This window comes from Rubrimonas cliftonensis (assembly GCF_900107585.1).
Lineage (GTDB): Bacteria > Pseudomonadota > Alphaproteobacteria > Rhodobacterales > Rhodobacteraceae > Rubrimonas > Rubrimonas cliftonensis.
Map to the genome: position 1 here is coordinate 1 of NZ_FNQM01000016.1, position 56901 is coordinate 56901.

Below are 56901 nucleotides of genomic sequence, written 5' to 3' on the forward strand. Positions count from 1 at the left end.
CCCGAGCGCAGCGCGCGGCTCAGCGCCCGGTCGAAGCCGAGATCCTTCCACAGCTCGTGCAGCGCAAAGACGTCGCCGTAGCTTTGCGCGGGTTCGTGGGTGAGGTGCGAGGCGGTGTTCTCCGCCCGGCCCAGGACGCGGTTGAGCCCACTGATCAGGGGATCCAGCTTCTCGGGCGTGAGATCCTCGATCCGCCCCAGGTTCGCGATCACGCGGTGGCGAACCTTTCCCGCATCATCACGATAGCCCTCGACCAGCTGCAGATAGCGTCGTCCGCCCGACCGGGTGATCTTCGTGTACATGCCGCAACGATATCACGGCAGAAAACTGCTTTCCATCGTGAAATACCGATGACGTGCCACAACACAACTTCGCTGAAATCACCCCCGGGCAAAGGCTAAGTTATTGATTACCCAGAGGCTAACGGTCCGGGTGCCCGAAAATCGGGGCCGGAAGTGTCGAACTCCGGAGTCCCGGGCATTTCGGCTGGACGAGCGCCGGCATCCCCCACCGGCGCGCATCCGGACCTGCCCGAGCCCTCTCGCCCCCTACCGCGCGAACTTCTTGTACTTGATGCGCTTGGGCATGATCGAGTCGGGGCCGAGGCGGCGGACCTTGTCCTCCTCGTAGGCCTCGAAGTTGCCCTCGAACCATTCCACATGGCTGTCGCCCTCGAAGGCGAGGATGTGGGTGCAGATGCGGTCGAGAAACCAGCGGTCGTGCGAAATGACCACCGCGCAGCCGGCGAAGTCGAGCAGCGCGTCCTCAAGCGCCCGCAGCGTCTCCACGTCGAGGTCGTTGGTCGGCTCGTCGAGCAGCAGCACGTTGCCGCCGGACTTGAGCAGCTTCGCCATGTGGACGCGGTTGCGCTCGCCGCCCGACAGCAGGCTCATCTTCTTCTGCTGGTCGCCGCCCTTGAAGTTGAAGGCGCCGCAGTAGGCCCGGCTCGCCATCTCGGCGTCGCCCAGCTTCACTATGTCGAGCCCGTCGCTGATCTCCTCCCACACCGTCTTGTTGGGGTCGAGCGCGTCGCGCGACTGATCGACATAGCTGAGTTTCACGGTGTCGCCGAAGGTGATCGCCCCGACGTCGGGCTGCTCCTGCCCGGTGATCATGCGGAACAGGGTGGACTTGCCGGCGCCGTTCGGCCCGATGACGCCGACGATGCCGCCGGGCGGCAGGCTGAAGGTCAGGTCGTCGATCAGCAGACGGTTGCCGTAGGCCTTGCGCAGCCCCTCGACCTCGATGGCCTTGGCCCCGAGGCGCGGGCCGTTGGGAATGATGATCTGGGCGCGGCCGATGCGCTCGCGCTCGGAGGTGTTGGCCATCTCGTTGTAGGCGTTGAGGCGGGCCTTGGACTTCGCCTGCCGGGCCTTGGGGCTCTGGCGGACCCATTCGAGCTCGCGCTCCAGCGTCTTCTGGCGCGACTTGTCCTCGCGGGCCTCCTGCTCCAGCCGCTTCGCCTTCTGCTCCATCCAGCCCGAATAGTTGCCCTCCCACGGCACGCCGCGGCCACGGTCGAGCTCCAGGATCCACGAGGTGATGTCGTCGAGGAAATAGCGGTCGTGGGTGACGATGAGGATGGTGCCGGCATACTCGATCAGGTGCTTCTGCAGCCAGGCGATGGTCTCGGCGTCGAGGTGGTTGGTCGGCTCGTCGAGCAGCAGCATCTCGGGCGCTTCGAGCAGCAGCTTGCAGAGCGCGACGCGGCGCCGCTCGCCGCCGGAGAGGTCCTTCACCATCGCCTCGTCGGGCGGGCAGCGCAGGGCCTCCAGCGCCACGTCCACCTGGCTGTCGAGCTCCCAGAGATTCTGCGCGTCGATCTGGTCCTGCAGGGCGGTCATGCGCTCCATGAGTTCGTCGGAGTAGTCCTCCGCCATCTTCATCGAGATGTCGTTGAACTCGGTGATGAGCGCCTGCTTTGCGGCGACGCCCTCCATGACGCTCTCGCGCACGGTCTTGGCGTCATCCAGCGCCGGCTCCTGCGGGAGGTAGCCGACCCGGATGCCCTCCGCCGCCCAGGCCTCGCCCTGAAAGTCCTTGTCGATGCCGGCCATGATGCGCATCAGCGTCGACTTGCCCGAGCCGTTCACGCCGACGACGCCGATCTTCACGCCCGGCAGGAAACTGAGGCGGATGTTCTCGAAGCACTTCTTGCCGCCGGGATAGGTCTTGGACACTCCATCCATGTGGTAGACGAACTGAACGGCCATGGCGCGCACCCGGATTGCTGGAGAAGGACGCCAGCGTGTAGCGCGCCGGGGCGGGTCGCGGCAAGGCGGGGGGAGCGCGGGAAGGCTGGCGTCACTCCGGCAGGAAGCGCAGGCCGCCGTACCACGCCTCGGCCGAGAGCCCACGGTTGTCGCAGTCCGACATGATCGCGATGGCGTCGATGCTTGTGACGTCCTCGCCGTGGAGGCGCAGGAAATCCTCGCGCAGGTTGCGCCGCTCGGTGACCCAGCCGCCCGGCGGTCCGGAGCGGACGACGACCATCTTGGCCTGCGACGCGAAGGGGTTGGGCCATGTCGCGCCCTCCGGCTCTGCTGCGGCCCAGACATAGTTGATCGCCTGCGTGTTCCACGGCAGGAGCGCCTCGCGCACGGCGTAGACGCGGGCGGGAAAGTCGTCGCCGCCTTTGGACTTCTCCGAGGGTCCGGGCGCGGGTGCGGCGGCGACCCGCCAGCGCCATTCGAGGATGGGGGTCCGCGTCAGGTCGATCTCTTGTTCAAGAAAGAGCCCCGAGGCGCTGTCGTCGCAGACGGAGTGGACGGCGGGGGCGCCCTCGATCTCGCCGAGGGAGTAGCGCGTCTCGCCGTCGAACTCGTGCGGCGCCCAGCCGGCGATGGCGGCAGGCGCGAAGTCGAGCGCCTGGGCGCCGGCCGGACCGGCGGCGAGCAGCGCGGCGAGGGCAAGGAGCAGGCGGCGCATCGGCAATCCTTCGGGCGAGCAGGTCGCGCGATAGTGGTCGCGGCGCGGCGATGGAGGAAGGCGCCGAAGTGGCGATGTGATGGGATGTGAGTGGCTACAGGGGAACGCCGAGGGGGTGTGCGAAGCCATGCGGCGACGGCGTCGACTGGCTAACCGTGGAAGGCATCAAGCCGCGTCACACAAGACCGAGCGATTGCAGAATAAACTTGATCGTCGGAAAAATGCTTCCCGGCGATGCAGCCTCGATCAAGCCGAGTACGCCAGCGACGCCGCCCGCGCCGCCCAATGTGGGGCGTCTCCGAGATGCCCACTGTCCCAGCCTTACGGCGAACCGGGCGATGATCGAAAGCGCCTGACGCTTCTCCAGTTCGTTGCGTTCGATGAGCACGGCGCGAACGGCGGATTCCTGCCGCATGTCGATCTGGGCAAGCCTTTCGCGCATAGATTGAGACATGGCTCCGAGCAATTGCCCGAAATGCCGTGAAGCGCGCAGGCCTGCGAACGTCTCGGCTTCTACAGCTGCCGCCATCGCGGCGGCTGCCTCTGCGACCCGTTCGGCTGTCGCATCGTCAGTTACCGGGACGCTCTTCAAGGCGTCGCGACGCGCAGCCACTTCAGCGTGGTAGCCGGCCATGAGGGCGGTATGATCGGATGCCAGGTTGGCTAGTTTTGCGGCGAGATAATCGCCGAGCGGGAAAGCGACGTCCTCGTTTCCGGCCCCAGCCGCGATGGCGCGCCCGTAGTAGTCGAGTACGCCCGGCCGCACGCCGTCCGCTCCGCGGTCGGCTTCGACCGCGTATCGTTCAAGATCGCGCAGCAGAGATGGGGGCACATTCGCCTGTGCTGCGCGAATATCGTCAGCCAAGGCGCGCGTGCCCCTCAAGCACCCGCCAGTCGGCCTCTCCAGTCGAGATCGATGAGCGGATCGAGAGGCGTGGGCATGTCCGCCTTTCCGGCCACCATCCGGATTCGACTGCGCCCCTCGTCGATCTTAAAGTCCGCCGGAGCGTCAGCGATGGCCTCGGCTGCGAGAAGGCGGTCTAAATCCTCTATTGCATCCGGGTTGTTTGCTTGCTCAAACTCGTCATGCGCTGAATGCGCCGCTTCCTTTGCGTCGCCCTCCGAATGCGCCGCCATCCGCTTGGCGATCTCGGTGTTGACCGCCTTGGGGCCCTGCTCCCAGAGGGCCTCGGGGAGCAGGACGCGGGCTTCTTCGAGGGCGGGGTCGAAGGGGTCGCCGCGCAGGCGGGCCTCGTACCAGTCGGCCCAGACCTCCCAGCCTTCGTCGGCGGCGAGGAGGCGCTCGCGCAGTTTTCGCCACACATGCGACGCGCTGTCTGGCGTCGCGCCGATCCAGAGCGGGCGTGGCGCGGCGACGCCTGCCGTCGCGTCGGCGCGAAGGGCGGCCGCGTTGGCGGGGCCGAAGCCAAGATGAGAGGCTGCGTGGTCGGACCAGTTGACGGCCGCCGCCGCGTCGGCGCCGGCGGCGGCGGCGGCGCAGCGCGCCGCGAAACGGGCGGCGTTGGCTTCTTGATCGATACTGCGCTCCGCGGCCGCGGCGGCGGCGGCGGCGGTGAAGCCAATCGTCCCGCCAAAGTCTTCCCGCCGGCTTGAAACAATCGACGCGGCCACGGCGCGGAAGATCGCCAGCATCAGAGTTCTGGCGGGACCATTCGGCAGAACCGCCGGTCTCCGCTGCTTCCCGACCTCGCCCGTGTTGGGTCGGCGCCATTCTCGCGCATGGTCGGGGCGGTCGAACGCATTCTCCCAGGCCGGGAGCACGCGCAGCGCTGCGCGCGCCGCGATAGCGACGCTCACGTCGCGCGGTTGCCCACGGAGCCACGCCTCTACGGCCTCACTATTCCTGAAATCCTCCGGAGGGGGCGTTCTCTCGACCATGCTTCGTTCCGGCGGGCTGCGGCTCACGGCACCGTAACCGGGCCGCCCCCCCGGCGCGAAGCCTTCTCCCTTGCGCCGCCGCATTAATCTGTGAAGCTGCCCTTGAGCTAACAACACCGGCGCGGGGCGCGGGGCCGCCCGCGCGCCTCAGGCAGAACAGGGAGCCTGTGCCATGCTTCGCGCACTCGTCATCGCCGCGGTCGCGGCCTTCGCCTCCGCCCTTCAGGCGCAGGAGTTCAAGCCGGCCGTCGTCTACGACCTTGGCGGCAAGTTCGACGGCAGCTTCAACGAGGCGGCCTTCACCGGCGCCGAGAAGTTCAAGGCCGAGACCGGGGTGGAGTACCGCGACTTCGAGATCCAGAACGACAGCCAGCGCGAGCAGGCGCTGCGCCGCTTCGCGCGCGGCGGCTATGACCCCGTCGTGGCCATCGGCTTCAGCCATGCCTCGGCGATGGAGAAGGTGGCGGCGGAGTTCCCGCAGACGCGCTTCGCCATCGTCGACAGCGTGGTGGACCTGCCGAACGTGCGCTCGATCCTGTTCAACGAGCATGAGGGCAGCTACCTCGTCGGCGTGCTGGCGGCGATGGCGGCGGGCGAGGGCGACGTCGGCTTCGTCGGCGGCATGGACATCCCGCTGATCCGCAAGTTCGCCTGCGGCTATGTCGGCGGCGCGAAGTCGATGAAGCCTGACATCGAGGTGTTCCAGAACATGACCGGCACCACCGGCGCGGCCTGGAACGACCCCGCCAAGGGCGGCGAGCTCGCCCGCAGCCAGATCGACCGCGGCGCGGAGGTCGTCTACCACGCCGCCGGCGGCACCGGCCGCGGCGTGCTGCAGGCGGCGGCGGACGCCGGCAAGCTCGGCATCGGGGTGGACAGCAACCAGAACGCGCTGCATCCGGGCAAGGTGCTGACCTCGATGCTGAAGCGGGTGGACGTGGCGGTGTTCGACGCCTTCTCCGACGCGATGAACGACGAGTGGAGCGGCGGCGCGCGGGTGCTGGGGCTGGCCGAGGGCGGCGTCGGCTGGGCGCTCGACGCCAACAACGAGAGCCTGATCACCGACGCGATGAAGGCGGCGGTCGAGGACGCCTCGGCGAAGATCGTGTCCGGCGAGGTGGTCGTGCACGACTACATGGCTGACAGCGCCTGCCCGTACTGATGGGCGCGCTGGCGGGAGCGGGGCGGGCCGGCGTTCGCGCCCTCGCCGCGGCGCTGGCGCTCGGCGCCGCTGCGGGGCCTGCGGCGGCGGACGGGCCCGCCATCGTCTATTCCATCGGCGGCAAGTTCGACGGCAGCTTCAACGAGAGCGCCTTCGCCGGCGTCGAGGCCTGGCGCGGCGAGACCGGCGGCGACGTCATGGAGGTCGAGCCCGGCGACGTGACCCAGATGGAGCAGGCGCTGCGCCGTCTCGCGCGGCGGGGGCGCTACCCGGTGGTGGCGGTGGGCTTCCTGCAGGCCAGCCCGCTGGCGAAGGTCGCCGCCGACTTCCCAGAGACCCGCTTCACGATCATCGACGCGGCGGTGGACGCGCCCAACGTGCAGTCGGTCGTGTTCCGCGAGCATGAGGGCGCCTATGTCGTCGGCGTGCTGGCGGCGATGGCGAGCGAGAGCGGCGTGGTGGGCGTCGTCGGCGGCATGGACATCCCGCTGATCCGCCGCTTCGCCTGCGGCTACGCGCAGGGGGTGAAGGCGACGACGCCGGGCGCCGAGGTGCTGGTGAACTACGCCGGCAGCACGCCCGCCGCCTGGGCCGACCCCGCCCGCGGCGCGGAGCTGGCGCGCGGGCAGATCGACCGCGGCGCGGACGTGATACTGCAGGCCGCGGGCGGCACCGGGCTCGGCGTGCTGCAGGCGGCGGCGGAGGCCGGGGTTCTGGGCGTCGGCACCGACAGCAACCAGAACGCGCTGCATCCCGGCGCCGTGCTCACCTCGCTCCTGAAGCGCACCGACCGCGCCGTGTCGGCGGCCTTCGCGGACTGGACGCCTGGCCTGCGCTCGCTGGGCTGGGCCGAGGGCGGGCTCGACTGGGTCATCGATGAGCACAACCGCGCGCTGATCTCGCCGGCGATGGAGGCCGAGGCGACCGCCGCGGCGGAGGCCATCGCGCAGGGGTTGCTGGAGGTGCGCGACAGCGCGGCCGACGGGACTTGCGCCGCGCCGTGAGCGGCGGCGCGGAGGAAGGGCGCCCCGCGGCGCGCGCCGGCGCGTCCGGGCCGGTCGCCGCCGTGCGCGGGCTCGGCGAAGTGGCGCTGCGCTGCCGGGACATGGGCGCGATGCGGGCCTTCTACGAGGGCGTGCTGGGCCTGACGCCGCTGGCGGCGGAGCGCGGCGGCATCCAGTTCTACGCGCTCGGCCCCGGCTGGCGCGGCCATACCGCGGTGCTGGCGCTCTTCGGCCCAGAGGCGGCCGCGCGGCCGGCGGCGGAGGGGTCGTCTACGCCTGAGACCTCTACCCTTCATCACATCGCGCTGTCGGTGGACTGGGAGGCGCAGGACGCGGCGCTCGCGCGGCTCGCGGCGCTGGGCCTGCCGGCGCGGTCGGAGCGCTTCGACTGGATCGGCTGGCGCGGCGTCTTCACCGAGGACCCCGAGGGCAACGTCGTGGAACTGGTGGCGGCGGACCCGGCGCGGGAGCGCTGAGAGCGGCCGGATCGCGCCGCCGCGCGCGCTCAGGCCAGCCCCACGAGCCTTGCGATATGGCCGACGACGGCGGCGAGCCAGCCGAACTCGGAGGGCAGGCGGGCGGCGAGCGCGGAGAGGCCCGCGACGACGCCGACGCCGGCCGCGGCGAAGGCGGCGCCCTCCGCCGCCTTCTCGACCCCCTTGCCGGCGCCGCGCGCGACCGGGCCGAGCGCATGGGCGGCGAGCGCGCGCAGGGCCGAGCGCGCGGCGCGCAGGTAGGAGCGGCGGGCCAGCGCGGGTGCGAGCGGCGTCGGGTCGTCGGGCGAGGGGTCCGGCGTCGCCGCGTCGCGCAGCTCCGCGAGGCTCTCCGCGGCGTCCTCGGCGATGAGGTCGGGCGCGGCTCTCGCGATGGCCTCCATCGCCGCGGCGGCGTCGGCGACGGCGGCCTGCTCTACCTCCGGCGCGTCGAACCCGCGCGAGACGTCTTCCAAATAGGCCCGCCACTCGGGCAGATGGGCGAGGAAGCGCTGCAGCTCGATGTCGAGCGCGACGAGCTCCGCGGCGTCCTGCGGCATCAGGGTCTCGTCGGCGCGGGCGGCCTGCGCCGAGAGCCGCCCGGCGCAGACGCCGAGCGACATCGCGTCGAGCGCGTCGGGGTCGGGGCCGAGCGCCTCGCGCAGGCGGCCCAGCACGGTGGCCAGGCGCGGGTTCTGCCGCCCGGCGCCGGCGGCGAGCAGGTCGTCCGCCGCCGCGACGAGGCCCGCGCGGGCGGCGGCGACGAAGCCGGGCCGCGCGGCCTCGGCCAGCGGCGGGGCGGGGCGCAGGGCGCCGTCGCGCATCTCGAAATGCACCGGCGCCGGGCGCTCCGCGGGCGGCTCGGGCGCTGACGGCTCATCCTCGGCGCCGGCGCCCTCGCGATCGGCGATCATGCGGGCGATCTCGGCGTTGACGGCGGCGGGGCCGGCGTCCCAGAGCGCGTCGTCGAGCGTCAGCAGGCTGGTCTCGAAGGCGATGTCGGCGGGCCGGCCGTTCAGCCGGTCGCCGAGCCAGTCGAGCCAGACGGCCCAGTCCTCGCCCGCGTCTTGGAGGATGCTGTTCAGGGCGGCGGCGTTCTCGTCCCACCAGCGCGGAGGCTCGCCCGGCCAGAGCTGGCGCATCGGCGGCGGTCCCGGAGCCGGCGCGGGCTCCGGCCCGAACCCGAGATCGTGCAGGAAGGCTTCGCGCAGGTCCGCACGCGCGAACTCGTAGGCTTCTCCCGGCGCCGAGCTCTCCCCGCGGGCGTAGCCGGCAGCCGAGGCGAAGCCGCGCGGCGTGGCGACCGTGCGCGCCAGCCAGGCCGCGGCCTGCCCCGTACGCGAGTTCGTCGGCGCCGTTGGCAGTTTTCGCGCCGACCAGTCCATCGCTGAGCGCAGCGGCTGGGCAGGCCCTCCATGCGCCATGGCCCAGGCCGCGGCGGCCGTGCGGAAGGCGGGCAGGGCGAGCGTGGCGCGGATGGCCGGGTGACGCTCCCGCTGCGACTCCGCCAGCGAGCGGCGGAGCAGGGGCAAAAGGCGGATGACGCCGCGGGCGGCCGCGAGCAGCGCCTTGGCGTCGCTGATCTGCGCGGGGGCGTCCGGCGCGACGGCGCGCGCGATCACGGCGTTGGCCTCGGCGGGGGGCAGCGACCAGACGGGTTCCGGCAGCGCGACGCGGGCGCGCTCGGCCAGCGGGTCGCCGGCCTCGCCGCCGAGACGCGCCTCGTACCAGCCGGTCCAGACCTCCCAGCCCTCGCCGGAGTCAAGAAGCGCGTCCGACAGCCGCGACCACGCCTCGACGGCCCACCGCGGCGCGCCCCCGGGCCAGAGCGGCGCGGCGGCGAGGGATTGGGGCCTGCCGTCGCGTACGAGGAGGGCGGCGTCGGCGCGCATCGCGTCCTCGACGTCGGCCTGCGCGCCGCGGGCGGCGGCTTGCGACGAATGCATGACCTTTGCGCCCGGCGGCGTATCGGGCGTCAGCATGGCGGCGACGCCCGACGCGGCGTCGACGGCGTGGGCGAGCGCGGCCCAGGCGTCGGCGGCGCAGGCGCGCTCGGCGGCGCGGGCGGCGGCGCTGTCGATGTTGGCGGCGCCCGCCGCCGCGGCGCGCCGCGGCTCCGCAAGCCGCGCTCCCGGCCCGCTGCGCGCCGCCGTCCAGGCGGTCGCCGCGGCGCGGAAGCTCGGCAGGGCGAGGCTGGCGCGACGGGCCTCGGCGTCCCACTCCAGCGGCCTGAGCATGGCGGGCAGCGCGCGCAGCGCGGCGCGCGCCGCCAGCGTCTGGCGCGCGGCGGTGTCGAGACCGGCGAGCGTGTCGCGCAGCGCCGGGTCCGGCTCGGCCTCGGAGATGCGGTTCGGGAACTGGGGATGGGACTGCGGCGGGGGCTGCGGCGGAGCGGGCGCGTCGGCCTCGGGACCGAACCCGGCGGGGTAGGCGTGCTCGGCAGCTTCGCCGCCGGCTGCTTCGTCGCGGGGCGCGTCCGGCGGTCGCTCGGGTTCGACGAGCCATGGCAGGCCCTGCTCCACGGCGAGGCGCGCGAGCAAGTCGTTGACGGCGTCGGCGCCCCGGTCCCATGGCAGGCGCGTTTCGGCGACGATGCGGGCGAGGTCGCGCATCGCGGGCGGGTCGCCGCCTCGCGCGCGCGCCTCCCACCAGTCGGTCCAGACGGCCCAGCGGCGGTCGGCCGACGTCAGCCGGACGCGCACGCCCGGCCATGCGGCGGGCGCGGCGCAGTCCGGCCAGAGCGGGCGGCTCAGCAGGCGTGCGGCGTCGTCGCCCCGCTCGACCTGCGCAGCGTCGGCCTCGCTGGCGGCGACATCGTGCTCGCTGAGATTGCGGGAGGCGGCGCCGGCGGCGCGGCCCCGGGCGCTCTGGTCGCGGTAGGCCGCGCGCCTGAGGCAGTAGGCGGCGCAGGCCGCAGCGCGGGCGGCGCGCCCGGCGCCGTCCGCGCGCTGGGTGGACGAAGACACGCCGACGGCGCGCTCGGCGGCGGCGTGGGCGGCGTCAGCGGCATGTTGGGCGGCGGCGGCGGCGGCGACCGCCGCCTCGCTGATGGTCGTCGCCTCCCACGCCGCCTCGTCGAGGGCGAGGAGTTCGGCCCCGCGCTGCGACAGCGCGACGGCGCGGAACCATGGCAGGACGACGCCCTCCCGCCACGCCGCGTCTCGGGGCGCGCGCGAGGGCTCGGCGAGCAGCGGCCCCGCGCGCAGCGCCGCGCGCGCCGCCATGGCCATCGTCACGGCGATGGGCCGGTCCTTCAGCCACGCCGCGGCGTGGCCGGCCGAAAGGAATCGCGGCGCGTCGGAACCCGCCGCCATCGGCTCAGAAGGCGTCCTTGCGGCGGCGGACCTCGCCGAAGACGGCCGCAGCGTCGGCGCCGGGCAGGCCCACGGCCAGCTGCAGGTCAGGCTCGCCAGCGCGCAGGAAGGGGTTGGCGGCCAGTTCCCGCGCGATGGTGGTGGGCGTGGTGGGCAGGTCGTCGGCGCGCAGGGCGCGGATGGCGCGGGCCTCCTCGGCGAGCGCGGGGTTCCCGGTCTCGATGGTCTCGGCGAACATCAGGTTCGCCTCGGTGTATTCGTGGCCGAACCAGACGGTCGTCTCCGGCGGCAGCGCGGCGAGCTTGCAGAGCGAGGCCCACATCATCGCGTGGGTGCCCTCGAACACCCGTCCGCAGCCGAGGCGGAACAGCGAATCGGCGGTGAAGACGGCGCCGGGCTTGGCGAAGTGGAAGGCGATGTGGCCGACGGTGTGGCCCGAGACGTCGATGACGCGCGCGACGCTGTCGCCGAGGGCGATCTCCTCGCCCTCGTCGAGCGCGGCGTCGAGGGCGGGCAGGCGGCCGGCGTCGGCCTTCGCGCCGGCGACCTTGGCGCCGAAGCGGGACTTGAGTGCTGCGACGCCGTCGACATGGTCGGCGTGGTGATGGGTGATCCACACCCAGTCGAGCCCCCAGCCGCGCGCCTCCAGCGCCGCGGTGATCGGCGCGGCCTCCGGCGCGTCGATCACCGCGGTCTTGCCCGAGGCTGCGTCGCGCAACAGATAGGCGTAGTTGTCCGTGCGGCACGGGACGGTGACGATTTCGAGGGTGGGCGCATTGTCGGTCGGCACTGGCTCGGCTCCGCGATAAGGAGGGGGCGGGGCGCGGCGGGCGCGCTCCGTCGGCGTGCGGTCGGGGCGGCCGCCCCGCCGCGCAGGCTAACCGAGGCTGGAGCGCGATGCATCAGGACGCCGTCGATCTGCGCAGCTTCTACTATCGCACGAGGCTGGGCCGCGTGGCGCAGTCTGCCGTGCGCGCCGCGCTGCGCGAGCTGTGGCCGGACGTGCGCGGCGCCTCGCTGGCGGGCTTCGGCTTCGCCGCGCCGTTCCTGCGACCGTTCAAGGCCGAGGCGCAACGCACGCTGTGCTTCATGCCGGCGCAGCAGGGGGCGTTCCACTGGCCGGTCGACCAGCCCAACGTCACCGTGCTGGTGGAGGAGCGCAACTGGCCGGTGCAGCCGGGCTTCTTCGACCGCATCATCGTCGCCCACGGGCTTGAGGTGAGCGAGCGGCCCGGCGCGCTGCTGCAGGAGGTCAACCGCTGCCTGGCGCCGGGGGGGCGGGCGATCTTCATCGCGCCGAACCGCTCCGGCCTCTGGGCGCGGCGCGACGCGACGCCCTTCGGCCATGGCCGGCCCTATTCCTCCGGCCAGCTGGAGCGGCAGCTGCAGGAGCACGGCTTCGAGCCGGAACGGCAGGCCGCCGCGCTCTACGCCCCGCCCTCGCACAAGGCGTTCTGGCTCAGGATGGCGGGGCTGGCGGAGGCGACGGGCCGGCGGCTCGACGCGCAGCGGCTGGCGGGCGTGATCATGGTGGAGACGACGAAGCTCGCCTTCGCCGCGCCGCGCTCGGGCTCCTCGGTCAGCGTGCGCACCCCGCTGGAGGTGCTGGAGGGGCTGGCGGGAGGCCGGCCGCGGCCCGGCAAGGCGATGGGCAAGGCCATGGGTCGGGCGCTCGGCCGGGGAAGCATCCTGCAGCGCTGACTCGCAGTTCATCCGCTTCCCGATGGCGACTATTAACATTACTGGAAAATTCACTGTGGCAATTTAGGCTCCGATCAACTGGTCTTTACATGCCAATTCATAGGGGGAGCCCATGGGGTCTATTTTAACCAATATGGGAGAGATGGTCGCCCTGAAGTCGCTTCGGGGTGCGAATGCCGACCTGGGTCAGGCTCAGAGCGCCGCTAGCAGCGGGCTGGCCATCAGCACGGCGCGAGACAACGCGGCGATCTGGAGCGTCGCCAGCGTGTTGCGCTCGGACGAGAGCTGGATATCCGGCGCCATGGACTCCATGGCGCTGGGAGGCGCCACGGTGGGAATGGCGCGCCAAGTGGCCGAACGCGCCACGGCGCTCCTGACCGACATGAAGGAGCGCATCGTCCTGGCGCAGGGCCGTAACGTCGACCGCCTGAAGATCGACGCCGACATTCAGACGATGAAGGAGGCGCTTCGGGACGTGATCAACGGCGCCGACTTCAACGGCTTCAATCTTCTCGAGGACGCGCGGCCGGACACGCTGACGATCGTGACCGGCGCGACGCGCTCGCCCGCCGGGCTGGAGGTCGCGGCCCTGCAGGTCGAGCGCCGCGTCATGACCCCCCGAGTTCGGCGTGACGACCGTGGCGGCCGGTCCGGTCAGCGGCATCCGCATTCTGGGCGGCGCCTCGGCGCCTGACGGCAACGGCGCCTTCACCTCGGGTGTAGAGGAAACCTTCGGGTTCCGAGCCAATCTGATTTCCCTCGGCGATGAGATCACGACGACGATCAACGGCGCCGCGACGACCTATGTGGTCGCACCCGGCGACCTTACCCTCGCAGGCGCGGTCGATGCGAACGCGCTGGCGACGAACCTGATCGCGTCGCTCGGCGCGACGCCGGCGACGTTCAACAAAGGGTACCTGCCGTCGTAGCCCGACGTGCTTGCGTTCCAGTACGTTGGATATCTCAGCGAGTTCCGTATCGAGTTCGACCGACCGGCCCCTGTGGTGGTGTCGGGGCTGAGCGGGGCGTGGGATCTCAATGTCCGTACGGAGACGGCTGCGGCCGAAGCGCTGGCGATCATCGACCCGATGATCGAGCATGCCGTGGCGGCGGCGTCCTACTACGGTTCGGTGGGCAGGCGGATCTCGTTGCATGAAACGCTGAACGCCCAACTCAAGGACGTGCTTGTGAGCGGGCGCGGCGGCCTGACCGACGCCGACATGGAGGATGTGGCGGCGAAGCTGGTCGCTTCGCAGGTGCGGCGTGACCTGGCGTTGGTTTCGCTTTCCGTCGCCAATGGGCGACCGGAAGTGCTGCTGTCGCTTTTCAGGTGACGCGATCGCGTCAGGTCCGCCCGAACTTGGTCCCCGTCCCGGCCGGGGCCGTCCTCGCGGCGCTCGCCTCGAGCGCGAAGCGCGGGGCCCCGGCGGGACGGCTGGCGCCCGCAGCCCCGCGCCGCTAGAACGCGTCGACCGGGCGGGCGCAGGGCTCGCCCGCCGAGTCCTGCGAGCCGCGCCGATGACCCATCCGCACCCTACGATCGCACCGCGCCCCGGCGTGCTCGACATCTCGCCCTATGTCGGTGGCGAGAGCGGCGCGGCGGGGGCGAACCGGGCGGTGAAGCTTTCCGCCAACGAGAACCCGCTGGGGCCGTCGCCGGCCGCGGTCGACGCCTATCGCGCGGGCGCCGGGGCGCTGGCGCTGTACCCGGACGGCGGCGCGACGGCGCTGCGCGAGGCCATCGCGGCGGCGCATGGGCTGGAGGCGGAGCGCATCGTCTGCGGCGCGGGCTCCGACGAACTCATCGCGCTGCTCTGCAAGGCCTATGCCGGGCCGGGCGACGAGGTGCTGCACAGCCGCCACGGCTTTCTGATGTACGCGATCTCCGCGAGGGCCGCTGGCGCGACGCCCGTCGCCGCGCCCGAGCGCGACCTGACGGCGGATGTGGACGCGCTGCTGGCGGCGTGCAGCGAGCGGACGCGGCTCGTTTTCCTCGCCAACCCCAACAACCCGACCGGCACGCTGATCCGGGCGGCGGAGGTGGCGCGGCTCGCCGACGCGCTGCCGCCCCGGGCGCTGCTCGTGCTGGACGCGGCCTACGCCGAATATGTCGACGCGCCCGGCTACGACGCAGGCGAGGCGCTGGCGAGGGCGCGCGAGAACGTCGTGATGACGCGCACCTTCTCGAAGATCCACGGGCTTGCGGCGCTGCGGCTGGGCTGGCTCTACGGGCCGGCGCATGTGGTGGACGTGATCAACCGGGTGCGGGGGCCGTTCAACGTCTCGGCGCCGGCGCTCGCCGCCGGGGCGGCGGCGGTGGCGGACCATGACTACGTCGCGGCCTGCGCGGCCGAGAACGCGGCCTGGCGCGGCTGGCTGCGCGACCGGCTCGCCGCGGCCGGCGTGCGCTGCACCGAAAGCCACGGCAACTTCCTGCTGGCGGAGTTCGGCGAGACCGGCCCGGCCGCGGCCCCGGAGGCGGACGCCTGGCTCAAGGCGCGCGGGCTGGTCGTGCGGCGGATGGAGGGCTACGGCCTGCCTGGCTGGCTGCGCGTCTCCGTCGGCCGTCCGGAGGACTGCCGGGCCGTCGCCGACGCCGTCGCCGCGTTCAGGGCCGCGCGGGCGTGACGGTCGGGACCGCAGGCGCCGCCGCCAATCGCCCCTCGCCGCTGTTCGACCGGGTCGCGCTGATCGGCCTGGGACTCATCGGCTCCTCCATGGCCTGGGCGATGAGGCGCGACGGCGTGGCGCGCGAGATCGTCGGCCACGCCCGCAGCGCGGAGACGCGGACGGCGGCGATGCGGCTGGGCTTTCTCGACGCCGCCTACGAGACCGCCGCGGACGCCGCGCGCGGGGCCGACATCGTGGTGCTGTGCGTGCCGGTGGGCGCGATGGGCGCCGTGGCGGCGGAGATCGCGCCGAGCCTCAGCCCCGGCGCCATCGTCACCGATGTCGGCTCCACCAAGGGCGCCGTGATCGAGGCGGTGGCGCCGCATCTGCCGGATGGCGCGGCCTTCGTGCCGGCGCACCCGCTGGCGGGCACCGAGCATTCCGGCCCCGAGAGCGGCTTCGCGGAACTGTTCGACAACCGCTGGTGCATCGTCACCCCCGCCCCCGGCGCGCCGGGCCGCGCGGTCGCGAAGGTGCGCGAACTGTGGGAGCGCTGCGGCGCGCAGGTCGACGTGATGGACCCTGCGCGCCACGACCTCGTGCTCGCCGTCACCAGCCACACGCCGCACCTGATCGCCTACACGATGGTGGGCGTGGCGGACGACATGCGACGCGTGACGAAATCCGAGGTCATCAAGTACTCCGCCGCAGGTTTCCGCGACTTCACCCGCATCGCCGCCAGCGACCCGACCATGTGGCGCGACGTTTTCCTGAGCAACCGCGAGGCGACGCTGGAAATCCTCGGGCGCTTCACCGAGGAACTGTTCGCGCTGCAACGGGCGATCCGCACCGGCGACGGACAGCATCTGTTCGACTACTTCACCCGGACGCGGGCGATCCGCCGCGGCATCCTCGATGCGGGCCAGGACACGGCGAAATCCGATTTCGGGCGGGGGCGCGGCGCGGAGCCCCCTGCGCCGGGACCGTCGCCGGTTTCCGTCCCGGCTGATCCCGAGGCCGCCTCCCCGGCCCTCGCTCCCGGCGCCCCTCCGGGCGCCTCTCCGGCCTCCGCTCCGGGCGCCGCGCGCGGGAGCGCCGGGGGGCGATGAGCGGTCCGCGGCGCGGCCTCACGGCGCTGGCGCTGACCGTCCTGCTCGGCGCGTTCTGCGCGCCCGCCGGCGCGAGCCCCGTTCCGACGCCGCGGCCCGGGTCGCCCGCCGTCTCCGCCGAGGCGCCGGGCGGGCCCGGGGCCGTCGAAGGCGCTCCGGCGCCCCGGCCCCGGCCCGCGCGCGCCGAGCATGTCGACGCGCCGGCGGCCCCGGCGGCTTCCTCGACAGGCGCACCCGCGGCGGCGCCGGCGCGCAGGGCGGCGAGCGACGCGCCGAAGCCGGCGCCGAGGCCCGCGTCCAGGCCGGCGCAGCTGGCCTCGCGGACGCCGCCGCCGACCTTCGCGCCGCCGTCGGCGGGCGGGCTCTGCGGCGACGCGCGGCTTCAGGGGCAGGCGATGTCGACGATCGACGGGACGGGGCCCTGCGGCGTCGCCAACCCGGTGCGGCTGCAGTCGGCGGCGGGGGTGAAGCTGACGCGGACAGTAATCGTCGGCTGCGCTGCGGCGCGGGCGCTCGCGGACTGGCTGGAGCAGAGCGCGGCGCCCGCGGCGCGCAGCCTGATGGGGGGGCGGCTGGCGGCGATCACGCCCTTCGCCGGCTATGCTTGCCGCTCGCGCAACTCGCGCGTGGGCGCCCGTCTATCCGAACACGCCTTCGGCCGCGCCATCGACGTGGGCGCCTTCACCGTGGCGGGCCATGGCGAGGTGTCGGTGCTGGAGGGCTGGGGCGGATCCGCGCCGGAGCGGGCGTTCCTGCGCCGCGTCTGGCGCGATGCGTGCGGGCCCTTCGGCACGGTGCTGGGGCCGCAGTCGGACCGCTTCCACCGCAATCACTTCCATCTCGACGTCGCCGATTACCGCTCCGGGCCATACTGCCGCTGACGGACGCGCGTCAGCGGCCCCTGGGGTGGGCTGCGGCGTGGACGGCGGCGAGGCGCGAGCCCTCGACGGCGGCGTAGATCTGCGTGGTGCCGAGCGAGGCGTGGCCGAGCAGCGCCTGGATCGACCGCAGGTCGCCGCCGGCGGCGAGCAGATGGGTCGCGAAGGCGTGGCGCAGGGCGTGGGGGGTGGCGGTCGCCGGCAGGCCGAGCGCCATGCGCGCCGACGCCATCGCCGCCTGCACCGCGCGCGGCCCGAGCGGCCCGCCCCGCACGCCGCGAAACAGCGCCTCCTCGCTCGTCAGCGAGAAGGGCGCGGCGCGGCGGTAGGCCTCGACGGCGGCGCGCGCGGCCGGCAGCACCGGCACGACGCGCTGACGGCCGCCCTTGCCGGCGACGAGCAGGGTCTCGGGCAGCGGCGCGTCGCGGCCCCTGAGCGCCAGCGCCTCGCCGATGCGCAGGCCGCAGCCCCAGAGCAGGGTGAGCGCGGCGGCGTCCCGCGCGCCGACCCAGGGCTCGGCGGCGGCGGCGTCCACGGCGGCGATCAGCGCGCGGGCGGCGTCGGGCGACACGGGGCGGGGCAGGCGGCGCGGGCGCCGCGGGCCGCGCGCGGCGGCGACGGCGGCGTTCTCCGCCCCGGTGGTCTCTGCCAGCCAGCGGTGGAAGCCGCGCACGGCCGAGAGCGCGCGGGCGACGGAGCGCGCCGCGAGCCCGCGCCCGCGCAGCGACGCGACCCAGGCGCGCAGGTCGGCCGTGTCCGCGGCCGCGAGCGCGGCGCCGGTCACGGCCTCGCCGCGGTGGCGGGTGAGAAAGCCCAGCCAGTCGGAGACGTCGCGGCGATAGGCCTCCAGCGTCGCGGGCCTGCGCCCGGCGACCGGTCCGAGCCGCGCGAGCCATCCGTCCAGCAGCGCCGCGGCGGCCTCGCTCACCGGCGCCCCCGGCGGCGCGGCGACTGGCCCGCCAGGGGGGGCGGCGACCGGCCTGCGCCGGTTCGCTCCCCGGCGCGGTCGCCGGCCCGCACCCGGGCGCGCATCGCCTCAAGCGTCCCCGGCCGCATCCGGGCGGGCCTCAGGGAACGAGCCAGCGCCGGCCGGCCCGCGCCACGACCCCGCCGAGGAACGCGACGAGATCGACGCCGTGCTCGGGCGAGAAGCGGTGTGCGTCCTCCGCGCCGAAGGCGAGAAGCGCGCGGGGGCCGCCGAGATCGAGCGCGATGAGCGCCTCGGAGCGGGCGCGCGGCGCGTCGTCGCCCCAGATCAGCTCGGCTTCCGGCGGCGCGGCGCGCAGCCGCACGCCGTCGCGCTCGGGCGTGTCGTCGAGCGCGAGATAGGCGTCGATCGCGCCTTCCGGCAGCGCCACGATGCGGTCGGCCAGCGGCCCGGCGTCGCCGACCTCGGCGCCCGGCTCCAGCGCCAGCCGCGCGGCGTCCACCGTCACGATGTCCGGCGCTTCGACGAGCAGCGCGCGCAGGAAGGCCCGGCGGTCGGCGGCGTCGAGCAGGCGCAGCGCGGCGCGGTGCACCTGGCCGGCGCCGGCCAGGTTCTCGTAGGCGGCGGCGATCACCGAGCGGTGCGCGCGCTCCAGCGTCTCCAGTCGCGTCTCCAGCCGCCGCACCAGCGCGCCGCGCAGGTCGACGACGTTGCGCGCCTCGCCGCCGCCGGACGCCTCGATCAGCGCGCGCATCAGCGCGCCGTCGTCCAGCACCAGCGCCGGCTCGGCGAGGATCGCCGCTCGGAGCGCCGCCGTCTCCTGCGCCGAACGCTTCGCGGGCGCCCCGGCGGCCGCCTTGGCTGCGCCCGGGGCCGACGCGGTCGCCTGCCCGGTCACGCGATCGGCCGCATCATCGGTCACCGGGCGGCCTTTCCGGCGGCCTTGATGGTCTGGCCGGTCTTGGCCCAGTCCGCGAGGAACGTCTCCAGCCCCTTGTCGGTCAGCGGGTGCTTGGCGAGCGCGCGCAGCACCGAGGGCGGCATGGTGCCGACGTCCGCCCCCAGCATCGCGGCGTCGCGGACATGGTTCGGCGTGCGGATCGAGGCGGCGAGGATCTTGGTGGCGAAGCCGTAATTGTCGTAGATCGTGCGGATCTCGCCGATCAGGTCCATCCCGTCGAGGCCGATGTCGTCGAGCCGCCCTATGAAGGGCGAGATGAAGGCCGCGCCCGCCTTGGCGGCGAGCAGCGCCTGGGTGGCGGAGAAGCACAGCGTGACGTTGACCATCCGCCCCTCGTCGGCGAAGACGCGGCAGGCCTTGAGGCCATCCCAGGTCAGCGGCACCTTGATGGCGATGTTGTCAGCGATCTCGGCCAGCGCCCGGCCCTCGGCCACCATCGCCTCGAACTCGGTCGCGGCGACCTCGGCGGAGACCGGGCCGGGCACGATCGCGCAGATCTCGCGCGTGACCTCGATGATGTCGCGGCCGGATTTCAGGATCAGCGACGGATTGGTGGTGACGCCGTCGACCATGCCGGTGGCGGCGAGGTCGGTGATCTCGGCGATGTCGGCGGTGTCCACGAAGAATTGCATGGGTTGCGGCTCCCGGTTGCGGCGGGCGGAGTCTAGAGCAGGCGCGGGCTCGCCGCCAGCATCGGCGGGCAGGCCGGCGGCGGGTTCGTGGCGATGAGCGGCGGGCCCAGCGTCGCGGTCGCCCTGCCGGTGCCGGTGGACCGCCTGTTCGACTACGCCGCGCCGGCCGACCTCTTTCCGGGCGGTCCGCCGCCGCCGGGCGCGCTGGTCGAGGCGCCGCTCGGCTCGGGGCGGACGGTGGGCGTCGTCTGGGGCCCCGGAGGCGCGTCATGGGGCGGCGCCTCGGATCCGCCGGCGGCGCTGAAGCCGCTGATCCGCGCGCTGGAGGCCCCGCCGCTTCCCGAGCCCCTGCGCGCCTTCATCGCCCGCGCCGCCGACTACACGCTGACGCCGATCGGCATGATGGCGCGGCTGGCCTGCCGCGCGCCGGGCCTCGGCGAGCCCGCGCCGGAGCGGGCGGTGCTGCGCCTCGGCCCCGGCGCGCCCGACCGGATGACGCCGGCGCGGGCGCGGGTGCTGGACGTGCTGGCGGCCCTGGGCGGGGCGGGCCTGAGCCCCGGCGATCTGGCGCGCGAGGCCGGCGTCTCGGCCTCGGTCGCCGCGGGGCTGGAGGCCTGCGGCGCGCTGCTGCGCGAGAGCGCCCCGCGCGACGCGCCCTATCCGGCGCTCGACCCCGAAGCGGCGCCCGCCGCGCTCTCGCCCGCGCAGGCGGCGGCGGCGCTGGCGGCGCGCGCGGCGGTGGCGCAGGCGGCTGCGGCGCAGCCGGGCGCCGGCGGCTTCTCGACGACGCTGCTGCAGGGCGTGACCGGCTCTGGCAAGACCGAGGTGTATCTGGAGGCGGTGGCCGAGGCGCTGGCGCGGGGCCGGCAGGCGCTGGTGATGCTGCCCGAGATCGCGCTGACCGCGGCCTTCCTCGACCGCCTGGCGGCGCGATTCGGCGCAGCCCCCGCCGCCTGGCACTCCGGCGTTTCGGGCGCAGAGCGGCGGCGACTGTGGCGCGCGGCCGCCTCGGGCGCGGCGCAGGTGGTGATCGGCGCGCGGTCGGCGCTGTTCCTGCCCTTCGCTCGGCTGGGGCTGATCGTGGTGGATGAGGAGCACGAGGGCGCCTACAAGCAGGAGGACGGCGCGCTCTACCACGCCCGCGACATGGCGGTGCTGCGCGCCTCCTGCGAGGGCGCGGCGGCGCTGCTGGCCTCGGCGACGCCCTCGCTGGAGAGCTGGGTGAACGCCGAGACCGGGCGCTATCGCCGCCTGACCCTGCCGGACCGCTACGGCCCCGCGACGCTGCCGCGGCTCGCGGCGGTGGACCTGCGCCGCGACGGGCCGGCGCGGGGCCGCTGGATCGCGCCGCCCTTGGCGAAGGCGACAGCGGAGCGGCTGGCGGCCGGCGAGCAGACGCTGCTGTTTCTCAACCGCCGCGGCTATGCGCCGCTGACCGTGTGCCGGGCCTGCGGGCATTTCTTCGAGTGCCCCGACTGCGACGCGCGGCTGGTGGAGCATCGCCTGCGCGGAAAGCTCGTCTGCCACCAGTGCGGCCACGCGGAGCCGCAGCCCGCCGCCTGCCCGTCCTGCGGCGCGGCGGACCGGCTGGCGGCGACGGGGCCGGGGGTGGAGCGGCTGGCCGAGGAGGCGGCGGCGCTGTTTCCGCAGGCGCGGGTGGCGCTGCTGTCGTCCGACACCGCGGCGGGGCCGGCGGCCCTGCGCGCGCAGATCGAGGAGATCGCCGGCGGCGGGGCCGACGTGATCATCGGTACGCAGCTCGTCGCCAAGGGCCACAACTTTCCGCTGCTGACGCTGGTGGGGGTGATCGACGCCGATCTCGGGTTGGCCAACGGCGACCTGCGCGCGGCGGAGCGCACCTTCCAGCTCATCCGCCAGGTGTCCGGCCGGGCCGGGCGGGCGGAGCGGCCCGGGCTGGCGCTGATCCAGACCGCGGCGCCGGAGCACCCGGTGATCCGGGCGATCCTCGCCGGCGACGAGGAGGGGTTCCTGCGGCGCGAGGCGGCGGAGCGTCAGGCGGCGGGCAGCCCGCCCTTCGGGCGCATGGCGGCGGCGATTCTCTCGGGGCCGGACGAGGCGAAGACCTGGGAGGCCGCGCGCGCCCTCGCGCGGGCCGGCGGCCCGCTGGAGGCCGTCGGCGCGCGGCTGTTCGGCCCGGCGCCGGCGCCGGTCGCGCGCATCCGCGGCCGGTTCCGCGTGCGGCTTCTGGTCAAGGCGCCGCGGACGGCGCCGCTGCAGCCGGCCCTGCGCGCCTGGATCGCCGCGGCGCCGCCGCGCGGCGGCGTGCGGCTGGCCGTCGACGTGGACCCGCAGAGCTTTCTCTGATGGCGCGCGGCCCCTGAGGCGGCGCGCGGTCGCCGCCGGGGCGGGGCTGCGGGCGGGAGCGGGGGAGTGGCGGGTTGCACGTCCGAGTTGCGCATGGGGCGTCGCGCCGCCTGGCCGGACCGCAGGGAGGTTCCGCCGCGAGGCGCCCCGGCGCCGCGGCCCGGCGCATGCGGGAGGGCGTCGCGCCGCAATTATCGCGGTCCATGGCGCCGCAGGTGCGAGGTCGTGTTGCGTTCCGCCGAAAGCCTGTGCTAGCCACCGGCCATCGCCGGGGCTGACGCTCTGGCGTTTTTCCTGCGCAGGGTCGGGACTTCTCCGGCCAGGCGTTCCGAGTCCAGCCAGAGGGTGGTCCGTGTCCGACAACACTCCCGTCACCGACGTCGCCGGACGCTACGCCGCCGCGCTGTTCGAGCTGGCCGACGAGGCCGGCGCACTCGACGCGGCGGAGGGTCATCTCGGCGCCCTTTCCGCCGCCCTCGCCGAGAGCGCCGACCTGCGCGCCCTGGTCTCGTCGCCGATCTACAGCCGCGAGGAGCAGGGCGCCGCGATGGCCGCCGTCTGCCGCGCGATGGAGATCAGCGCGCCGACCGCCAACCTGATCGGGCTGATGGCGGCCAAGCGCCGCCTCTCGTCCCTGCCCGACGTCATCCGCGCCTTCCGCGCCCTGCTGGCGAAGCGCCGCGGCGTGGTTCCCGCACAGGTCCGCGCCGCCGCGCCGCTCTCGGACGCGCAGCGCGAGGAGCTCGAGCGCGTGCTGCGCGCCGCCGCCGGCGCCGACATCGCGCTCGACATCACCGTTGACGAGACGCTGATCGGCGGGCTCGTCGTCAAACTGGGCTCGAAGATGATCGACACGTCGATCCGCTCGCGCCTGACCCGACTTCAAACCGCCATGAGGGAGGTGGGCGTATGACCATCCAGGCCGCCGAGATTTCTGCCATCCTCAAGGAGCAGATCAAGAACTTCGGGCAGGAGACGGAAGTCTCCGAAGTGGGCCTCGTGCTCAGCGTGGGCGACGGCATCGCCCGTGTGCACGGCCTCGACAACGTCCAGGCCGGCGAGATGGTCGAGTTTCCCGGCGGCGTCCGGGGCATGGCGCTGAACCTCGAGGCCGACAACGTCGGCATCGTGATCTTCGGCGACGACCGCGCCATCAAGGAAGGCGACACGGTCAAGCGCACCAACTCGATCGTGGACATCCCGGTCGGCAAGCAGCTTCTCGGCCGCGTCGTGGACGCCCTCGGCGACCCCATCGACGGCAAGGGCCCGGTGGTGTTCGAGAGCCGCCAGCGCGCCGACGTGAAGGCGCCGGGCATCATCCCGCGCAAGTCGGTCCATGAGCCGATGCTCACGGGCCTGAAGGCGATCGACTCGCTGATCCCCGTCGGTCGCGGCCAGCGCGAGCTGATCATCGGCGACCGCCAGACCGGCAAGACCGCCGTGGCGCTCGACACCATTCTGAATCAGAAAAGCTACAATGACGCCGCCGACGGCGACGAGAACAAGAAGCTCTACTGCATCTACTGCGCCGTGGGCCAGAAGCGCTCCACCGTCGCCCAGCTGGTCAAGAAGCTGGAGGAGACGGGCGCGATGGAATACTCCATCGTCGTGGCCGCCACCGCGTCCGAGCCGGCGCCGCTGCAGTATCTCGCGCCCTACGCCGCGTGCACCATGGCGGAGTACTTCCGCGACAACGGGATGCACGCGCTGATCATCTATGACGATCTGTCGAAGCAGGCCGTGGCCTATCGCCAGATGTCGCTGCTGCTGCGTCGCCCGCCGGGCCGCGAAGCCTACCCGGGCGACGTGTTCTACCTCCATTCCCGCCTGCTGGAGCGCGCCGCGAAGCTCAACGACGACAACGGCGCCGGCTCGCTGACCGCCCTGCCGATCATCGAGACGCAGGCGGGCGACGTGTCGGCCTACATCCCGACCAACGTGATCTCGATCACCGACGGGCAGATCTTCCTTGAAACCGACCTTTTCTACCAGGGCGTCCGCCCCGCGGTGAACGTCGGCCTCTCGGTGAGTCGTGTGGGCTCCTCGGCGCAGACCAAGGCGATGAAGTCGGTCGCCGGCTCGATCAAGCTGGAGCTGGCGCAGTACCGCGAGATGGCGGCCTTCGCGCAGTTCGGCTCCGACCTCGACGCCGCCACCCAGCGCCTGCTGGCCCGCGGCTCGCGCCTGACCGAGCTGCTCAAGCAGCCGCAGTATGCGCCTCTGACCAACGAGGAGCAGGTCTGCGTGATCTACGCCGGCACCAAGGGCTACCTCGACAAGCTGCCGGTATCGGCGGTCGGAAAGTTCGAGCGCGGCCTGCTGGCGCATCTTCGCGGTCCCGCGAAGGACGTGCTCGACACGCTGCGCAAGAACGACGGCAAGGTGGCCGGCGATCTCGAAGCGAAGGTCAAGGGCGCCATCGAGGACTTCGCCAAGGGCTTCTCCGCCTGATCCGTCAGCACGACCTCGGGAGACGCGGCGCATGCCCAGCCTCAAGGACCTGAAGAACCGGATCAATTCGGTCAAGAACACGCGGAAGATCACCAAGGCGATGCAGATGGTCGCCGCCGCCAAGCTGCGCCGCGCGCAGGAGGCGGCGGAGGCCGCTCGGCCCTACGCGGAGCGGATGGAGGGCGCCGTGGCGAACCTCGCCGCCGCCGCAAAGGGCAGCCCGACCGCGCCGACGCTGTTCACCGGCACGGGGCGGGACGACACGCATCTGCTGCTGGTGTGCACCTCCGAGCGCGGCCTATGCGGCGGCTTCAACTCCGCGATCGTCCGGCTCGCGCGTCGGAAGATCGCGGAGCTGCAGGCGGCTGGCAAGACGGTGAAGATCATCACCGTCGGCAAGAAGGGCCGAGACCAGCTGCGCCGCGACTACGGCGCGCTGCTGGTCAGCCATGTCGACATGACCGACGTGAAGCGCGTCGGCTACGGCGACGCCCGCAAGGTGGCGGACGACGTGCTGGGGCGGTTCGCCGCGGGCGAGTTCGACGTCTGCTGGCTGTTCTACAGCGTGTTCAAGAGCGTGATCGCGCAGGAGCCGGTGGGGCCGCAGATCATCCCCGTGACGGCGCCGGAGCAGTCGGCGAGCGAGGGGCCCGGCTACGAGTATGAGCCGGACGAGGACGCCATCCTCGCGGACCTGCTGCCGCGCAGCGTGGCGGTGCGCATCTTCACCGCTCTGCTGGAGAACGCCGCGTCCGAGCAGGGCGCCCGCATGAGCGCGATGGACAACGCCACGCGCAACGCCGGCGACATGATCGACCGGCTCAACATGCAGTACAACCGTTCGCGCCAGGCCGCGATCACCACGGAACTCATCGAGATCATCGCAGGCGCCGAGGCGCTGTAAGGCAAGGGGACGTCACGTCATGGCCCAGGTCGGGAAAATCAAGCAGGTCATCGGCGCGGTGGTCGACGTTCAGTTCGACGGGCATCTGCCGGCGATTCTCAACGCGCTCGAGGCGGACAACAACGGCCGCATCGTCTTCGAGGTGGCGCAGCATCTCGGCGAAAACACCGTGCGCGCCATCGCGATGGACAGCACCGAGGGCCTGGTGCGCGGTCAGGAAGTGACCGACACCGGCGGCCCGATCACGGTGCCGGTGGGCGACGGCACGCTGGGCCGCATCATGAACGTCATCGGCGACCCGATCGACGAGAAGGGCGAGGTCGTCGCGACGGAGCGCCGTGCGATCCACCAGCCGGCGCCGAGCTTCGAGGCTCAGTCCACCACCTCGGAAGTGCTGGTCACGGGCATCAAGGTGATCGACCTGCTCGCGCCCTACGCCAAGGGCGGCAAGATCGGCCTGTTCGGCGGCGCCGGCGTGGGCAAGACCGTGCTCATCCAGGAGCTGATCAACAACATCGCCAAGGTGCACTCGGGCTACTCGGTGTTCGCCGGCGTCGGCGAGCGGACGCGTGAGGGCAACGACCTCTACCACGAGTTCATCGAGTCGGGCGTCATCAACATCGACAAGCTCGAGGAGTCGAAGGTGGCGCTGGTCTACGGCCAGATGAACGAGCCGCCGGGCGCCCGCGCGCGCGTCGCGCTGACCGGCCTGACGCTGGCCGAGCAGTTCCGCGACCAGTCCGGCACCGACGTGCTGTTCTTCGTGGACAACATCTTCCGCTTCACGCAGGCGGGCTCCGAGGTGTCGGCGCTTCTCGGCCGCATCCCGTCGGCGGTGGGCTACCAGCCGACGCTGGCCACCGACATGGGGCAGCTTCAGGAGCGCATCACCTCGACCAACCGCGGCTCGATCACCTCGGTGCAGGCGATCTACGTGCCGGCAGACGACCTCACCGACCCCGCGCCCGCGACCTCCTTCGCCCACCTCGACGCGACGACCGTGCTCAACCGCGCGATCTCCGAGCTCGGCATCTACCCGGCGGTCGACCCGCTCGACTCGACCTCGCGCCTGCTCGACCCCGCGGTGATCGGCGAGGAGCACTACAACACCGCCCGCGCCGTGCAGGGCATCCTCCAGCGCTACAAGTCGCTGCAGGACATCATCGCCATCCTCGGCATGGACGAGCTGTCGGAAGAGGACAAGCTGACCGTGGCGCGCGCCCGGAAGATCCAGCGCTTCCTCTCCCAGCCTTTCGACGTGGCGCAGGTGTTCACCGGCTCGCCCGGCGTGCAGGTGCCGCTGGAGAAGACCATCGACAGCTTCAAGCGCGTCTGCGAGGGCGAGTTCGACCACCTGCCGGAAGCCGCCTTCTACATGGTCGGCGACATCGACAGCGTGATCGAGAAGGCCCAGCGCATGGCCGCCGAAGCGGCGTAAGGGGCGGATTGATCATGGCGAGCATCAAGGTCGATCTCGTGTCGCCGGAGCGCATGCTCGCCTCCGTCGACGCCGACATGGCGCAGCTTCCCGGCATGATGGGCGAGTTCACCGCCCTGCCGGGGCACGCGCCCTTCCTCTCCACCCTGCGGCCGGGGATCGTCGCGATCCACGCCGGCGGCAAGGCCGACGAGTATTTCGTGACGGGCGGCTTCGCCGAGGTCTCGCAGGAGGCGGTCTCGGTGCTCGCCGAACAGGCGGTGCCGAAGGGTGAGCTGACGCGCGCGTTCCTCGACGAGCGGCTCTCCGAGGCCGAGGCCGCGCTTGCGGCGGCACCGGAGGCTGGCAAGGCCGCAGCGGCGCTGCTGGTCAACGACTACCGCACCGCGCTGCAGGCCCACGGGGCCTGACGGACCGCGGGAGCCGGGGAAAGTGCACCCGCGCTACGCCCCGGCGCTGTTCGGGCTCCTGCTCTCGGGGCTGATGTCGCTGATCGTCTCCGGCGTCGCGACGGCGCGGGCGGCGGGTCTGTCGGAGGCGTTTCCGCAGTTGTGGCTCGCGTCATGGCTGATGAGCTGGAGCGTCGCCTTTCCCGTCGTGCTGGTCGTAGCCCCGCTCGTGCGCCGCCTCGTCGCGCGGTTGACGCGGGCGCCGGAAGGCTGAGCCCTCACGGCCTGTCGCGGCTGCGGCCGCCTGCGGCCGACCGGCTTTGAGCCCCGATGGAACGACGACTTCGACGCCGGTCGCGCCGGACGGAGCTATACGTCGCTCACCACGCGGAAGGTGAGGTTGAGCCGCCCGCCGCCGGCCAGCAGCCGCGAGGTGCCGAAGCGGATGCGGTCGACCCCGTGATAGGCGAGCCGCGCCGCGCCGCCCATCACCGCGACGTCGCCGCTCTCCAGCCAGAGCGAGGCGGTGGCGTCCTCCCGCCGCGGCCCGCCGACGCGGAAGAGGCCGGGGTCGCCGAGCGAGACCGAGACGACGGGCGCCTCATAGGCGTTCTCGTTGGCGTCGCGGTGAAGGCCCATGCGGGCGCCCTCGCCGTACCAGTTGACGAGCATGCTGTCCGGGTCGCCCGCCCAGCCCGAGACGGCGCGCCAGACGGCCAGCGCGGGTTCGGGGATGGCGGGCCAGGGGCGCCCCGTCTCGGGATGCTCCGTCGCGTAGCGGTAGCGGCCGCCGGAGACGATCCAGCCGACGCGGCCGGCCGAGGTCATACGCACGGTCATGGGCTTGCCCCAAGGCGTGACAGGGCGCAGCAGCGGGGCCTCCGCCGCGACGCCGCGCACGGCGGCCACCAGCGCCTCCTGGGCTTCCGGCGCGAGCAGACCGCGCCAGACGGCGACGCCCTTGAGGTCCAGCGGAGCGAGGGGGCAGGCCATGGCGCGACCATGCCGGCGCGCTCCCCAACCTTCAAGCCCGGCGCCGAAAACCGGTGCAATCTGCGGCGATTGAGGGGCCTCGCGCGCTTGCGGCTCGCTGGGCCGCGCCATATATCCGCGACAGCTTCGCGAAGGCCGGCCGGCCGCCGGTCTTCAGGGATGAGCGTCGGAGGCCGCGCCTGAGGCTCCGGCGCCGCAATCGCCACTGGGAGAGCATTTCATGGCCAAAGTCATCGGCATCGATCTCGGCACCACCAACTCCTGCGTCGCCGTCATGGACGGGTCGCAGCCGAAGGTGATCGAGAATGCGGAAGGGGCCCGCACCACGCCCTCCATGGTCGCCTTCACCGACGGCGGCGAACGGCTGGTGGGCCAGCCTGCCAAGCGGCAGGCGGTCACCAACGCCGAGAACACCCTCTTCGCCGTCAAGCGCCTGATCGGGCGCCGCCACAGCGATCCGACGGTCGACAAGGACAAGGCGATGGTCCCGTTCCACATCGTGGAGGGGCCGAACGGCGACGCCTGGGTGCAGGCGCGCGGCGAGAAGTACTCGCCCAGCCAGGTGTCCGCCTTCGTGCTGCAGAAGATGAAGGAGACGGCGGAGGCCTATCTCGGCGAGACCGTCGACAAGGCCGTGATCACCGTGCCGGCCTACTTCAACGACGCCCAGCGCCAGGCCACGAAGGACGCCGGCAAGATCGCGGGCCTTGAGGTGCTGCGCATCATCAACGAGCCGACAGCAGCGGCGCTGGCCTATGGGCTCGACAAGGAGGGCGGCAAGACCATCGCGGTCTACGACCTCGGCGGCGGCACCTTCGACGTGAGCGTGCTTGAGATCGACGACGGGCTGTTCGAGGTGAAGTCGACCAACGGCGACACCTTCCTCGGCGGCGAGGATTTCGACATGCGCCTCGTCGAGTATCTCGCCGACGAGTTCAAGAAAGAGAACGGCATGGACCTGCGCGGCGACAAGCTCGCGCTGCAGCGGCTGAAGGAGGCCGCCGAGAAGGCCAAGATCGAGCTCAGCTCCGCCACCCAGACCGAGATCAACCTGCCCTACATCACCGCCGACGCCTCGGGGCCGAAGCACATCGCGATGAAGCTGTCCCGCGCCAAGCTGGAGACGATCGTCGAGGATCTGATCCTCAAGACGCTGAAGCCCTGCGAGAAGGCGCTGAAGGATGCCGGCGTCTCCAAGGGCGAGATCGACGAGGTGGTGCTGGTCGGCGGCATGACGCGGATGCCCCGCGTGGTGGCCGAGGTCGAGAAGTTCTTCGGCAAGAAGCCCCACACCGGCGTGAACCCCGACGAGGTGGTGGCGCTCGGCGCGGCGATCCAGGGCGGCGTGCTGCAGGGCGACGTGAAGGACGTGGTGCTGCTCGACGTGACGCCGCTGAGCCTCGGCATCGAGACGCTGGGCGGCGTGTTCACCCGGCTGATCGACCGCAACACGACGATCCCCACCAAAAAGAGCCAGGTGTTCTCGACCGCCGACGACAACCAGTCCGCCGTGACGATCCGCGTGTTCCAGGGCGAGCGCGAGATGGCCAGCGACAACAAGATGCTCGGCCAGTTCAATCTCGAGAACATCCCACCCGCGCCGCGCGGCGTGCCGCAGATCGAGGTTACCTTCGACATCGACGCCAACGGCATCGTGTCGGTGCAGGCCAAGGACAAGGGCACCGGCAAGGAGCAGAAGATCACCATCCAGGCCTCCGGCGGCCTGAGCGACGACGACATCGAGCGCATGGTGAAGGAGGCCGAGCAGAACGCCGAGGCCGACAAGCAGCGCCGCGCCATGGTCGAGGCCCGCAACAACGCCGAAAGCCTGGTCCACTCGGTCGAGAAGTCGCTCAAGGAGCATGGCGACAAGGTCGACGAGGCGACGCGCAAGGCCATCGAGACGGCCCGCGACGAGCTCAGGACCGCGCTCGAGGGCGAGGACGTCGAAGCCGTCAAGGCGAAGCATCAGGCGCTCATGGAGGCGTCGATGAAGCTCGGCGAGGCGATCTACAAGGCCGAGGCCGAGGCGCAGCCGGGGGCCGACGCCGGCGATACGCCGAAGGAGGATGACGTGGTCGACGCGGATTTCGAGGAAGTCCGCGACGAGAACAAGAAGCGCGACGCGTGAGCCCAGCGCCCCACTGACGGCCCACAGGCGGCCCCGTCCCCAGGACGGGGCCGCCGACCGTGAGGCCCCAAGGCATCGAGTGAGGACAGATGGCGCAACGCGACTTCTATGACGTTCTGGGCGTGTCCCGCACGGCGTCGGACGAGGACATCAAGAAGGCCTACCGCAAGCTCGCCAAGGAGCTCCACCCCGACCGCAACGCGGACGACCCGACGGCCGAGGCGAAGTTCAAGGACGCCAACGCCGCCTACGAGGTGCTGCGCGACAAGGACAAGCGCGCCGCCTATGACAGGTTCGGCCACGCCGCGTTCGAAGGCGGCATGGGCGGCGCGCGCGGCCAGCAGGCGGGCCCGGGCGGGGCCGACTTCGCCTCCGCCTTCTCCGACGTGTTCGACGACCTGTTCGGCGAGTTCACCGGCCAGCGCCGCAGCGGCCCCGGCGCCGGGCAGCGCCGGGCGCGGGGCGCGGACCTGCGCTACAACCTCTCGATCTCGCTGGAGGAGGCCTTCAACGGCAAGCAGACCACGATCACCGTGCCCGGCTCGGTCGCCTGCGCCTCCTGCGAGGGCACCGGCAGCGAGGGCGCCGCGCAGCCGCAGACCTGCCCGACCTGTCAGGGCATGGGCAAGGTTCGCGCGCAGCAGGGCTTCTTCACGATCGAGCGCGCCTGCCCGACCTGCGGCGGCCGCGGCCAGATCGTGAAGAACCCCTGCTCGTCCTGCGCCGGCGCGGGTCGCGTGCGCAAGGACCGCTCGCTGCAGGTGCAGATCCCGATGGGCGTGGAGGACGGCACGCGCATCCGCCTGGCCGGCGAGGGCGAGGCGGGCCTGCGCGGCGGGCCGCCGGGCGACCTCTACATCTTCATCGAGATCGCGGCGCACCGCCTGTTCACCCGCGAGGGGATGGACCTGCACTGCCGCATCCCGGTGCCGATGACGACCGCCGCGCTCGGCGGCGAGATCGAGGCGCCGACGCTGGACGGCGGCCGCAGCCGGGTGAAGATCCCGGCCGGCTCCCAGTCGGGCAAGCAGCTCAGGCTGCGGGGCAAGGGGATGCCGCAGCTGCGCGGCGGGCGCTATGGCGACCTCTATCTCGAACTGCTGATCGAGACGCCGGTGAACCTGTCGACGCGCCAGAAGGAACTGCTCGCGGAGTTCGAGAAGTCGGGCGGCGACAACTCTCCCGACAGCAAGGACTTCTTCAGCAAGGTCAAGGATTTCTGGGACGGGATGCGCGGCTGAGGCGCGCATCCCGTCCCGGCGCGCCGCACGGCCTGTCTGCGCCGTGCGGCGTTCGTCCGCAATCCGTGCGGCAGCGAGTCCGTGAACGGCGTCGATCCGGGTGCGTCAGCTCAGCGCTTGCGGAAGGTGTCGAGGCGGACGACTTCGGCCTCGCCGCTGGTGGGGCGATCCGCGCCCGGGCCGCCTGGCGTGGGGCGCGGGCCGGGACGCTCGGGGCCGCCGTCGCCGTCGCCCCCTTCCTGGCTTTCGGATTCGTCGAATCGCAGGCCGAAATTCTCGCTGGGGTCGGCGAAGGTCGTCACCGCGTCGAACGGCACGACAAGCGTCGCGAGGCGATCGGCGAAGCTGAGCGTGACCGAGAAGCGGTCGGATGCGACGGCGAGATCCGAGAACTCGTGCTGGAGCACGATGGAGAGTTCCTCGGGATACTGCGCCTTGAGCCACTCCGGCACGTCCACGCCTGGATGTGTCGTGGAGAAGGTGATGAAGAAGTGGTGCCCGCCGGGCAGACCCCGGCGCGCGACGACGCCCAGCACCTCGGCCATCAGGCCGCGCATCGCCCGCTGCATCAGTCTGCCGTAATTGAAACCGCTCACGGCCATCGCCACTCGCCCTCCATCTGGGCTGACCATAGCCGATTCTGGCGGGGGCGGAAGATGCCCAGCGCGGTTCGTGCGGCGGTTGCTTGGGGAAAGTGCCGGCTTCTGTTGCCAGGCGCCGGCGGCCCCGCCTGAAGCGGCTAAGCCTCAGGACTTCAGAGTAGGTTTGGGCGCTGCATTACGCAGCGACGGCCACCTGAGCACGGTTGTCATTGGCAACTGTACTTTTCGATCCGATAACGGCGAATCCCACCGAGCGAAAGCATAACGCCTTTACACGTCCGTCGATCCTGTTTCGGCCCCATTCCCGCCAATGAACGGGTGTTGGTGGAGCCGCCGGGTACCGCCCCCGGGTCCGAACCGCTTATTCCGCGCGCGTTTATCGCCATAGTCCCGTTGCCGGAACACGACGAACATAGGCGCGCCGGGCGCGCTTGTGAAGTAGGCGCGGGCCTGTCCGCCGAAGGTTTCCCGCCCGGCGCCACGGGGGCCGGGCGGCCGTGCGCCACAATCCGTCGCGCCGCGTCGCTTGGTTCTTTGCGGCCGGCGCGCGGGCGGTCTATCACGACGCGCAGCACAGCTTATCGGAGAGGCGAACATGGCCGCAGCCGCAGAACTCGACGACGCGCCGATCGTGACGATCTTCGGCGGCTCCGGCTTCGTCGGCCGCTATGTCGCGCAGACCATGGCTCGCCGGGGCTGGCGCGTCCGCGTGGCGGTGCGCCGGCCGAACGAGGCGCTGTTCGTGAAGCCCTACGGCGTGGTCGGGCAGGTTGCGCCGATCCAGGCCAACATCCGCGACGACGCCTCCTGCGCGCGGGCGCTGGAGGGCGCGACGGCGGCGGTCTACAGCGTCGGCGTGCTCTACAACGCCGGGGCCAACACCTTCGAGGCGGTGCAGGCGGAGGGGCCCGCGCGCGTCTCCCGGCTGGCCGCGGAACTCGGGGTGAAGCGGCTGGCGCTGGTGTCGGCCATCGGCGCCGACGCGGGTTCGCCGAGCGCCTATGCGCGCAGCAAGGCGGCGGGCGAGGGGGCGACGGCGGAGTCGTTCCCGTCGGCGACGATGCTGCGGCCGTCCATCGTGTTCGGGGCGGAGGACGCGTTCTTCAACCGGTTCGCCGCGATGGCGAAGATCTCTCCGGTTATCCCCCTGGTCGGCGGCGCGACGCGGTTCCAGCCGGTCTATGTGCAGGACGTCGCCGACGCGGTGGCGGCGGCGGCGACCGGCGCGGCGCAGGCGGGCGTCTATGAACTCGGCGGGCCGCGCATCGCGACCTTCCGTGAACTGATCGAGCTTATGCTGCGCATCATCCGCCGCAAGCGGATGATCGTGGACCTGCCGATCCCGCTGGCGAAGCTGCAGGGAGCGGTGCTGCAGAACCTCGCATTGGTCGGCCTCGAGCCGCCGATCACCAAGGACCAGGTGCTGCAGCTTTCGCGCGACAACGTGGCGGCCGAAGGCGCACGCGGCCTCGGCGATCTCGGCGTGTCGCCCACGGCCATGGAGGCGGTGCTGGAGAGCTACCTCTACGCCTATCGGCCCTACGGCCAGTACAGCAGGATCACCGAGGACGCGCCGGGCGGCCCGGGGCGCTGAGAAGGGGGCGCCCGTCAGCCATAGGCAACCCACAGCAGCGCCGCGCCGAGGGCGAGGCGGTAGAGCACGAAGGGCGTCATCGACCAGGTGCGCAGCATCCGCATCAGGAAGATGAGGGTCACGAGCGCGGCGGCGAAGCTGAGAACGCCGGCGATGACGGCGTCGAGACCGAGCGTGGCGTCGCCGGACTCCACGATCTTCACGCCGGTGTAGGCGCCGACCGCGATGGTGGCGGGGATCGACATGAGCATCGCGAGCCGGGCCGACTCGATCCGCCCGAAGCCGAGCGCGCGCGCGGCGGTGTAGGTGACGCCCGAGCGGGAGGTGCCCGGCAGCAGCGATAGCGCCTGCGCCAGTCCCATCGCCATCGCGTCGGGCAGGCGCCAGCCCCAGAACTCCCGCTTCATCGGGGCGAACTGGTCGGCGAGCCAGAGCGCAGCTGCCCAGATCAGCGTGGTCCAGGCGATGAGTTCGACAGACCGCAGGGCGTCGGCGAGGTCGAGCGCCGCGATGGCGGCGCCGACGATCACCACCGGAACCGTCGCGACCGCGAGCAGCCATGCGAGCCGCGCCTCGTCGGCCTTCCAGTCGCCGCGCAGCAGCAGCAGCGTTCCCCGCAGCAGCGCGGCGGTCTCGCTACGGAAATAGAGCACCACGGCCGCGAGCGTGCCGACATGCACCGCGCCGTCGATCATCAGGCCCTGATCATGTTCGCCGGTGAGCGCGGGGAATAGGATCAGGTGCGCTGACGAACTGATCGGCAGGAATTCGGTAATCCCTTGAATCACGGCGAGAATCGAGAGTGTCAGGAGGGTCATGGGGCACCGGTGGTGGATATAAGAGGCAGTATTGCTGACATTATTTTTGCGAAGGCGAGCCCGACGATCCGCCGCGAAGGCGGCGACAGGGCATAAAAAGTCAACACTGCTGACTTTTCATGAGGGGCATGCTGGAGTATCAGGCGCAGGAGGCTCAGGGGGAGGTTCGGCATGGTCCAGAAGATGCTCAAATTCGTCAGCCTTGACCGTGAGACGCCAGAGAAGCGCGCCGCAGACGACAGGTCGCGCGACTTCGACGAAATCTACCGCGACTACGCCGCCGGGAAGGCTGCGGACCAGGCGGCGCGGTGCAGCCAGTGCGGCATTCCCTTTTGCCAGTCCCACTGCCCGCTGCACAACAACATTCCCGACTGGCTGAAGCTGACCGCCGAGGGGCGGCTGCGCGAGGCTTACGAGATTTCGCAGGCGACCAACACGTTTCCCGAGATATGCGGCCGCATCTGCCCGCAGGACCGGCTCTGCGAGGGCTCCTGCGTCATCGAGCAGTCCGGCCACGGCACGGTGACGATCGGCGCCATCGAGAAGCACATCACCGACACCGCCTATGCGGAAGGGTGGTGGGAGCCGATCGACCCTGCGCAGGAGCTCCCCGAGAGCGTGGCGGTGATCGGCGCCGGCCCGGCCGGGCTTTCGGCGGTGGACGCGCTGCGGCGCAAGGGCTTCCAGGTGCATGTCTACGACCGGCACGACCGCGCCGGCGGCCTGCTTACCTACGGCATCCCCGGCTTCAAGCTGGAGAAGGACATCGTGATGCGCCGCATCGAGCAGTTGCGGGCGGGCGGCGTCTCGTTCCGGCTCGACTGCTCCATCGGCGAGGATCTCGCCTTCGAGGCGATCCGCGACAAGCACGAGGCAGTGCTGATCGCGACCGGCGTCTACAAGGCGCGCGACATCGGCGGGCCGGGGGCGGGGCTGAACGGCATCGCGCCGGCGCTCGACTACCTGATCGCGAGCAATCGCAAGAGCTTCGGCGACCGCGTGCCCGAATACGAGGACGGCACGCTCAACGCCGAGGGCAAGGATGTGGTCGTCATCGGCGGCGGCGACACGGCGATGGACTGCGTGCGCACCGCCGTGCGGCAGGGCGCGAAGTCGGTGAAGTGCCTTTATCGCCGCGACCGCGCCAACATGCCGGGCAGCCAGCGCGAAGTGCAGAACGCCGAGGAGGAAGGCGTGGAGTTCGTGTGGCTCTCCGCGCCAAAGGCTTTCGTCGGCGAGAACCGGGTGAGCGGCGTCAGGGCGGTGCGGATGCGGCTCGGTCCGCCCGACGTGACCGGGCGGCAGTCGCCGGAGGAGATCCCCGGCTCGGAGGAGACGCTGCCCTGCGATCTGGCGATCAAGGCGCTCGGCTTCGAGCCCGAGGATCTCGTGCGGATGTGGGGCGTCGAGGGCCTGGAGGTGAGCCGCTGGGGCACCGTGAAGGCCGATTTCCGCACCAAGGAGACGTCGCTGCCGGGCGTGTATGCGGCGGGCGACATCGTGCGCGGGGCCTCGCTGGTGGTCTGGGCGATCCGCGACGGGCGCGAGGCGGCGGATGCCATCGCGCGCCGGCTGACGACGCAGTCCGCCGCCCGGGTGGCGGCGGAGTAGGCGAGCGACAGCCCCGAAAACGCCCCGTTTCGGGGCTTTTCCGGGTGCCGAGCGCTGTAACTGTCGGGCAACACTCAGGCGGCGCGTTGAAGAAGCGTCAAGGCTTCGGGTCAACGTCGCTGACCTGAAGGTTGAACGAGACGTTTCCGGCGTTCCGGTCGAGAATGCTAGCAATCCGTCAGCCGCGCGCTGCTTCGCGAGGCTGACGGATCAGGAGCGCGGGAGGGCGCGATGGCGGCGAACGAGGTGGCAGAGGGCGCGACGCAGGGCGGCTGCCTGTGCGGCGCGGTGCGCTACACGCTGGAGAAGCCGGCTCATCACGTCTCGCTCTGCCATTGCGGCATGTGCCGGCGCCAGACGGGCGGCCCGGTGATGGCGCTGCACGGCGTCGGCGCGGTCGCCGTGAGCGACGCCGAGGGCATGCTGCGCTGGTATGGCAGCAGCGACTGGGGCGAGCGCGGCTTCTGCTCGCGCTGCGGCTCCAACCTCATGTGGCGCATGAAGGAGACGGGCGAGACGCTTCCCGCGGCGGGCTCACTCGACAGCGCCGCTGGACTTGTGATCGCGAGCCACGTCTTCGTGGACGACAAGCCGGGTTTCTACGAATTCGCCGACGATACGCCGCGACTGACCAGCGCCGAGGCGGAAGCGATGTTCACCGGCGCGCAGCAGGGCTGACGCGCCGCGAGAAGTTGGACTGCGGCGCCCGCGCATTCTGCGGCGCCGACCGAAGGAGAGACGCCATGACCGATTTCGAGAACCGCAGCACCTCTCCCGTTCCGGCCGAAAAGCACGGCGCGGACAAGCACGGCGCCGACTGGGGCGCCGATTACGAGGCGACGGCCGCGCGGCTCAACGATACCGGCATGTACCGCACCGAATACGAGCACGCCTCCTGCGGCGTCGGCTTCGTGGTGGCGGTGGACGGAACGCCCCGGCGGCAGGTGGTGGAGCACGGGATCAACGCGCTGAAGGCGATCTGGCATCGCGGCGCGGTGGACGCGGACGGCAAGACTGGCGACGGCGCCGGCATCCATGTGCAGATCCCGGTCGGCTTCTTCCAGGACCAGATCCGCCGCACGGGCCACGAGCCGGGCGAAGAGACCGTCGCGGTGGGAATGATCTTCCTGCCCCGCGCCGACCTCGGCGCGCAGGAGACCTGCCGCACCATCGTCGAAACCGAGGTGCTGCGGCTGGGCTACTACATCTACGGCTGGCGGCAGGCGCCGGTGAATGTCGCCGTGCTCGGCGAGAAGGCCAACACGACGCGGCCGGAGATCGAGCAGATCCTGATAGGCAACAGCAAGGACGTCGACGAGGAGACCTTCGAGCGCGAGCTTTACGTCATCCGCCGCCGCATCGAAAAGGCTGTGGCGGCGGCGCAGGTCTCGGGCTTCTACGTCTGCTCGCTGTCCTGCCGCTCGATCATCTACAAGGGCATGATGCTCGCCGAGCAGGTGGCGGAGTTCTACCCCGACCTGCAGGACGCGCGCTTCGTCAGCGCCTTCGCGATCTACCACCAGCGCTACAGCACCAACACCTTCCCGCAGTGGTGGCTGGCGCAGCCCTTCCGCATGCTCGCCCACAACGGCGAGATCAACACGCTCAAGGGCAACCTGAACTGGATGAAGAGCCACGAGATCCGCATGGCGTCCTCGTCCTTCGGGGAGCTGGCCGAGGAGATCAAGCCGATCGTCGGGCAGGGCTCCAGCGACAGCGCCGCGCTCGACGCGGTGTTCGAGGTGATGGTGCGCGCCGGGCGCAACGCGCCGATGGCCAAGACCATGCTGATCCCCGAGGCGTGGAGCAACTCCGCGACCGTCATGCCCGAGGCGTGGCGCGCGATGTACGCCTATTCCAACGCCGTGATGGAGCCCTGGGACGGGCCGGCGGCGATCTGCGCCACCGACGGGCGCTGGGTGATCGCCGGGCTCGACCGCAACGGCCTGCGCCCGCTGCGCTATGTCGTGACCGGCGACGGGCTGGTGATCGCCGGCAGCGAGATCGGCATGGTCCCGGTGGACGAGGCCGGCGTGATCGAGAAGGGCCGCCTCGGCCCGGGCCAGATGCTCGGCGTCGACATGGAGCGCGGCCTGCTGCTGCATGATTTCGAGCTTAAGAACGAACTCGCCAAGTCGCAGCCCTTCGACGAGTGGACCGAGAAGGTCACCGACATCGAGGCGCAGCTCAAGGATCTGCGCGAACCGGCGCTGTTCCAGCCGGAGGAGCTGCGCCGCCGCCAGATCGCCGCCGGCTACTCCATCGAGGAGCTGGAGACGATCCTGCATCCTATGGCGGAGGACGCCAAGGAAGCCATCGGCTCGATGGGCGACGACACGCCCGTTGCGGTGCTGAGCGACCGCTACCGGCCGCTGAGCCATGTCTTCCGGCAGAACTTCAGCCAGGTGACGAATCCGCCGATCGACAGTCTGCGCGAAAGCCGGGTGATGAGCCTCAAGACCCGGTTCGGCAACCTCAAGAACGTGCTGGACCAGAACTCCAGCCAGACCGAGATCCTCACCATCGAGAGCCCGGTGGTCTCCAACGGCCAGTTCGACGCGATGACGGCGGCGACCGAGGACAGCCTGCGCTTGATCGACTGCACCTTCCCCTCCGACGGCGAGCCCGATGCGCTGCGCCGCGGGCTGGAGCGGGTGCGGCGCGAAGCTGAGGAAGCCGTGCGCGCCGGCGTCGGGCATCTGGTGCTGACCGACGAGCGGGTGGGGCCGGAGAAGGTCGGCATGCCGATGATTCTAGCGACCTCCGCCGTGCACACCTGGCTGACGCGGCAGGGGCTGCGGACGTTCTGCTCGCTCAACGTGCGCTCGGCGGAGTGCATCGACCCGCATTACTTCGCAGTGCTGGTGGGCTGCGGCGCCACCACGGTCAACGCCTATCTCGCGCAGGAGAGCATCCGCGCCCGCGTCGAGAAGGGGCTGCTCGACGGCACGGTGGAGCAGGCGGTGGAGAAGTTCCGCGAGGCGGTCAACCAGGGCCTGCTCAAGATCATGTCGAAGATGGGGATCTCGGTGGTCTCCAGCTATCGCGGCGGCATGAACTTCGAGGCGGTGGGGCTGAGCCGCGCCGTGGTGGCGGAGTATTTCCCCGGCATGATCTCCCGCATCTCGGGCATCGGGCTGGCGGGGCTGCAGCGCAAGGCGATCGAGGTCCACGCCAAGGCGTTCCGCGAGGGCGTCGAGGCGCTGCCCATCGGCGGCATCTACAAGTATCGCCGCTCGGGCGAGACCCATGCGTGGCAGGCCAACCCGATCCACACCCTGCAGCGCGCCTGCGACACCGGCGACCATGCGGTGTTCCGGCAGTATTCCGAGGCGATGCGCGCGCTGCCGCCGATCCACCTGCGCGACCTGCTCGACTTCAAGGCGAAGGGCGAGGCGGTGGCGATCGACGAGGTCGAGAGCATCACCTCGATCCGCAAGCGCTTCGTGACGCCGGGCATGAGCCTCGGCGCGCTCTCGCCCGAGGCGCACAAGACGCTGAACGTCGCGATGAACCGGATCGGCGCGAAGTCGGACAGCGGCGAGGGCGGCGAGGACCCCAGGCACTTCCACCCCGAGCCGAACGGCGACAACCCGTCGGCCAAGATCAAGCAGGTCGCGTCGGGGCGCTTCGGCGTGACGGCCGAATACCTCAACAACTGCCGCGAGCTGGAGATCAAGGTCGCCCAAGGAGCCAAGCCCGGCGAGGGCGGGCAGCTGCCCGGCTTCAAGGTGACGGAGATGATCGCGAAGCTGCGCCACTCCACGCCCGGGGTGACGCTGATCTCGCCGCCGCCGCACCACGACATCTATTCCATCGAGGACCTCGCGCAGCTCATCTACGACCTCAAGCAGATCAACCCCGACGCCAAGGTGTGCGTGAAGCTGGTGTCGAGCTCCGGCGTCGGCACCATCGCGGCGGGGGTGGCGAAGGCGAAGGCGGACGTCATCCTGATCGCCGGCCACAACGGCGGCACGGGCGCCAGCCCGCAGACCTCCATCAAGTACGCCGGGCTCCCCTGGGAGATGGGGCTGACCGAGGCGCATCAGGTGCTCACCCTCAACAAGCTGCGCGAGCGGGTGACGCTGCGCACCGATGGTGGGCTGCGGACGGGCCGGGACATCGTCATCGCGGCGATGATGGGGGCGGAGGAGTACGGCATCGGCACCGCGGCGCTGGTGGCGATGGGCTGCATCATGGTGCGCCAGTGCCAGAGCAACACCTGCCCCGTCGGCGTCTGCACGCAGGACCCCGCCTTGCGCGAAAAATTCACCGGCAACGCCGACAAGGTGGTGAACCTCTTCACCTTCATCGCGCAGGAGGTGCGGGACATCCTCGCCTCCATCGGCGCGCGGAGCCTTGAGGAGATCATCGGCCGGGCCGACCTGCTGGCGCAGGTGTCGCGCGGCGCGGCGCATCTCGACGACCTCGACCTCAACCCGATGCTGGTGCGGGTGGACGAGGGCGCGACGGCGAGCTACCCGCTCAACAAGCCCCGCGTGCAGGTGCCCGACACGCTCGACGCCCGCATCGTCGCCGACGCGCAGCCCTTCCTCGTGGACCGCGAGAAGATGCAGCTGAGCTACACGGTGCGCAACACAGACCGCACCATCGGCACGCGAGTGTCGTCCCACATCGTGCGGCGCTTCGGGATGCGGGAGAACGGGCTGCAGCCGGCGCACCTGACGGTGAACCTCGCCGGCTCGGCGGGGCAGTCGCTCGGGGCGTTCGGGGCGCCGGGGCTGAAGCTCGTCGTGCAGGGCGACGCGAACGACTATGTCGGCAAGGGGCTTTCGGGGGCGACCATCGTGGTGCGGCCGCCGCTGAACTCTCCGCTCGTCCCGCATGAAAACACCATCATCGGCAATACGGTGCTGTATGGGGCGACCGCCGGCTCGCTGTTCGCGAGCGGGCAGGCGGGCGAGCGGTTCTGCGTGCGCAACTCCGGCGCCGACGTGGTGGTGGAGGGCTGCGGCTCGAACGGCTGCGAGTACATGACCGGCGGCGTCGCCGTGATCCTCGGCTCGGTGGGCGACAATTTCGGCGCCGGGATGACCGGCGGCATGGCCTTCATCTGGGACGAGAAGGGCGAGTTCGAGGAGCGCGTGAACCCCGAGAACGTGGTGTGGCAGGGCCTCGCCTCGGCGCACTGGGAGGGCGTGCTGAAGGCCCTCGTGGAGCGCCACGCGAAGGAGACCGCCAGCCCCCGCGCCAAGGAGCTGCTGCGCACCTGGGACGAGGCGCGCGGGCGCTTCGTGCAGGTGTGCCCGAAGGAGATGGTCGGGCGGCTGGCGGCGCCGTTGAGCGATGAGGGTAAGGCGGTGTTGGCCGGGGAGTGAAGAAGAGATGGAGGGGGTTAGAGCCCCTCCAGTATCCACAGCACAGCGCAGTGCTGGCGCGAGTATTTTAACTCGTTAAACCTTTTGTAGTATACTGTGAATAAGATTGTTCATCGATGAAGAATTGGCAAAGTAGCTGAGCTTATGATTTCTTGATATTGCTGGAAGGTGGCGGTGTCCGACAGCACTTGCCCACGCCAGCCAATCAGATCGTCCAGCTCCAAGATGGCTGTCGCGCATTTCAGTCAAGCCATACCGTGAATCCGGGATTTCTAGAATCTTTGCTTTGGAGATATATGAAGCATTTTTGTGGTTCATTGCTTGATCTATAATATTCGGGGCAGACGGGCTATCTAGCAAGTAATCCTCGAGAATTTGTCCAATCCAAAATAGTTGATACTCCTGCGTTGATTGCAGGTCAAGCAGTTGTGAGCACAGATACTCGATGAATTCATCATCATCGACGTGCCTGCAAAAGCTCCAAATATTTTTTGCCAAGTGGGGATATCGCGTCGCAATGGTCGGAAGATGCGGCATCACCTCATTCGGATAATCTTTAAAAATGCTTAATATAAGCTCCGCGTCCTCTTCCTCAATATGGGACGCGCTCAACAACTCCCTCACAAAGCCAATTTCTTCGGGCGACAATTCCTCTTCCGAGTGCATTTCTGTGATTTCCTCACCACCGTCATCTGTATAGGTGGTCATCAAAAAGCGCCGTTTTTTCAGGAGTTTAGCCTTTACCTCGCTGACATTGTTCTCCATGTCAACGTGGCTTTGAGCCCCAAACTTTGTCTTTGTTGGGTTGACACTAAGCCCTTTATCGCCAAGAAGTTTTTGAATAGTATAGAAATCTTCCCATAGATGGTCCTCGTTATCAGAAAATAGAACAAAGTCATCCATAAATCGTAATATTGCTGGAGATCTCAGTGATGAATATTGTTCAATGTAGCGCAAAAAATCATTGCCAATCATTTTGGCCGGATAGATTCCTTGCGGAAGGCAATCAATCGATCGGCCAGAATTTGTTTCTCGTAGGAATTTTCCGAAGGCATGATAGTCCTGCTCATCCGCCCCAATTGTGGCCATCCAAGACACAAGATCGTGGTGGTAGATTGAATTAAAGAACGATGCTACATCAAAACTGAGATTGTGTTGATAGAGGCTGCGGTAATCCGATATTGCCCCCTTAAACCCTGAGTATGAATCCGTTGCACTTATTGGTTCACCGTTCTCGAATCGATAGCCAAAATGTTTCTTGTGATCTTTAAATGGGGCGCGAAACTTGCTGCGGTTTCGGTATGACAAATCGTATAGAAATAGCTCGGCTACGGGATCTAATTTGACAGTGCGGCGGAGGTGATTGCCGACCTTTGCAGCATATGCCCTCGTCTGCGGTAGAAAGGTTCGATTTAGATTGCTGTTTGTGCTTATGCAATCGCCAATATAAGCGAAAATTTCAGCTGAACCAGTCTCTATGAGTATTTTGCCAGTCTTTAAGGGGAAGAGAGTCCGCATAAAGTCATTGTTGTAGAAATTTACTGTGCCAGACGTATTCACCATGAGCTATCTCCAGCGCGACACACTTTTAAAGTGTTCACCCCCCACTCCCCCCCACCGTCAACCCGTCAATCAGCAGCGTGGGCTGGCCCACCCCCACCGGCACGCCCTGGCCGTTCTTGCCGCAGGTGCCGATGCCGGGGTCCATCGCCATGTCGTTTCCGATGTGGCGGATGTGGTTCAGCGCCGTGGGGCCGTCGCCGATGAGGGTCGCGCCCTTCACCGGCGCGCCGATCTTGCCGTTGCGCACGCGGTAGGCCTCGGTGCAGGAGAACACGAACTTGCCGTTGGTGATGTCCACCTGCCCGCCGCCAAAACCCACCGCATAGATGCCGTCCTTCACGTCGGCCACGATGTCGGAGGGCGTAGCCTCGCCCGAGAGCATGATGGTGTTGGTCATGCGCGGCATCGGGATGTGCGCAAAACTCTGGCGGCGGCCGTTGCCGGTGGAGCCGGTTCCCATGAGCCGCCCGTTCTGACGGTCCTGCATGTAGCCCACCAGCACGCCGCCCTCGATCAGCGTCGTGCGGCGGGTGGGGGTGCCCTCGTCGTCGAAGGAGAGCGAGCCGCGCCGGTCGGGGATCGCGCCATCGTCCACCACCGTCACGCCCTTCGCTGCGACCTGCTTGCCCATGAGGTCCGAGAACGCTGAGGTGCGCTTGCGGTTGAAGTCTCCCTCCAGCCCGTGGCCAACGGCCTCATGCAGCAGGATGCCGGGCCAGCCGGCGCCGAGCGCGACCTCCATCACGCCGCCCGGCGCGTCCTCCGCTTCGAGGTTGACCAGCGCGATGCGGAGCGCCTCCGCCGCGCCGGCCTTCCACGCGGCCTCGGCGATCAGCCCGTCATAGGAGGCGCGGCCGCCGCCGCCCCAGGTTCCGGTCTCACGCCTGCCGTCCTTCTCCACGATGACGGAGACGTTCATGCGCGTCATCGGGCGGGCCTCACTGAGGCGGCCGCCCTCGGGGCGGAGGATCTCGACCTCCTGCACGCCGCCGGCCAGCGAGACGGTGACCTGCACGACGCGGGGATCGAGGGCGCGGATATGGGCGTCCATCTCGCCGAGAAGCTGCGCCTTCTGCGCGAAGGAGGGGCCTTCGAGCGGGTCGATCTCGGCGTAGAGGCGCTGGTTGGTGGGATGGGGCGCCTCGGCCAGCACGCCGCCGCCGGCGCGGGCGGCGAGGCGGCAGGTGGGCAGCGCGCGCATCAGCGCGGCCTCGGAGATTTCGGTGGCGTGGGCGTAGCCGGCGGCCTCGCCGGACACCGCGCGCAGGCCGAATCCCTCGCTGGCGTCATAGCTTGCGGCGCGCAGGCGGCCGTCGTCGAAGGTCAGCGCCTCGGAGCGGCGGCGCTCCAGGAACAGCTCGCCATCGTCGGCGCCGGCCACCGCCTCACGCAGAAGTCGAAGCGCCGCAGCCTCGTCCAGATTGGTCTCGAAGGGGCGGAAGCGGTTGGCGGCGTTGAGCATTTCGCTGTCCTTGATCCGTGTCGGTCCGTGTCGCGGCGTCTTGCCGCAAGTCGTCTTTGTTGGCCCGTGAGCCAGTTTGGTATTCATCGGCAGACGGAACACATGCGGCGCGCGCGATGGTTCGGGGCATTCTCCCCGCCGCAGCGTGCGCCCAAAGAGCGGGACGACGCAACATGGGCAAGGCGATGTTTGGCGCGGCGGCGCGTCTGGGCGGCGGGCTGGCGGCCGTGATGGCGGCGGGCGCGGCGGTCGCGCAGGAAAAGGGCCTGCCGATGCCGGAGCAGATCGGCTTCCAGCCGGCCGCGACCGAGCTGGCGCGCGACCTCCACGCCATCGACGACATGCTGCTCTACATCATCGGCGCGATCACGCTGTTCGTCACGGGGCTGCTGCTCTACTGCGTCTGGCGCTTCCGGGCCGACCGCAACCCGACGCCGGCGCGCTTCACCCACAACGCGACGGTCGAGGTGATCTGGACGGCGGTGCCGGTAATGATCCTCGTCGCCATCGCGTTCCCGTCGCTGAACCTGCTCTACAAGCAGCTCGAGATCCCCGAGGCCGAGGTGAACATCAAGGCGATCGGCAACCAGTGGTACTGGAGCTACGAATACTCCGACTACGAGATCGACATGGACGCGATCATGGTCGGCGGCGACTACCGCAGCTACGACGCCATGATGGCGGACGAGGACGGCGCGGCCGAGGCGGCCGAATACGGGCTGACCCGAGCCAACTGGCTGTTGAAGACCGACACCTCGCTGGTGGTGCCGGTGAACACCGTTGTGCGCGTGCAGACGACCGCCAACGACGTGATCCACGCCTGGACCGTGCCGGCCTTCGGCGTGAAGATGGACGCCGTGCCGGGCCGTCTCAACGAGCTGTGGTTCGCCGCGGAGGAGACCGGCGTCTTCTACGGCCAGTGCTCCGAGCTCTGCGGCACGAAGCACGCCTACATGCCGATCACCGTCGAGGTGGTGACGCGCGAGCAGTTCGACGCCTGGGTTGAGGAGACCCGCCTCGCGCAGGGGCTGGAGCCGCAGGCGATCCGCCTCGCGCAGGCCGACTGAGCCGATGAGCGCGGAAACCTTCTCCGCCGGCGCGCTGGCCGGGTCGCCCGAGGCGTCCTTGCGCGACTGGTGGCGCCTGCTGAAGCCGCGCGTGATGTCGCTCGTGATCTTCACCGCGCTGGTTGGGATGATCGCGGCGGGCGGCGGGGCGCATCCGGTCGAGGTGTTCGCCGCGGTGCTCTGCATCGCCGTGGGCGCCGGGGCCTCCGGCGCGCTCAACCAGTGGTATGACGCCGACATCGACAGGCTGATGAAGCGCACGCGGGGCCGGCCGGTGCCGAGCGGCGCGGTCGAGCCGGGTGAGGCGCTGGGCTTCGGGCTGGGGCTGTCGCTGCTGTCGGTCGCGATGCTGGCGGTGTTCGCCAACCCGCTGGCGGCGGCGCTGCTGGCCTTCACGATTTTCTTCTACGCCGTCGTCTACACGATGTGGCTGAAGCGCCTGACGCCGCAGAACATCGTGATCGGCGGCGCGGCCGGCGCCCTGCCGCCGGTGGTGGGCTGGGCCGCGGCGACCGGAACAGTGTCGTGGGAGGCGGGGCTGATGTTCCTCGTCATCTTCCTGTGGACGCCGCCGCATTTCTGGGCGCTGGCGCTGTTCGCCCATGACGACTATCGCGACGCGGGCGTGCCGATGATGCCGGTGACGGCGGGCGAGGCGTCGACGCGCCGGCAGATCTTCGGCTATACGGTCGCCACCGCGCTGAGCGGCTGGGCGCTGGCGTTCACCAGCGTCGGCGGCCCCGCCACGCTTGTCGCCGCGACGTTCCTCAACCTCGCCTTCCTGCGCCATGCGCTGCGCGCGCGCGGCCGGTCGCAGGCCGAGGCGACGGCCGACCGCTACCGCGCCGAGAAGCGGCTGTTCGGCGTCTCCATCGCCTATCTGTTCGGGCTGTTCGGCGCCGTGGCGGTCGACGCCCTGATCGGCGGCGCGCCCGTCTGGTGGCCGCGGCTGTTCTGAGCCCCGGCGCAAGCATTTGTGAGGAGGGTCGGATGATCCACCGCGAGCACGAACTCCACCGCCGCCGCCGCGCCCGCAATCTCGCGGTGCTCGGCGTGCTGGCGGGATTCGCGGCGCTGCTGTTCGTCGTGACCATCGTCAAGCTCGGCGGCCACGCCGGCAATCCCTGGGGCTGAGGCGAGGAGGCGAGGCGATGGTCGGACCAGTGCGCAACCACAGGAACCGGCGCACCGTGATCGCCCTCGCGGGCGTCGCGGTCTTCATGGTCGGCATGTCCTTTGCGGCGGTGCCGCTCTACGACATGTTCTGCCGCGTGACCGGCTTCGCGGGCACGACCCAGAAGGCCGAGGGCGATAGCGACGTCATTCTCGACCGCACCATCAACGTGCGCTTCGACGCCTCGACGATGGGCATCGACTGGAGGTTCAAGCCGGTTCAGCGCCAGATGACCCTGCGCATCGGCGAGACCGGGCTGGCCTTCTACGAGGCGACCAATCTCTCGGACCGGCCGATCACCGGCACCGCCTCCTACAACGTCACGCCCTACTCGACGGGCGGCTACTTCGCCAAGATCGCCTGCTTCTGCTTCGTGGAGCAGACGCTGCAGCCGGGCGAGACGGTGCAGATGCCGGTGAGCTTCTATGTCGACCCCGACATCGTGGACGACCCCGAGGCCGGCCGCGTGCCGACGATCACGCTGTCCTACACCTTCTACGAGACCGAGGAGTCGCGGGAGCTCGCCGCCGTCCATGGCGACGCCCGCGACGCCGCCGCCACCACGACGCGCTGAGCCCCAGCAAGACGCCGATCCGGAGAGAGCCCATGGCCCACGAGAAGAACCACGACTACCACATCCTGCCGCCGAGCCCGTGGCCGGTGCTGGGCGCCCTCTCCGCCTTCGTGATGTTGCTCGGCGCGGTGCTGCTGATGCACGGCGAGACGCAGATCCTGTTCGGTCTGGGCCTGCTGGGCGTACTCTACACGATGTACGCCTGGTGGTCGGATGTCGTGAAGGAGAGCCGCGTCGGCGACCATACGCCGGTTGTCCAGATCGGCCTGCGCTACGGGATGCTGCTGTTTATCGCCTCGGAGGTGATGTTCTTCGCGGCGTGGTTCTGGAGCTTTTTCAAGCACGCGATCTACCCGGCTGGCGGCGAGTGGCCCCCGGCCGGCATCGAGACCTTCGATCCCTGGCACCTGCCGCTGATCAACACGCTGATTCTGCTGACCTCCGGCGCGACCGTCACCTGGGCGCACCACGCGCTGCTGGAGAACGATCGCAAGGGGCTGGTCAACGGCCTGCTGCTGACGGTGTGCCTTGGCGTGCTGTTCACGATCTTCCAGATCTACGAGTACACGCATGCGCATTTCGGCTTCTCGGGCAACATCTACGGCGCGAACTTCTTCATGGCGACGGGTTTCCACGGCGCGCATGTCGTCATCGGCACGATCTTTCTCGGCGTCTGCCTGATGCGCGCGCTGCGCGGCCAGTTCACGCCGGAGAAGCATGTCGGGTTCGAGGCTGCGGCGTGGTACTGGCACTTCGTGGACGTGGTGTGGCTTTTCCTGTTCGCCGCCGTCTACATCTGGGCGCGGTGAGGGCGCCCGCCCGCCTGCCATGAGCGTTTCCGGCAAGATCGACGGGGGCGGCGCGCGGCGTCGCCCCCGCGCCGTTGCGGCGATCGTCTTCGGCGTGGTCGGGACGGCGGTTCTGCTAGGGCTGATGGCCTGGCAGCTCCAGCGCCTCGCGTGGAAGCAAGGTCTGATCGCGACGCTGGAGAGCCGGCTCGGCGCCGAGGCGGTTCCGCTGCCGGCCGCTCCCGACATCGCGACGATGGAGTTCCGGCGCGTCACGCTGGAGGGGCGCTTCACCGGCGCGGCGGGCTCGCACGGCTTCACCGACGCGGCCTATCTCACGACGCTGAAGCCCTGGGGGCCGGGCTATCGCCTCGTGCAGCCCTTCGAGACGACGGACGGCCGGACCATCCTCGTCGATCGCGGCTATGCGCCGGTCGAGACGAAGAACGCAGGCGGCGCCGCGGCGCGCCCGACCCCGGCGCTGGAGGGCGCGCTCGCGCTGACCGGCGCGCTGCGCTGGCCGCAGGACAGCGACTTCTTCGCCGACGACACGGCGGGGCCCGCCGACAACGTGTGGCTGACGAGGTCGGTGGCGCGGCTCGCGCCGCTCTGGGGGGCGGAGCCGCTGCTCGTGGTGGCGGAGACCGACACCGCCGTGGGCGACTGGCCGAAGCCGCGCCCGGTGAAGGTGGACCTGCCGAACGACCATCTCTCCTACGCCGTGACCTGGGGCTCGCTGGCGGCGATATGGACGGTCATGAGCGCGCTGCTGGCGCGGCGCGAGATGCGGCGCTAGAAGGACCGGCCAGCCAGACGGAAACCTGCCCATGCGCTATGTCAGCACGCGCGGCGCCGCGCCGACGCTCTCCTTCGAGGAGGCGATGCTTTCGGGCCTCGCCCGCGACGGCGGCCTCTATGTGCCGGAGACCTGGCCGCGCATGGCGCCGGACGCCATCGCCGCGCTGGCCGGCCTGCCCTACGAGGAGGTGGCGCGCCGGGTGATGACGCCGTTTCTCGGCGACGCCTTCACGGCCGACGAGTTCGCCGCGATCGTGAACCGCGCCTATGCCGGCTTCGGCCACGCCGCGCGCGCGCCGCTGGCGCAGGTCGATGCGAACGACTGGGTGCTGGAGCTGCACCACGGACCGACGCTGGCGTTCAAGGATTTCGCCATGCAGCTCATCGGCCAGATGTTCGAGCTGTCGCTCGGGCGGTCGGGCGGGCGCGTGACGATCGTCGGCGCGACCTCGGGCGACACCGGCTCGGCGGCGATCGAGGCGTTCCGCGGGCTGGACGCGGCGGATGTCTTCATCCTCTACCCCCATGGCCGGGTGTCCGAGGTCCAGCGCCGCCAGATGACGACGCCGCAGGAGGCCAACGTCCACGCCATCGCCGTGGAGGGCGACTTCGACGCCTGCCAGGCGCTGGTGAAGGCGATGTTCAACGATCTCGACTTCCGCGACCGCATGAAGCTGGCGGCGGTGAACTCGATAAACTGGGCCCGCATCCTTGCGCAGGTGGTCTACTACTTTAGTTCGGCGGTTGCGTTAGGGGCTCCTTCACGGTCCATCATGTATACGGTTCCGACCGGCAACTTTGGCGACGTTTTCGCCGGCCATGTCGCCCGCGCCATGGGCCTGCCGATAGAGCGCCTCGTGATCGCCACCAACGCCAACGACATCCTGCACCGCACGCTCGAGACCGGCCGGCACGACAGGGCCGGGGTTCAGGCGACCACGTCGCCGTCGATGGACATCGAGGTGTCGTCGAACTTCGAGCGCCTGCTGTTCGAACTCTACGGATGCGACGGCGCCGCGACCTCGCAGCTCATGGCGGAACTGAAGGGCGGCGGCTTCGTTCTGAGACAGGGCGCGCTCGCCGCGCTGCGGGAAGGTTTCGCGTCCGGCCGCGCCGACGTTGCGGAGACGGCGGCGGAGATCGCGCGGGTGCGGGAGACGACAGGCATGATCGTCGATCCGCATACGGCGGTGGGACTGGTGGCGGCGCGCACGAGGCGCGGCGACCGGGCGACGCCGATGGTGACGCTGGGCACGGCCCACGCGGCGAAGTTTCCCGACGCGGTGGAGGCGGCCTGCGGCGTGCGCCCGGCCTTGCCGCCGCGCATGTGCGGCCTTTATGACAGAGCTGAGCGGGTGACGGTGGCGCCCGACAACCTCATGGCGGTGCAGACCCTCATCGCCGAACGCTCCCGCGCTGCGGGCTGAACGGCGGCCGCGCGGGCCGCCCTTGGAGTGTGAAACCGATGACAGTGCGCGTAGACCGGCTTGCCAACGGGCTGACTGTAGTGACGGAGCGGATGCCTGGCCTCGGCTCGGCCAGCATCGGCGTATGGGTCGGCGCCGGCTGCCGGCACGAGCGCCCGGAGGAGAACGGCGTAGCCCATTTCCTCGAACACATGGCGTTCAAGGGCACCGCGCGCCGCTCCGCGATCGACATCGCCGTGGAGATCGAGAACGTCGGCGGCTACCTCAACGCCTACACGAGCCGCGAGACCACGGCCTATTACGCCCGCGTGCTGGGCGAGGACGTGCCGCTTGCGCTGGACCTCATCGCCGACATACTGCGCGCGCCGGCCTTCGCCGAGGCCGAGATCGCCTCGGAGCGCGGCGTCATCCTGCAGGAGATCGGCCAGGCGCTCGATACGCCCGACGACGTGGTGTTCGACTGGCTTCAGGAGGTGTCCTACCCCGCACAGGCGATGGGGCGGCCGATCCTCGGGCTCGCGGAGCGGGTCAGGACCTTCTCGGCGGAGGATCTGCGGTCCTTCACGAGCGTACATTACGCGCCCGAGCGGATGATCCTCTCGGCGGCGGGCGCGGTGGACCATGACGAGGCGGTGAAGCTCGCGCAGGCGGCGTTCGGCGACATGGCGCGCGGCCCGGCGCAGGGCGTGGAGCCGGCGCGCTTCATGGGCGGCGAGCGGCGCAAGGTGAAGCGGCTTGAGCAGGCGCATGTCGCGATGGCCTTCGAGGGGCCGGCGCAGAAGGATGGCGCGGCGGTCGCGGCGCAGGTGTTCTCCACCGCGCTCGGCGGCGGCATGTCCTCGCGGCTGTTCCAGGAGGCGCGGGAGCGCCGCGGCCTGTGCTATTCGATCTTCGCCCACAGCTCCGCCTTCGCCGACACCGGCGCCATGACGATCTACGCCGGCACCGGGGGCAAGGAGCTGCCGGAGCTGACCGGCCTCGTCATCGACGAACTGCGCCGAGCCGCCGAGGGCATGAGCGCCGACGAGGTCGCCCGCGCGCGCGCGCAGCTCAAGGCGGGGCTGGTCATGGGCATGGAGAGCCCGTCCAACCGCGCCGAGCGGCTGGCGCGCAGCATCGCGGTCTGGGGACGGGTGCAGACGATCGAGGAACTGGTCGAGCAGATCGACGCTGTGGACGTGGCGGCGGCGCGCGACGTCGGCGCGCGCATCTGCGCCGCGCCCCGCCCGGCGCTGGCGCTATACGGCCCGGTCGCCAGGGCGCCCGGCGCGGCGGAGATCGCCGAACGGCTCGCCGCCTGAGGCCGGTCGGGGCGCGGCGGCGGAGATGGGGCTTCTGCGTCGCCGCCCGGTCGGGCCGGTTCTGACCACTGCGCGGCTGCGCCTGCGCCCGCCCCAAGCGCAGGACTTCGTGAGCTGGGCTGCCCTGCGGCGCGAGAGCGCCGCGTTCCTGACGCCATGGGAGCCGGTCTGGGCGCGCGACCACCTGTCGGACCGCGCATTCCGGGAGCGCGTGGCGTGGGCCGCGCGCTCGGTCGCCGAGCAGCGGGCCTATCCCTTCTTCCTGATCGACGCCGACGCGCCGGCGGAAGCCCCGCGGGTGCTCGGCGCGATCACCATCGACAACATCCGGCGCGGCCCGGCGATGAGCGCCACGGTCGGCTACTGGATCGGCGGGCCCCACGCCCGGCGGGGATTGATGAGCGAGGCGCTGGGCGCCGTGTGCGCCTTCACTTTCGGGGAGCTCGGGGTGAGCAGGCTGGAGGCCGCGTGCCTGCCGGAGAACGTGGCGTCGCGGCGTCTGCTGGCGCGCTGCGGCTTCGCAGAGGAAGGCGTGGCGCAGGGCTATCTCCAGATCGCCGGGCGCTGGCGCGACCATGTGCTGTTCGCCGCCCTGCGCGAGGATCGGCGGGCCGTCGCGGAGGCCCTGGCGGACGACGCCGCGCCGGTCGGGCCCGAGACGGCCGGCCAGCTCGGGCGGCTGTGCGCGGAAGGCCCGGTCGACGGCGAGGGCTGACGCCGCGCGGCGCGGCAAGGCGCCCAGAGAGCCGGGCGCCCAGAGAGCCGGACGCTGGAAGGCCGCGTCAGCGCCCCTCCACCCGCCAGGCGGCGAGCAGCAGGCCGGCGGTGAGCAGCAGCATCGCCCAGCCGGGCGCCAGCGCCGTCAGCCGCACCTCGTCCACCGTGTAGGCCTCGCGGCGAGGCAGGCCGAACCAGCCGCGGCCCTCGGCGGCGCGGCCCTCGCGCACGCGGCGCATGTCCGGCAGCGCGAAGTCGCCCGCGGCGGCCAGGCGGATCGTGCCGCCGCCTGTGGATGCAGTGAGCGGGGCCAGCGGCTCGAAACTGGAGACGGGGTCCTCGAACTCGCGCGGGGAGGGCGGGCCGACCGCGGCCACGGCGGTCATCTCGCCGTCGTCGAGGCGGAACAGGCCCTGCTCGTCCACCTCCACCACGGCGCGCCAGAGCCCCGGCGCGACGCTCTCGAAGCGCGCCGCCGTCTCGGCGCCCGAAGGCGCGGCGACGGTGAGGCCGCTCGGCCCGTCGCCGATCGAACGGCGCTCCACGGTCAGCTGCGCGCCCGCGACCTCGACGGTCAGCGCCTCCTCCTCCAGCTCCGGTTCCTTCATCAGCCAGTGGGCGAGGCGGCGCAGCAGCTCGGATTGCGGGCCGCCGCCCTCATGGCCGCGCGTCCAGAGCCACGCTTGGTCGGAGGCGAGCACGGCGACGCGGCCCTCGCCGACGCGGTCGAGCACCAGAAGCGGCGAGCCCTGGGCGCCGGTCATCACGGTCTCGCCGCTGAGCGGCTCCACCTCGACATGGCGATACCACCGGCCCCAGGGCGCGTCCTCCGGCAGGTCGTCGCCGAGCGCGGAAGGGTCGATATGGGCGAGGCGGCGCGGTGCGTCCTCCAGCCCCGCGGTGACGGGGTGGCGGCGGCCGCTCTCGGTCAGCTCCGGCAGATAGGCTTCCTCGAACACCTGCGCGGTGGGGCGCACCGGGATCACGTCGGCCAGCGGCGTGCGATAGAGGCTTTCCACGCCGGCGAAGGCGTCGCCCTCGGCCAGCAGCACGGCCCCGCCCTCGCGGACGTAGCGGGCGACATTGGCGAGATAGGGCGTCGGCAGCACGCCGCGGCGGCGGTAGCGGTCGAAGATGATGAGGTCGAACTCGTCGACCTTCTCCAGGAACAGCTCGCGCGTCGGGAAGGCGATCAGCGACAGCTCGAACACCGGCGTGCCGTCCTGCTTGCTGGGCGGGCGCAGGATGGTGAAGTGGACGAGGTCCACCGACGGGTCGGCCTTCAGCAGATTGCGCCAGGTGCGCTCGCCCGGGTGCGGCTCGCCGGAGACGAGCAGCACGCGCAGCCGGTCGCGGACGCCGTTGACGGTGAACACGGCGCGGTTGTTGCGGTCCGTCAGTTCGCCTTCGCGGGGCGGCGCGTAGAGTTCCACCACGTTGGCGCCGCCGTGGTCGATGGCGATCTCGATGGGCGTGTCGGCGCCGACGCTGGCCGGCACGCGGCGGGGCGGGCCGCCGTCGATGGAGACGAGGATCTCCCGCGTCTCGCCGGCCGGGGCGGTTCCGAGCGGCATGATCCGCGCGATGGCGGTGACGGTCTCGCCGACGATGCCGTAGGCGGGCGCGGTGCGCAGGGCGAGCCGGAGGTCGGCCTCGCCCTCGCGACCCGTGGCGAGCACATGGACCGGGCCTGGAAAGCCCTGCAGGGCGTCGAGATCATGCGCCTGCCCGTCGGTGATCAGCACGGCGCCGCTGATGCGGTCCGGCGCGACGTCCGCCGCGGCGTCGGCGAGGGCGCCGAGCAGGCGGGTGCCCTGGTCGTCGGCTGCGCCCGTTCCCGGCGCGAGGCGGAGGGTGCGCACGTCGAGCGGCGCCTCGACGCCGCCGCGGGCGGCGAGCGCGGCCAGCGCGGCGTTCAGGCCCTCGGCGGCGGCCTCGGTCTCGGCGGCGCGGTCGCCGATGGTCTGGCTCTCGGAGGCGTCGACCACGACGAAGGCGACGTCGGCCAGCGGCGTGCGGCTTTCGCGCACCAGCGAGGGGTTGGCGAGCGCGAAGAGCAGCGCGGCGAAGGCGGCGGCGCGCAGCGCCCAGCCCGGCGAGCGTCGCCATGCGGCGAGAGCTGCCATCGCGACGGCGAGGGCGACGCCGGCGGCGAGCACCCAGAGCGGCGCCATCGGGGCGAAGGTCAGCGCGGCGTTCATGTCAGGCTCCTGACGGGGGCGACGTCGCCGCGGGCCCCTGCGGGAGGCGCGGCGGTTCCGGGGGGCTCTGCGCCGGAGGGCGCGATTCCGGGGTTCTCGATTCCTTGGTTATCGATTCCGGGCGCGGCGTCGTTCACTGGCCGAGGCGCTCCAGCAGCGCCGGCACATGGACCTGATCGGACTTGTAGTTGCCGGTCAGGGCGTACATGGCGAGGTTGATGCCGAAGCGGTAGGCCATCTCGCGCTGGCGCCAGCCGCCGGCGCCGGTGACGGGGGCCATGAACGCCCCGCGGTCGTCCACCGCCCAGGCGCCGGCCCAGTCGACCGAGCCCACGACCACCGGCGAGACGCCGTCGTTGAGGTTGCGAAACGGCGCGCCCTCCTCGGCGACGGCCTCGGGGTCCGCGGCGGCCTCGACCCAGACGCGGCCGCCGGAGAAGCGCCCGGGAAACTCCTCGAGCAGGTAGAAGGCGCGCGTCAGCACATGGTCGGAGGGCACTGCCTCCAGCGGCGGAAGGTCGAGCCGCGACGCGACCCGCCGCAGGGCGCGCGCGTTCGGCGAGGCGCCGGCGCCGCCGCCGATGTCGAGATGGCGGTCGCGGGTGTCGAACACGATCATGCCTCCAGAGCGCATGAAGGCGTTCAGCTTGGCGATGGCGACGTCGGAGGGCGTCGGCTGGTTCTCCACGATCGGCCAGTAGAGGATCGGGTAGAAGGAGAGATCGTCGGTCTCGAGGTCGAGGCCCACCGGCTCGGCCGGCTCGATGGCCGTGCGCGCGGTCAGCACGGCGCTGAGGCCGGCGAGGCCGGCGCGGGCGATCTCGTCCGCCCGCGCGTCGCCTGTGAGCACATGGGCGAACACTGTCTCCAGCGCGCCGGAAGGGGCCTGCGCGCGCGCCTCGCCGGGGACGAGCGCCAGCGCCAGCAGCAGCGCCGCGGCGCCGCCGACCGCCTTCGCCACGCCGCGGCGGCGTTTCGGCATGGGCAGGCGGCCCGAGAGCAGCAGGGTCGCCACGGTGTCAGCCGCCAGCAGCAGCACGGCGAGCGCCAGAAGCCAGGGGGCCAGCGGCCGCTCGTCGCCGCCGCCGAGCCGTTCGGTCGCGGCGCCCGGCGGGGCGACGAGGGGCGCGAGCGCCGCGTCGGGGCCGTGCAGGTTGAAGGCGATCTGCGTCTCGCCCGCCGCATAGACGCCGGGGCCCGCGTCGGGGCCCGGCGCGGTCTCGAGCCGCGAGACCGGGACGCCCGGCGCCTCGGCCTCGTGCAGCCGGCCGAAGCCGTCGAGCAGGGCGACGGGGCGGGCCGAAAGCCCCTCCAGCGCGCTGCGGTCGGTCGCGCCGCCGCCGCCGGCGAACTGCAGCAGCCGCTGGACCATGTTCACGAACAGCCCCGACAGCGGCAGGTTCGACCACTCCGCGTTGGCGGTGACGTGAAACAGCACCACGCGGCCGGCGCCGCGCTCCGCGGCCGTCACGAGGGGGGTGCCGTCGGCCAGCGCCGCCCAGGTGCGCTCGCCGAGATCGGGGCCCAGCTGCGCGAGGATCTGGCGCGACACCGAGACGTCCTCGGGCGCCTCCAGCCCGGCGAAGGGCGTGCCTTCGGCGAAGGGACGGATGCGCTGGGGCTGCGACCACGCCATCGCGCCGCCGACCGCCCGCCCGCCGGCGCGCAGCGGCACCGGCAGCAGCGGGCTCTCGACGACGCCGGTGGGCGAGTTGAGCGCGTCGGCGCCGCGCGCCAGACGCGGGCCGGCGAAGCGCACCAGAAGGCCGCCCTTGTCGACGAAGCCGAGCAGGGCCTCGGTCTCGGCGTCGGTGAAGCGGCCGACATCGGCGAGAAACAGCACGTCCGGGCGCGCCTCCAGCACCTCGGCAACGTCGCCCTCCACCACTTCTGCGCGCTCGGCCAAGGCCGCGCGAAGATAGTGCAGGTCGGAGACGAGGCGCTGCGCCTCGGTGGACGTGCCGCCGGAGACGAGCCCGGCCCGCCGGCGACGCACGCCCTCGTCGGCCAGCGAGACGGCGGCGGCGCTGTCGGCGCCGACGATCTCCAGCCGCTCCACCTGGTTGCGCAGCTCCAGCGGCAGGTCGAAGGCCGCCGTCGCCGAGAGGTCGTCCACGCCGAACGTGGCGTCGGCCTGGCCGATCCGGCGCGAGGGGCCGCTCTCGGTCCGGGCGAAGGCGGCGATCGTCATGGTCTGGGGCGCGCCCGCCTCGGCGCGCAGGGCGTCGACGGTGAGCGCGCCGTCCTCCAGCGCCGGCGCCCGCAGGGCCGGCGCCGGCGCGTCGGGGCCGATGACGGCGAGGGGGCCTAGCGCGGCCAGCGCGGCGCCGAGCGCTTCGGTTGCGGCGTCGTCATGGGCGAGGCCGTCGGTGATCCAGACCGTCTCGGCGAAGC

At 71.1% G+C, this 56901-nt stretch carries 48 protein-coding genes, 1 other RNA gene and 1 pseudogene (1 of these 50 only partly in view); 32 read left to right on the forward strand and 18 right to left on the reverse strand.

Features of this window, described 5'->3' with window-relative positions:
* The 5 genes and pseudogenes from BLW43_RS17670 to BLW43_RS17690 all read right to left on the reverse strand — a co-directional run.
* A pseudogene (locus BLW43_RS17670) lies at window positions 1-302 on the reverse strand (IS1634 family transposase); the annotation flags it as partial.
* Between the two features lie 246 nt (window positions 303-548).
* A complete protein-coding gene (gene ettA, locus BLW43_RS17675) occupies window positions 549-2213 on the reverse strand; it encodes an energy-dependent translational throttle protein EttA (RefSeq protein WP_093255487.1) in 1665 nt (554 codons plus the stop codon).
* Window positions 2214-2304: 91 nt separating this feature from the next.
* Window positions 2305-2928 carry a DUF3047 domain-containing protein gene (locus BLW43_RS17680; protein ID WP_093255489.1) on the reverse strand — a complete coding sequence of 208 codons (624 nt, stop codon included), beginning with the start codon at window positions 2926-2928 and terminating at the stop codon, window positions 2305-2307.
* 175 nt (window positions 2929-3103) lie between these two features.
* Window positions 3104-3793, reverse strand: coding sequence for a hypothetical protein (locus tag BLW43_RS17685; RefSeq protein WP_139284130.1), 690 nt, complete (start codon window positions 3791-3793; stop codon window positions 3104-3106).
* Between the two features lie 14 nt (window positions 3794-3807).
* The gene (locus BLW43_RS17690; protein ID WP_139284131.1) at window positions 3808-4911 is read right to left on the reverse strand and encodes a hypothetical protein; all 1104 of its coding nucleotides are present in this window, start codon (window positions 4909-4911) and stop codon (window positions 3808-3810) included.
* 88 nt (window positions 4912-4999) lie between these two features.
* Here BLW43_RS17690 and BLW43_RS17695 point away from each other — a divergent pair, with 88 nt between their 5' ends.
* From BLW43_RS17695 to BLW43_RS17705, 3 genes are read left to right on the forward strand one after another with little or no spacing between them, the layout of a single operon-like run.
* Window positions 5000-5989 (forward strand): BMP family lipoprotein, encoded by a 990-nt coding sequence (locus tag BLW43_RS17695; RefSeq protein WP_093255493.1) that lies wholly within the window; start codon window positions 5000-5002, stop codon window positions 5987-5989.
* Window positions 5989-6993, forward strand: a complete 1005-nt coding sequence (locus BLW43_RS17700; protein WP_093255495.1) for a BMP family lipoprotein — start codon at window positions 5989-5991, stop codon at window positions 6991-6993. The genes BLW43_RS17695 and BLW43_RS17700 overlap by 1 nt, the downstream gene beginning before the upstream one ends.
* Window positions 6990-7469: a VOC family protein gene (locus BLW43_RS17705; RefSeq protein ID WP_245731111.1), complete on the forward strand. Its 480-nt coding sequence runs from the start codon at window positions 6990-6992 to the stop codon at window positions 7467-7469. The genes BLW43_RS17700 and BLW43_RS17705 overlap by 4 nt, the downstream gene beginning before the upstream one ends.
* 29 nt (window positions 7470-7498) lie before the next feature.
* Here the strand turns inward: BLW43_RS17705 and BLW43_RS17710 are convergent, their stop codons facing one another.
* Window positions 7499-10780 carry a hypothetical protein gene (locus BLW43_RS17710; RefSeq protein WP_093255496.1) on the reverse strand — a complete coding sequence of 1094 codons (3282 nt, stop codon included), beginning with the start codon at window positions 10778-10780 and terminating at the stop codon, window positions 7499-7501.
* Between the two features lie 4 nt (window positions 10781-10784).
* Complete coding sequence (gene gloB, locus BLW43_RS17715) at window positions 10785-11570, reverse strand: hydroxyacylglutathione hydrolase (protein WP_093255498.1); 786 nt, start codon at window positions 11568-11570, stop codon at window positions 10785-10787.
* Between the two features lie 107 nt (window positions 11571-11677).
* On the opposite strand from gloB, the gene BLW43_RS17720 reads away from it, so the two are divergent.
* The 7 genes from BLW43_RS17720 to BLW43_RS17750 all read left to right on the forward strand — a co-directional run bounded on the left by BLW43_RS17720 (window position 11678) and on the right by BLW43_RS17750 (window position 17081).
* Window positions 11678-12481 (forward strand): methyltransferase domain-containing protein, encoded by an 804-nt coding sequence (locus BLW43_RS17720; RefSeq protein ID WP_093255499.1) that lies wholly within the window; start codon window positions 11678-11680, stop codon window positions 12479-12481.
* Window positions 12482-12614: 133 nt separating this feature from the next.
* Entirely contained in the window at window positions 12615-13175 is a 561-nt protein-coding gene (locus BLW43_RS17725; protein ID WP_281243563.1) for a flagellin N-terminal helical domain-containing protein, read from the forward strand.
* Entirely contained in the window at window positions 13111-13410 is a 300-nt protein-coding gene (locus tag BLW43_RS17730; protein WP_139284132.1) for a hypothetical protein, read from the forward strand. The genes BLW43_RS17725 and BLW43_RS17730 overlap by 65 nt, the downstream gene beginning before the upstream one ends.
* A gap of 6 nt (window positions 13411-13416) precedes the next feature.
* The gene (locus BLW43_RS17735; RefSeq protein WP_139284133.1) at window positions 13417-13815 is read left to right on the forward strand and encodes a hypothetical protein; all 399 of its coding nucleotides are present in this window, start codon (window positions 13417-13419) and stop codon (window positions 13813-13815) included.
* A gap of 184 nt (window positions 13816-13999) precedes the next feature.
* A complete protein-coding gene (gene hisC / locus BLW43_RS17740; protein WP_093255506.1) occupies window positions 14000-15109 on the forward strand; it encodes a histidinol-phosphate transaminase in 1110 nt (369 codons plus the stop codon).
* Window positions 15106-16200 (forward strand): prephenate/arogenate dehydrogenase family protein, encoded by a 1095-nt coding sequence (locus tag BLW43_RS17745; protein WP_175478982.1) that lies wholly within the window; start codon window positions 15106-15108, stop codon window positions 16198-16200. The genes hisC and BLW43_RS17745 overlap by 4 nt, the downstream gene beginning before the upstream one ends.
* Entirely contained in the window at window positions 16197-17081 is an 885-nt protein-coding gene (locus tag BLW43_RS17750) for an extensin-like domain-containing protein (RefSeq protein ID WP_093255508.1), read from the forward strand. The genes BLW43_RS17745 and BLW43_RS17750 overlap by 4 nt, the downstream gene beginning before the upstream one ends.
* Before the next feature lie 10 nt (window positions 17082-17091).
* Here BLW43_RS17750 and BLW43_RS17755 read toward each other — a convergent pair whose 3' ends face one another.
* The 3 genes from BLW43_RS17755 to fsa all read right to left on the reverse strand — a co-directional run bounded on the left by BLW43_RS17755 (window position 17092) and on the right by fsa (window position 19599).
* Window positions 17092-18006 carry a tyrosine-type recombinase/integrase gene (locus BLW43_RS17755; RefSeq protein WP_093255510.1) on the reverse strand — a complete coding sequence of 305 codons (915 nt, stop codon included), beginning with the start codon at window positions 18004-18006 and terminating at the stop codon, window positions 17092-17094.
* Between the two features lie 139 nt (window positions 18007-18145).
* Window positions 18146-18928 (reverse strand): DUF484 family protein, encoded by a 783-nt coding sequence (locus tag BLW43_RS17760; protein ID WP_245731112.1) that lies wholly within the window; start codon window positions 18926-18928, stop codon window positions 18146-18148.
* A complete protein-coding gene (gene fsa, locus BLW43_RS17765) occupies window positions 18925-19599 on the reverse strand; it encodes a fructose-6-phosphate aldolase (RefSeq protein WP_093255512.1) in 675 nt (224 codons plus the stop codon). Before fsa ends, BLW43_RS17760 begins: the two co-directional genes overlap by 4 nt.
* A gap of 93 nt (window positions 19600-19692) precedes the next feature.
* Between fsa and BLW43_RS17770 the strand changes: the two genes are divergently transcribed.
* The 7 genes from BLW43_RS17770 (at window position 19693) to BLW43_RS17800 (ending at window position 27380) form a co-directional block, all read left to right on the forward strand.
* Complete coding sequence (locus BLW43_RS17770; RefSeq protein ID WP_093255513.1) at window positions 19693-21924, forward strand: primosomal protein N'; 2232 nt, start codon at window positions 19693-19695, stop codon at window positions 21922-21924.
* A 352-nt stretch (window positions 21925-22276) separates the two neighbouring features.
* Window positions 22277-22837, forward strand: a complete 561-nt coding sequence (locus BLW43_RS17775; RefSeq protein ID WP_093255515.1) for a F0F1 ATP synthase subunit delta — start codon at window positions 22277-22279, stop codon at window positions 22835-22837.
* On the forward strand, window positions 22834-24375 hold the full coding sequence (gene atpA, locus BLW43_RS17780; RefSeq protein ID WP_093255517.1) for a F0F1 ATP synthase subunit alpha: 1542 nt from the start codon (window positions 22834-22836) through the stop codon (window positions 24373-24375). Before BLW43_RS17775 ends, atpA begins: the two co-directional genes overlap by 4 nt.
* A gap of 31 nt (window positions 24376-24406) precedes the next feature.
* Window positions 24407-25279, forward strand: a complete 873-nt coding sequence (locus tag BLW43_RS17785) for a F0F1 ATP synthase subunit gamma (protein WP_093255519.1) — start codon at window positions 24407-24409, stop codon at window positions 25277-25279.
* Window positions 25280-25298: 19 nt separating this feature from the next.
* Complete coding sequence (gene atpD, locus BLW43_RS17790) at window positions 25299-26717, forward strand: F0F1 ATP synthase subunit beta (protein WP_093255521.1); 1419 nt, start codon at window positions 25299-25301, stop codon at window positions 26715-26717.
* A gap of 14 nt (window positions 26718-26731) precedes the next feature.
* Entirely contained in the window at window positions 26732-27127 is a 396-nt protein-coding gene (gene atpC, locus BLW43_RS17795) for an ATP synthase F1 subunit epsilon (protein WP_245731113.1), read from the forward strand.
* Between the two features lie 22 nt (window positions 27128-27149).
* Entirely contained in the window at window positions 27150-27380 is a 231-nt protein-coding gene (locus BLW43_RS17800; protein WP_093255522.1) for a DUF2798 domain-containing protein, read from the forward strand.
* A 95-nt stretch (window positions 27381-27475) separates the two neighbouring features.
* Here the strand turns inward: BLW43_RS17800 and BLW43_RS17805 are convergent, their stop codons facing one another.
* A complete protein-coding gene (locus tag BLW43_RS17805; RefSeq protein ID WP_093255524.1) occupies window positions 27476-28099 on the reverse strand; it encodes an alpha-ketoglutarate-dependent dioxygenase AlkB family protein in 624 nt (207 codons plus the stop codon).
* Between the two features lie 220 nt (window positions 28100-28319).
* Between BLW43_RS17805 and dnaK the strand changes: the two genes are divergently transcribed.
* Together dnaK and dnaJ are read left to right on the forward strand one after the other, a co-directional pair.
* Window positions 28320-30230, forward strand: coding sequence for a molecular chaperone DnaK (gene dnaK / locus BLW43_RS17810; RefSeq protein WP_093255525.1), 1911 nt, complete (start codon window positions 28320-28322; stop codon window positions 30228-30230).
* A gap of 89 nt (window positions 30231-30319) precedes the next feature.
* Window positions 30320-31471, forward strand: coding sequence for a molecular chaperone DnaJ (gene dnaJ, locus BLW43_RS17815; protein WP_093255526.1), 1152 nt, complete (start codon window positions 30320-30322; stop codon window positions 31469-31471).
* A gap of 110 nt (window positions 31472-31581) precedes the next feature.
* Here dnaJ and BLW43_RS17820 read toward each other — a convergent pair whose 3' ends face one another.
* Both BLW43_RS17820 and ssrA read right to left on the reverse strand, forming a co-directional pair.
* Window positions 31582-32067 carry an SspB family protein gene (locus tag BLW43_RS17820; protein WP_425441192.1) on the reverse strand — a complete coding sequence of 162 codons (486 nt, stop codon included), beginning with the start codon at window positions 32065-32067 and terminating at the stop codon, window positions 31582-31584.
* Window positions 32068-32164: 97 nt separating this feature from the next.
* Window positions 32165-32515, reverse strand: a transfer-messenger RNA (tmRNA) gene (gene ssrA, locus BLW43_RS17825).
* A 153-nt stretch (window positions 32516-32668) separates the two neighbouring features.
* Here ssrA and BLW43_RS17830 point away from each other — a divergent pair.
* Complete coding sequence (locus BLW43_RS17830) at window positions 32669-33667, forward strand: complex I NDUFA9 subunit family protein (protein ID WP_093255530.1); 999 nt, start codon at window positions 32669-32671, stop codon at window positions 33665-33667.
* A 14-nt stretch (window positions 33668-33681) separates the two neighbouring features.
* Here BLW43_RS17830 and BLW43_RS17835 read toward each other — a convergent pair whose 3' ends face one another.
* Complete coding sequence (locus BLW43_RS17835) at window positions 33682-34485, reverse strand: undecaprenyl-diphosphate phosphatase (protein ID WP_093255531.1); 804 nt, start codon at window positions 34483-34485, stop codon at window positions 33682-33684.
* A gap of 171 nt (window positions 34486-34656) precedes the next feature.
* Here BLW43_RS17835 and BLW43_RS17840 point away from each other — a divergent pair, with 171 nt between their 5' ends.
* The 3 genes from BLW43_RS17840 to gltB all read left to right on the forward strand — a co-directional run bounded on the left by BLW43_RS17840 (window position 34657) and on the right by gltB (window position 41435).
* Window positions 34657-36096 carry an NAD(P)-dependent oxidoreductase gene (locus BLW43_RS17840; RefSeq protein ID WP_245731114.1) on the forward strand — a complete coding sequence of 480 codons (1440 nt, stop codon included), beginning with the start codon at window positions 34657-34659 and terminating at the stop codon, window positions 36094-36096.
* A 231-nt stretch (window positions 36097-36327) separates the two neighbouring features.
* Window positions 36328-36774, forward strand: a complete 447-nt coding sequence (locus BLW43_RS17845) for a GFA family protein (protein ID WP_093255532.1) — start codon at window positions 36328-36330, stop codon at window positions 36772-36774.
* 65 nt (window positions 36775-36839) lie between these two features.
* Window positions 36840-41435, forward strand: coding sequence for a glutamate synthase large subunit (gene gltB, locus BLW43_RS17850; protein WP_093255533.1), 4596 nt, complete (start codon window positions 36840-36842; stop codon window positions 41433-41435).
* 75 nt (window positions 41436-41510) lie between these two features.
* Here the strand turns inward: gltB and drt5 are convergent, their stop codons facing one another.
* Window positions 41511-42998, reverse strand: a complete 1488-nt coding sequence (drt5, locus tag BLW43_RS17855) for an antiviral reverse transcriptase Drt5 (RefSeq protein ID WP_093255534.1) — start codon at window positions 42996-42998, stop codon at window positions 41511-41513.
* 34 nt (window positions 42999-43032) lie between these two features.
* On the reverse strand, window positions 43033-44460 hold the full coding sequence (locus BLW43_RS17860; protein WP_093255536.1) for a TldD/PmbA family protein: 1428 nt from the start codon (window positions 44458-44460) through the stop codon (window positions 43033-43035).
* Between the two features lie 173 nt (window positions 44461-44633).
* On the opposite strand from BLW43_RS17860, the gene coxB reads away from it, so the two are divergent.
* Genes coxB through BLW43_RS17900 form a run of 9 tightly spaced genes read left to right on the forward strand, consistent with a single transcriptional unit; the run spans window position 44634 to window position 52304 of the window.
* Window positions 44634-45527, forward strand: coding sequence for a cytochrome c oxidase subunit II (gene coxB / locus BLW43_RS17865; protein ID WP_245731115.1), 894 nt, complete (start codon window positions 44634-44636; stop codon window positions 45525-45527).
* Window positions 45528-45531: 4 nt separating this feature from the next.
* Window positions 45532-46485: a heme o synthase gene (locus BLW43_RS17870; RefSeq protein ID WP_093255537.1), complete on the forward strand. Its 954-nt coding sequence runs from the start codon at window positions 45532-45534 to the stop codon at window positions 46483-46485.
* Between the two features lie 32 nt (window positions 46486-46517).
* Window positions 46518-46661, forward strand: a complete 144-nt coding sequence (locus BLW43_RS23705; protein WP_175478983.1) for a hypothetical protein — start codon at window positions 46518-46520, stop codon at window positions 46659-46661.
* Between the two features lie 17 nt (window positions 46662-46678).
* On the forward strand, window positions 46679-47275 hold the full coding sequence (locus BLW43_RS17875) for a cytochrome c oxidase assembly protein (RefSeq protein WP_093255539.1): 597 nt from the start codon (window positions 46679-46681) through the stop codon (window positions 47273-47275).
* A 32-nt stretch (window positions 47276-47307) separates the two neighbouring features.
* Window positions 47308-48084, forward strand: a complete 777-nt coding sequence (locus BLW43_RS17880) for a cytochrome c oxidase subunit 3 (protein ID WP_093255540.1) — start codon at window positions 47308-47310, stop codon at window positions 48082-48084.
* A 19-nt stretch (window positions 48085-48103) separates the two neighbouring features.
* A complete protein-coding gene (locus tag BLW43_RS17885) occupies window positions 48104-48859 on the forward strand; it encodes an SURF1 family protein (protein ID WP_175478984.1) in 756 nt (251 codons plus the stop codon).
* 31 nt (window positions 48860-48890) lie between these two features.
* On the forward strand, window positions 48891-50288 hold the full coding sequence (gene thrC, locus BLW43_RS17890) for a threonine synthase (protein ID WP_093255543.1): 1398 nt from the start codon (window positions 48891-48893) through the stop codon (window positions 50286-50288).
* Window positions 50289-50326: 38 nt separating this feature from the next.
* Window positions 50327-51589 carry a M16 family metallopeptidase gene (locus tag BLW43_RS17895; RefSeq protein ID WP_093255545.1) on the forward strand — a complete coding sequence of 421 codons (1263 nt, stop codon included), beginning with the start codon at window positions 50327-50329 and terminating at the stop codon, window positions 51587-51589.
* 25 nt (window positions 51590-51614) lie between these two features.
* Window positions 51615-52304, forward strand: a complete 690-nt coding sequence (locus BLW43_RS17900) for a GNAT family N-acetyltransferase (RefSeq protein ID WP_093255547.1) — start codon at window positions 51615-51617, stop codon at window positions 52302-52304.
* A gap of 67 nt (window positions 52305-52371) precedes the next feature.
* Here BLW43_RS17900 and BLW43_RS17905 read toward each other — a convergent pair whose 3' ends face one another.
* Together BLW43_RS17905 and BLW43_RS17910 are read right to left on the reverse strand one after the other, a co-directional pair.
* The gene (locus BLW43_RS17905; RefSeq protein ID WP_093255548.1) at window positions 52372-54507 is read right to left on the reverse strand and encodes a hypothetical protein; all 2136 of its coding nucleotides are present in this window, start codon (window positions 54505-54507) and stop codon (window positions 52372-52374) included.
* A gap of 133 nt (window positions 54508-54640) precedes the next feature.
* On the reverse strand, window positions 54641-56901 hold the 3' portion of the coding sequence (locus BLW43_RS17910; RefSeq protein WP_093255550.1) for a DUF4159 domain-containing protein. The gene runs 538 nt beyond the window's last position; only the last 2261 of its 2799 coding nucleotides appear in the window; its start codon lies off the right edge, out of view; the stop codon is at window positions 54641-54643.

Bases quoted from the DNA above. Each gene is read 5' to 3' on its own strand.
- BLW43_RS17805 (WP_093255524.1), bottom strand. From the start codon at position 28,099: ATGGCCTGCCCCCTCGCTCCGCTGGACCTCAAGGGCGTCGCCGTCTGG.
- atpC (WP_245731113.1), top strand. From the start codon at position 26,732: ATGGCGAGCATCAAGGTCGATCTCGTGTCGCCGGAGCGCATGCTCGCC.
- BLW43_RS17785 (WP_093255519.1), top strand. From the start codon at position 24,407: ATGCCCAGCCTCAAGGACCTGAAGAACCGGATCAATTCGGTCAAGAAC.
- BLW43_RS17725 (WP_281243563.1), top strand. From the start codon at position 12,615: ATGGGAGAGATGGTCGCCCTGAAGTCGCTTCGGGGTGCGAATGCCGAC.
- BLW43_RS17895 (WP_093255545.1), top strand. From the start codon at position 50,327: ATGACAGTGCGCGTAGACCGGCTTGCCAACGGGCTGACTGTAGTGACG.
- BLW43_RS17690 (WP_139284131.1), bottom strand. From the start codon at position 4,911: ATGCGGCGGCGCAAGGGAGAAGGCTTCGCGCCGGGGGGGCGGCCCGGT.
- BLW43_RS17905 (WP_093255548.1), bottom strand. From the start codon at position 54,507: ATGAACGCCGCGCTGACCTTCGCCCCGATGGCGCCGCTCTGGGTGCTC.
- BLW43_RS17835 (WP_093255531.1), bottom strand. From the start codon at position 34,485: ATGACCCTCCTGACACTCTCGATTCTCGCCGTGATTCAAGGGATTACC.
- dnaJ (WP_093255526.1), top strand. From the start codon at position 30,320: ATGGCGCAACGCGACTTCTATGACGTTCTGGGCGTGTCCCGCACGGCG.
- coxB (WP_245731115.1), top strand. From the start codon at position 44,634: ATGGGCAAGGCGATGTTTGGCGCGGCGGCGCGTCTGGGCGGCGGGCTG.
- BLW43_RS17860 (WP_093255536.1), bottom strand. From the start codon at position 44,460: ATGCTCAACGCCGCCAACCGCTTCCGCCCCTTCGAGACCAATCTGGAC.
- BLW43_RS23705 (WP_175478983.1), top strand. From the start codon at position 46,518: ATGATCCACCGCGAGCACGAACTCCACCGCCGCCGCCGCGCCCGCAAT.
- BLW43_RS17840 (WP_245731114.1), top strand. From the start codon at position 34,657: ATGGTCCAGAAGATGCTCAAATTCGTCAGCCTTGACCGTGAGACGCCA.
- BLW43_RS17845 (WP_093255532.1), top strand. From the start codon at position 36,328: ATGGCGGCGAACGAGGTGGCAGAGGGCGCGACGCAGGGCGGCTGCCTG.
- ettA (WP_093255487.1), bottom strand. From the start codon at position 2,213: ATGGCCGTTCAGTTCGTCTACCACATGGATGGAGTGTCCAAGACCTAT.
- BLW43_RS17695 (WP_093255493.1), top strand. From the start codon at position 5,000: ATGCTTCGCGCACTCGTCATCGCCGCGGTCGCGGCCTTCGCCTCCGCC.
- gltB (WP_093255533.1), top strand. From the start codon at position 36,840: ATGACCGATTTCGAGAACCGCAGCACCTCTCCCGTTCCGGCCGAAAAG.
- BLW43_RS17770 (WP_093255513.1), top strand. From the start codon at position 19,693: ATGAGCGGCGGGCCCAGCGTCGCGGTCGCCCTGCCGGTGCCGGTGGAC.
- BLW43_RS17830 (WP_093255530.1), top strand. From the start codon at position 32,669: ATGGCCGCAGCCGCAGAACTCGACGACGCGCCGATCGTGACGATCTTC.
- BLW43_RS17720 (WP_093255499.1), top strand. From the start codon at position 11,678: ATGCATCAGGACGCCGTCGATCTGCGCAGCTTCTACTATCGCACGAGG.
- hisC (WP_093255506.1), top strand. From the start codon at position 14,000: ATGACCCATCCGCACCCTACGATCGCACCGCGCCCCGGCGTGCTCGAC.
- fsa (WP_093255512.1), bottom strand. From the start codon at position 19,599: ATGCAATTCTTCGTGGACACCGCCGACATCGCCGAGATCACCGACCTC.
- BLW43_RS17875 (WP_093255539.1), top strand. From the start codon at position 46,679: ATGGTCGGACCAGTGCGCAACCACAGGAACCGGCGCACCGTGATCGCC.
- BLW43_RS17870 (WP_093255537.1), top strand. From the start codon at position 45,532: ATGAGCGCGGAAACCTTCTCCGCCGGCGCGCTGGCCGGGTCGCCCGAG.
- BLW43_RS17700 (WP_093255495.1), top strand. From the start codon at position 5,989: ATGGGCGCGCTGGCGGGAGCGGGGCGGGCCGGCGTTCGCGCCCTCGCC.
- drt5 (WP_093255534.1), bottom strand. From the start codon at position 42,998: ATGGTGAATACGTCTGGCACAGTAAATTTCTACAACAATGACTTTATG.
- BLW43_RS17885 (WP_175478984.1), top strand. From the start codon at position 48,104: ATGAGCGTTTCCGGCAAGATCGACGGGGGCGGCGCGCGGCGTCGCCCC.
- BLW43_RS17900 (WP_093255547.1), top strand. From the start codon at position 51,615: ATGGGGCTTCTGCGTCGCCGCCCGGTCGGGCCGGTTCTGACCACTGCG.
- BLW43_RS17710 (WP_093255496.1), bottom strand. From the start codon at position 10,780: ATGGCGGCGGGTTCCGACGCGCCGCGATTCCTTTCGGCCGGCCACGCC.
- BLW43_RS17750 (WP_093255508.1), top strand. From the start codon at position 16,197: ATGAGCGGTCCGCGGCGCGGCCTCACGGCGCTGGCGCTGACCGTCCTG.
- atpA (WP_093255517.1), top strand. From the start codon at position 22,834: ATGACCATCCAGGCCGCCGAGATTTCTGCCATCCTCAAGGAGCAGATC.
- dnaK (WP_093255525.1), top strand. From the start codon at position 28,320: ATGGCCAAAGTCATCGGCATCGATCTCGGCACCACCAACTCCTGCGTC.
- BLW43_RS17680 (WP_093255489.1), bottom strand. From the start codon at position 2,928: ATGCGCCGCCTGCTCCTTGCCCTCGCCGCGCTGCTCGCCGCCGGTCCG.
- BLW43_RS17880 (WP_093255540.1), top strand. From the start codon at position 47,308: ATGGCCCACGAGAAGAACCACGACTACCACATCCTGCCGCCGAGCCCG.
- atpD (WP_093255521.1), top strand. From the start codon at position 25,299: ATGGCCCAGGTCGGGAAAATCAAGCAGGTCATCGGCGCGGTGGTCGAC.
- thrC (WP_093255543.1), top strand. From the start codon at position 48,891: ATGCGCTATGTCAGCACGCGCGGCGCCGCGCCGACGCTCTCCTTCGAG.